Genomic DNA, 55,969 nt, shown 5'->3' on the forward strand with positions numbered 1-55,969 from the left:
TTGCCGGCTTCCTGCTCATCCTGCTCTGCCGGTCTCGAAGCCATGGCAACGCCGCGGCCCTTGAGACGACACCCCGCGTGACGATCCCGATCGGCCGGCGCGACATGGCGATCTATCTCGGAACGACGATAGAAACGATCAGCCGCACGGTGCAGCACATGGCAAGGCAGGGAGTGATCCGCATCGAGAATTCACGGCATTTCGACATCGTCGACCGTGCAGGCCTGATCGCGATGTCCGGCCGCAAGGACTACATGAACGCCGAATTGATGGAGGCGGACATGGCCCGCGCCAGCCCGGCCAGAACCGTCCGCCTGCGCCGGCAGGCAGTGGCGATGCCCCTCGGCCCGCAAGCACAGCGACTCCCCTGAAGCATTCCCGCTCTTCTCCGTCGAGAAGAGCTGCAATCACATTCCTCGAACGCACCAAAATTCACACTCGCGCCCTACGTCAAATTGGCTGGGATCGTTGGTATCCTCTGGGCGTTCCCCGCGGCCCACGCCACCGTCTGTTGGCCGCAACGACTCTCCCCGCCGTCCTTGCGACAGCTCTTCATTCTGATCCGCGCAACGCCCATGTGGTCGGGCAGGCTCCGATCTCGTCGAAAGCTTACGGATGCGGTGTGGCGACGGCCTGCATCAGTTCCCCGGTCATCTCCCTGCCGCTGCCGTGCGAGATATCTCCGACCGAGAGCATCCCCACCATCCTCTTGTCGTCATTGATGACGGGAAGCCTGCGAATCCGTTTCACCTCCATCAGCCGGATCGCGTCCTCTATCGTCTCGTCTGTGCGGCAGTAGATGATGCCTTTGGTCATGACGTCGCGGGCGGTCATCGTGGCGGGATTGTTGCCGTTCTCGAACGCACGAAGGGCGATGTCCCTGTCGGTCACCATGCCGACCAGGCGATCGTTCTCACCCACCGGCACCGCGCCGATGTCGCTGTCGCGCATTATGGTCGCAATTTTCGCAAGCGATGTCTCGGGGCTCACCCAGTTCACGCCGGTGTGCATTATCTCAGCGACTTTCATGGCGTCCTCCACTCTTCAAACCAGGGAAGTTTAGTCCAAAGCCTCCAAAGATCATTGATATCCGTCAAAGGTTGCGCCGGGCCTCACGATCTCCCCGCGGTTTTTCCCGGACTGTCACTTGCTTGTTAAAAACAGTCGCTAACAAGGCGTCATCGGGCATTGCACAGCTGTGCAAAGAGGGATTTTGATGTCGCGGGAAGTATTTCTGGAGTTGTCAGCCATCGGCGGCGCCTACGGCGCAACGCGGGTTCTTGACGACATCAACCTTGAGATCGCCAAGGGCGAATTTGTGGCGCTGCTGGGCTCCTCAGGCTGCGGCAAGACCACCCTCCTTCGCACCATTGCAGGCTTCATCAGTCCGACCACGGGCCGCGTCTCTGTCGGTGGACGGGACGTAACCCGGCTGCCGCCGGACAAGCGCGGCATGGCGCTGGTCTTCCAGTCCTACGCGCTTTGGCCGCACATGACGGTGGCCCAGAACATCGGCTACGGACTGAAGCTCCGCGGCCTGCCCCGCGCCGAGATCGGCGTGCGCGTCAGCGCGATGGAGACGCTGCTCGGCCTTGACGGGCTCGGTGCGCGCAAGCCCGCCGCGCTCTCCGGCGGCCAGCGCCAGCGCGTCGCGCTCGGCCGGGCGCTCGCCATCGACCCCGAGATCCTTCTACTCGACGAGCCGCTTTCGAATCTCGACGCCCGCATCCGCCTCACCGTTCGCCACGAGCTGCGGGCGCTGCAGAAGCGTCTCGGCATCACTGCCATCCACGTCACGCACGATCGCGAGGAAGCGATGGTGATGGCCGACCGCATCGTCATCCTGAACGCCGGGCGCATTGCCCAGCAGGGAGCGCCCGAGGAGGTCTACAACAGGCCCGCCTCCGCCTTCGTCGCCGCTTTCATGGGTGCGGAGAATGTGCTGTCGCTCAACGGTGCGCCGCAGGGCGAGGATTTCGTGATCGCCGCCGGCGCCGCCAATGCCGCCGGTGCTGTACCCCTGGCTGGACGCCCGCTTGCAGCCGGCGCAGTCGAGGCGCGTTTCCGGCCCGAAGCCGCGCAGCTCTTTTCGGCAACCACGCCGATCGTCGGCCCGGGCATCACTCTTCGCGGCACTGTGACCGCAGTCAGCTATCCGGGCGGACACTGGCGCCACTCGATCCGTCTCGGCGACCGCGAGATCATGGCCGATGCTGGCCGCGCCTTCGAGCCGGGCGAGACGGTCCAAGTCCACGTCGCGCCGGAAGCGCTCTTCCTCTTCAATTCGCCGGACAAGGTGCCGGCCACCGCCATTTCCCGGTCCGCGGCCGGGAAAGTTCACGCCTGACATATCCTGACTTAACCCATGGAGAAGCAACCAATGAAGAGACTGTCCTACGCAGCATTCGCCGTCGCTCTCGCTGCCCTTCCCGTAAAGGCCGACGAGCTGACAGTTGCGACCGCCGGCGACCAGAACATGGTCGACTACATCAACCAGTATCTCGGCCCGCTCTTCGAGAAGGCCTATCCGGGCAACACGGTTCGCGCCGTCGGCACCGGCCCCGGCGATGCCGGCTCGCAGAAGATCCTCGAGCGCTTCGACGCGCAGTCGGCCGCCAGCACGCCCGCCTGGGACGTCGACGTCGCCGTCGTGCATGAGAAGTTCGCCGGCCCGATGGTCCAGAAGGGCTATCTCGAGAAGTATCGCGGCGAAATCGACACCGGCAAGCTCGTTTCCCGCGCCAACGCCAAGAACGCGCTCGGCTCGGACGTCGACGGCTATGTCATGCCGATGTTCAACAGCCAGACGGCAATCGCCTACAACCCGGCTCTCGTTCCGAATCCGCCGAAGAGCTACACGGAACTGGCTGCCTGGGCCAAGGAACATCCGAAGCAGTTCGGCTATAACGGCATCAAGGGCGGCGCCTCGGGCGTCAGCTTCGTCATGGGCTGGATCTACGCCTTCGGCGGCGGCGACGCCAACAACCTGATGACGGGCCCCTTCAAGGAAGAAGAAACCAAGAAGTGGGGCGACGCCTTCACAAGCCTCGCAGACTTCACCAAGAACGCGACGCTGACGCCCGGCAACGCCGGCACGCTCGACCTGCTTTCCCGCGGCGAAATCGCCATGGGCCCCGTCTGGGTCGACATGTTCTACTCTTGGCAGGCCAACGGCCAGCTGCCGCCGGACCTGAAGCTCGTCCTGCCGGCTCCCGGCATGCCCGGCCAGCCGATGCACTATGTCGTTCCGGCCAAGGCAGGTCACAAAGATCTCGCCGAGAAGTTCATCGCACTTGCCACCAGCCCGGAAGTACAGGCTGACGGCATCGTCAAGAAGTTCAACTGGTATCCGGGCATCGACGCCCAGTACGTCAAGCCGAAGCTGGACGATGCCACTTGGAACAAGCTCTTCGTTGACATCAACCCTGATGATCTTGCCACCAAGGGCAAGCCCTTCCCGATCGCGCCTTATAACAACGCGATCCTCGAAGCCTACGAACAGTCCGTGAAGTAAGCCGCCAAGCTCCCCGCTTTGCGGCGGGGAGCCCACCTCTTCCGTCATGCCGGCCTTGAGCCTGCATCCAGTTGCGCCGCGTATGCGGCGCAGGAAGGCTCTTCGGCGCGCAAAGACTTGCGCGCGCTGGACCCCGGCTCGGGGCCGGGGTGACGAGAGGGTGGCGCAACGCGATTACTACCTGGCAAGCTTGCCGCCAGTCTTAGCCTCCTCGCCATCTGGCGAGAACCGATCCCTCTCAAGGTCGACCGATGTCCAAACGCCTCCTCGGTATCCTGCTGGTCCTGCCCGCACTGGCGGTGATCGCCTTCCTCTTCATCCTGCCGCTGGTCATGTCGGCGGTCGGCGCCTTCCGAGTGGAAGGAGGGAGCTTCGGCTGGGACAATTTCGCCAAGACGTTCGACCTCTATACCAACGACATCATCTTCACCGTCGTCATCATCGCCATCTCGACCGTGCTGATCGGCCTCGCCTCGGTTGCGATCGGCGGCTATCTGACGCTCGGCGAGCATCCGGTCGCGGTCGCGATCCTGCGCTGGCTCTATCGCTGGCCGATGTTCATTCCCTTCATCGTCGTCGGCCAGGTGCTTCGCACATTCCTCGCCAAGAACGGCATGATGAACAATGTGGCGATCAGCCTCGGCCTGATGACGCCGCTCGAGGCCCAAAGCTTGCTCGACTGGCGCGGGATCGTCATTGCCTTCGTCTGGAAGCAGACGCCTTTCGTCGCGCTCCTTGTTTCGGGCGCCATGGCTTCCGTCGATCGCGGCACCATCGAGGCGGCTCGCAATCTCGGCGCCTCGCGGCTTCGGGTGCTGATCGAGATTCTCGTGCCGCAGGTCGCCGTGACGCTGACCGTCGGCCTCATTCTTTCCTTCGTGACGATGATGTCGGTTCTCTCGGTACCGCTGATGATCAATGCCCAGTCGCCGACGATGCTCACGGCCGACATCGCCTTCCGCGTCAACGCCTATGGCGACTACGGTGTGGCCAACGCGCTCGGCCTCGTCTCGCTTGTCCTCGCCTCCTCGGTCGCGTGGATCTATCTCCGGCAGAGCCTGAAGGAACGCGCATGACGACCGCAGCCACCACCACATTTTCCCCCGGACGCCCGTTCGCCGCCCTCTGGTGGGTGCCGCGCGGCATCGTCTTCGGGCTCATGGCTTTTTTCGTTTTCGGGCCGCTTGCCAACCTGCTGCTGTGGACGGTCGCGGAGAAATGGTATTTTCCGCACAGCCTGCCACTCGAATACGGCTTCAGCTCCTGGGCCAGGGTTTTTGCGCCGCGCGGAGGTGCGGTCGAGTCACTCACGAACTCGATCATCGTCGCGGTGCTGACGGTTGTCGTCTCGCTGCTGCTGGCGATCCCGGCAGGATATGCGCTGGCGCGGCTGAAGCTGCCGCTGCGCGGGCTGATCCTGCTTGCCTTCCTGATCCCGCAGGCCTTTCCGAACCTGACGGTCTACGTCAACATCGCCCGCATCTTCTACGAGATACGCCTGAACGGCACGATTCCCGGCGTCGTGCTCGTGCATGTCTCGCACGGCCTCGTCTACGCCGTCTGGATCGCGACGGCCGCGTTCTCGGCGATCGACGCTGAACTCGAGCAAGCGGCACGATCCATGGGTGCCGGCGCTCTGAGGGCATTCCTCGACGTCACGCTGCCGCTTGCCATGCCGGGCCTGATGGCGAGCGCGATCTTTGTCTTCCTCGAGAGCCTCGACGAATTCACCGGCAGCTATTTCGTTGGCGCGCCTGATGTCAACATGCTCCCTCTCCTGCTCTATACGGCCGGGGCCGGCGGCAACTACCAGATCGCCTCGATCACTGCCCTGCTGCTGCTAATTCCCTCCATCGGCTTTATGCTGGTCGTCGAGCGATTCCTGAAGGCCGACGTGCTCTCGCGCGTCGGTCAGTGAGGGCCAAGGATGACCGGTGGCAGGAACCAGCAGAAGGAGAAGTCGCGCTTCGTCAGCGCCGAGCAGGTGGCGCAGCTCGCCGGCGTCTCGCGGTCGGCCGTCTCGCGCACCTTCACGCCGGGCGCAAGCGTCTCTCCGGCGACGCGCGAGAGGGTTATGCAGGCGGCCGAGGAACTCGGCTACCAGGTAAACGACCTTGCCCGCGGCCTGCTCATCAACCAGAGCCGGCTGGTCGGCCTCGTCGTTACAAAGCCGGAAGCGGGCTTCCGGGCGAATCTGGTCGCCGCCCTTGCCAAGGCGCTGATCCAGCGCGGCAGCGTGCCCATGCTCATCAATACCGGCCAGACCGAGGAAGAGCTCGTCGCCGCGCAGAAGACGCTCTTCGGCCATCGCGCGGAGGCGACGATCATCCTCACCGGCTCGCCGCCATCCGCCTTCGTGGAACTCGCGCGGCGCAACGGCCAGCCGCTCGTCGTCATCGGTCGCTCCGAGCCCGACGCCGACCATGTGCGCATGGGGAACGCGGAAGCGTCCCGCAGGGCGGCAAGCCTCTTCGTCGCCAATGGACATCGGCGGCTTGCGATTGCCGGCTCGGCTTCCGGCACGCCGAGCGTGGTCGAGCGCGAAGGCGCCTTCTCCGCCCAGGCCGAAGCGCTCGGCGCGACTGTGCAAACCGCGCGTGGCGAGGATTCCGACTATGCCGGCGGGCTTGCTGCCGGCCGCCAACTTCTCGCCGGACCAGACCGGCCCGAGGCGATCTTCTGTATCAACGACCTCATCGCCTTCGGCGTCATGGACCATGCGCGCCAGCTCGGCCTTGCCATTCCGGATGATCTTGCCATCATCGGCTTCGACGACGTGCCGCAGGCCGATTGGTTGAGCTACCGCCTGACGAGTTTCCGGCAGGATCCCGAGCTGATGGCAGCAAGGGTCGTCGAACTCATCGACCGGCGCCAGGAAGAACCCGATGCGCCGCCCGCCTACGAACGGCTGATGCCCGAACTGATCATCCGCCGCAGTTTCGTTCCGAAAGACCCGGCCTGAACGGCCCATTCATCCGAAAGTCAGTCATGGATTGCGAATTTCCCGACGACCCCCGCTTCGTGCTTGCCCGCGGCATCATCTTCGAGGCCGGCCGGCTGGCGCTTGAAAGCTTCGCCGATCTCGGAGCCCTCGAGACGACCAATAAGCTCAACGGCCAGGATGTCGTCAGCCAAGCCGACAAGGCGGTCGAGGCGCTGGTTCGCGAGCGCGTACTGGCCGCATTTCCCGAGGATGGCATCCTCGGCGAGGAACAGGGGCTCGCTGAAGGTAGGTCGGACTTCGTCTGGGTGGTCGATCCCATCGACGGCACGAGTTGCTTCGTGCATGGCCTGAAGGACTGGTGCATCTCGATTGCCCTGCTCAAGGACAGCGAGACCGTCCTTGGCCTCATCTACCAGCCCACGACGGACGAGCTGTTTGCGGCGAAGGCCGGCGGCGGCGCCTTCCTGAACGGAAAGCCGACCAGCGTGGACAGGCAGGCAACGATCGGCACTGGCCTCCTCGGCGTCGGCGCCAATTTCCGCATTCCGCCGCAGCAGGTTTCCGACTTCATCCACCTGTTGCTCGAAGCCGGCGGCATGTTCATCCGCTCCGGGTCCGGCGCGCTGATGCTCGCCCATGTCGCCTGCGGCCGCCTCGTCGGCTATTACGAGCCGCACATCAATTCCTGGGACTGCCTTGCCGGACTCTGCCTGATCCGCGAGGCGGGCGGCTGGACTGCGGAGTTCCCGATCCCCGAGGCCCTGCTTGCCGGCAGCCCGGTCATCGCCGCGGCACCCGGCGCCCGCGACGACCTCTGGGGCCTGGTCGCCCAGTCTCTCGCCTCCGGAAAGCTGCCATGAAATTCGTGCATCTCTCAGACGCCCATCTCGTGACGCCGGGCGAATGGCTTCTCGGCCTCGATCCGCTTGCCCGGCTCGAAGCCTGCCTCGCCGACATCGAGCGGCACCATGCGGACGCGGCCGTCGTCGTCATCACGGGCGACCTTTCCGAAACCGGAACGCCGGATACCTATCGCAGCCTCAGGGCGGCACTTTCCCGGACGCAGCTGCCGATCCGCCTCCTCATGGGCAACCACGATAATCGCGAGGCCTTCGCGCAGCAATTTCCAGAAAGCGTCGCCACGGACGGTTTCATACACAGTATCTTCGACGGGCCGGATGGAAGGCTGATCTTCCTCGACACGCTCGACCAGGGACAGGTGACGGGCAAGCTCTGTCCGCTCCGGCTGGCATGGCTTTCGGAACGGCTGGACGAGGCGAAGGACCGGCCTGTCTATCTCTTCATGCATCATCCGGCCGGTCGGGTGCACCTGCCGGCGCTCGACAGCATCGGGCTTTCCTCCCCGGAAGTCTTCTTCGAAGCGGTTCGCCGGCACGGCAATGTGCGCCATATCTTCGCCGGCCATCTGCACCGGCTGGTCACCGGCCGCTGGCAGGGCGTTCCATTCACCATCCTGCGCAGCACCAACCACCAGACGGCGCTCGATTTCGTTTCCGAACGGACGAGCAGTTCCTTCGAACCGCCGCTCTACTCGATCGTGCTCATCGAGGGCGAGGACATGGTGATGCATTTCCACGAATTCCCGACGGGTGCGGCCGCTTGATGCAAGCCGCCCATGTCCACGAAGCAGATGCCGCCGGGCCGACTTTGACAATTCACTTGGGACCCTTGCGCCGGAACCGGACAGCCACGGCTATCGAGAAGTGACGGGCGGCTGATCCTGGTTGGCAACCGCGATCGCGGCTATATCCGCCAACGTCGTCGAGGCGTACATTTCAAGGAGCTGGCGCTCGGCCGCAGCATGGGCAGTCTCAAGCACCGAATTTGAGGCCCGCTCCACGGGGCAGGCCGGATGATCGCGGGAGATTGGGGCCGTCAGGATCGCGCCCTCCTGGAGAGCTCGTTGGACGTCCAGCACCGAGACCTTGTCAAGCGATCTGGTCAGTTTCCATCCTCCCCCGCGACCGCCTTCAGATTCAACGATACCATATTCGCGCAGCGCTCCCAGCGTGCGGCGTACGACCACGGGATTCGTGTTGAGCATCTGCGCAATTCTCTCCGACGTTTCCTTGCCGCCGAGCAGGCCCATGTGCACCAAAACATGCAGCATTCTGGCAAGTCGACCATCGGTTCTCATTAAACGCCTTTCCGCAACAATAATTGTTACGATAACTTGACAATCGACACTTTTCGTAACACAAGCTGTTACGAAATAAAAGCCGCACCGCCTTGCCGTCGCCAGTCGATTTCACAGCTTGATCGCTCCACTTCACGCGCTCTGGCATCCAACCGAGAGACCCAGATGAAAGAGATTCTTATCCGAACTCGCACCATAGGCATGAGCGTGCTCGATGCCGGCAAGGGCCCGCTTGTCTTGCTGTGCCACGGTTTCCCCGAAACCAAATATGCCTGGCGACATCAGATCGACGCACTCGCGCAGGTAGGCCATCGCGCTGTCGCGCCAGACATGAGGGGCTACGGCAAGACGGACGCCCCCGAGAGGGAGGATCAATACACGGTCCTTCATGCCGTCGGCGATCTGGTGGCGCTGCTTGACGCTTTGGATGAGCAGCAAGCGGTTGTCGTTGGCCATGACTGGGGTGCCACGATCGCTTGGCAAGCCGCGCTGCTGCGCCCCGACCGGTTCCGCGCCGTCGTCGCGTTGAGCGTCCCCATGATGGGGCTGCCTCCCGTTCCGCCCTCAAAGATCTTTCCGCAGAATGACGAGGCGCTCTTTTACACTCTTTATTTCCAGCAGCAGCAAGGCGCGCAAGCCGAGTTCGATCGGGACGTCAGCTTGACGCTCCGCAAGCTCATCCATGCGGCGAGCGGGGCGGCTGGGCCGCGCAAGCCTGGCGACGAAACGCCAAACCCGTTTGGCATGGTTCGGCGCAGTACCGGCTTGCTGGCGAGCCTGCCGGACCCGGTCAAATTGCCGGACTGGCTGCCTCCGCAGGATTTCGAGAAACTGGTCAGCGCGTTCAGGGCTTCAGGCTTCACTGGCGGGCTGAACTACTATCGCAATCTGGATCGCAATTGGGAGCTACAACAGGCAAGCGTCGGCCAGACGGTCGACGTGCCTGCGCTCTTTATGATCGGCGAACGCGATACCGGCCTCAGCATTCCCGGAATGGATCAGATCATTGCAGGCATGTCGGATCTGGTCCCGCGCCTGCACGGCTCCCACGTCCTCCCGGAGGCCGGTCACTGGCTGCAGCAAGAGCGGCCGCGCGAGGTATCGGAGCTGATTTTGCAATTCCTGAAGCAGCTTCAGGATCTGTAGAAATTCGTCCGTTTCGGGCCGAAAGAAGAACTGGGTCTCCTCTCGCTCGACCAAAAATGCAGAGCCGGCATTTGCCACAGCGCTGCCCGACATCCACCCTCCTCATAGAGTCTGCAACTCCACAAGCTGTGCAGTGATCGTGCGGGCGCGGAGTGGGCGAAGACAAGCCCGGCGCCTGGCGGCCGCCTTCTCAAATCGCGTCCCAGAACTCGGCGGGAATGTGCCAGTTCGCCCATTCCATGTTCTGTGCGATGCGCTCCGTGCGGCTCATGCCAAGCACGGCGGCGGAAACCAGTGGATGGCGCAACGGAAACTGGATCGCCGCCGCCTGCAGCGGTACGCCATAGGCGGCGCAGAGCTCATCGAGCTTCTTCGCCCGGTCGACGATTTCCGTCGGAGGCGCGCCGTAGTCATAGGTTGCCTGGTCGCTGCTAGGTCCCTTGGCGAGAATGCCGGAATTGAAGATGCCGGCTGCGACGATCTCCACGCCGCGCCTTTCAGCTTCCGGGAAGAGGTCGAAGGAGGCGCTCGGATCGAGCAGCGTATAGCGCCCGGCGATCATCACCGCGTCGAGATCGATCGCCTTGACGAAGCGCGTCGCGACATCGCTCTCGTTGACGCCGACGCCGATCGCCCGGATATGGCCGGCCCTGCGCAGCTCGTCGAGTGCTCTGTAGCAGCCCTCGACTGCCTCGCCGAAACGGCGCTCGTAATCCTCGCCATGCGTGAAGCGGTCGACGTCGTGGATGTAGACGAGGTCGAAATCCGCAAGCCCAAGACGGTTGGCGGACTGCTCCAGCGAGCGCATCGTGCCGTCATAGCTGTAATCGAAGACCGGTTTCAGCCGCAGCGGCGAGGCCCAGCGGCCGTAATCGACCTCCTCGCCCCAGGGCGGCACCATGTAACGGCCCGCCTTGGTGGAAAGCGTCACCGACTTCCGGGGGACAGTACGCAGGAAGCGACCAAGTCGCAGTTCGCTGAGGCCGTGGCCGTAGAGCGGCGCGGTGTCGAAATAGCGCAGTCCCGCCGCGTAGGCCGCCGCGAGCACGCTTGCAGACTCCTCTTCCGAGACGTCGCGGTAGAGCGTACCGAGGCCACTCGCCCCGAAACCAAGACGCGAGGCAAAGCCGATGCGGCTCTGCCGTGGATTTTCCCTGTTCATGGCTTTCTCACCTATTTCACGCTGGCCGTCTGGAATTGCGGCAGGCGGTATGCCTCGATCGCCGAGCCGCCGAAGATCTGGTCGAGTTCGGCCTCGCTGAGATCCTTCAGGCAGTTGCGCAGAGCGTCCACGACCTGGGTGTAGCTGCCCGCAACCAGGCAAACCGGCCAGTCAGTGCCGAACATGCAGCGATCGACCCCGAAGATGTCGAGCGCCTCCAGCACATAGGGCCTGAGATCGGCCGGCTTCCAGGTCTGCCAGTCGGCCTCCGTGACCATGCCCGACAGCTTGCACCAGACATGGCCGCGCTCCGGGCGGAAGCCCCTCATCAGCTCGGCCCACTCCTTGAAGCCATGGTTGCGGATCTCCGGCTTGGAGATGTGGTCGAGCACGAAACGCATCTCCGGGAAGCTTTTCGCAGTCGCGACACAGGAGGGCAGTTGCGGCAGGTTGGGCACGAGGTCATAAACCAGCCCGGCCTTCTGTACAGCTGCCAAGCCGCGCTTCACGTCCTCGCGCAGGAGCCAGTTCGGATCGGCTTCCGTTTGGATAAGATGGCGCACCCCGACCAGCCACTTTCCTTCCGGGCTGGCCTTGAGCGCTGCGATCGTCTCGCCCACCTTCGGATCGGTGAGATCGACCCAGCCGACAACGCCGGCGACGAAATCCGTCTCCTCCGCCGTGCGAATGAAATCCCAGGTCTCGGAAAGGCCATTCCAGGTCTGCACGAGAACCGTGCCGGCGACGTGGTTCGCCGCCAGCGAGGGCCTCAGATCCTTCGGCTCGAAGACGCGGTTGATGGGTGCGAAGGGTCCGCTCAGCCAGGCATAGTCGCCGCCGCTTGCCGGGTCCCAGAAATGATGGTGACTGTCGATGATCGGTTTTGCCATGGTCTTTTCCGCTCCGCCCGTTGCCCGTTCACCATCTCTGGTGGACATATTGGCGGATATCCTCCTCGTAAATTTCCTTGATCTTCTCCATCACCGCGCCGGAGAGCGGTGGCAGGCTCGCCGTCTCTGCGTTCGAGCGGGCCTGCGCCGGATTGCGCGCGCCGGGAATGGCGACGGTGACAGCATCGAACATGAGTATCCAGCGCAGCGCGAATTTCGCCATCGTGGTGTCGCCGCCGACGAGTGGGCGCACGCGTTCCACCGCTTCGAGCCCCTTCTCATAGGGCACACCCGAGAAGGTTTCGCCGACGTCGAAGGCCTCGCCATTGCGGTTGAAGAGGCGGTGATCATTGGCCTCGAACTTGCTGTCGATCTTGAACTTGCCGGAGAGCAGGCCGCTTGCCAGCGGCACGCGGGCGATGATCGCCACCTTCTTTTCCTGGGCCTGCCGGAAGAAATGCTCGGCCGGTCGCTGGCGGAACGCGTTGAAGATGATCTGCACGCTGACGACGCCGGGATACTCGATCGCCTTCAGCGCTTCCTCGACGCGCTCGACGCTGACGCCGTAATTGCGGATCTTGCCCTTCTCCACCAGCCGGTCGAGACGCTCGAAGACCTCGGGATGATAGTAGAGGTCCGTCGGCGGGCAATGAAGCTGCACGAGATCGAGCGCGTCGACTTGCAGGTTCTTCAGGCTGCGGTCGATCCAGGTGTTGAGGTTGTCGGCGCTGAAGCCGGCCACCGACTGCTCGGGTAGTCTGCGGCCTGCCTTGGTGGCGATGAAGGGCCGCTCCCCGCCCCTCTCCTTCACGACGCGGGCGATCAGTTGCTCGGAATGCCCGTCGCCATAGACATCGGCCGTGTCGATGAAATTGACGCCGCTGTTGAGCGCCGTGTGCAGCGCGGCGAGCGCCTCCTCGTCGTTCACCTCGCCCCAGGCGGCGCCGATCGCCCATGCCCCGAAGCCGATCTCGCTGACGCTGCGGCCCGTGCGGCCAAACTCTCTCATTCGCATCTTTCCACTCCCTGGAAGTCGTGCCCTGCGGTCCTCGACGGCCGCTGCCGGCTTGCATTCACATCCGCTTGACAAGCGATAGACATGCTATTATCAGAGAATAGGGTTGTACGACAACCCGGTAAGAATGCAAAATTTTTGCATGGGAGGACCATCACCGTGAAATCCGTATTTGTGACGAGCGCATCACTTGCGCTTTGCCTCGGTGCGCTCACCGCACCGGCACTTGCCCAGGATGCCGACACCATCAAGATCGGCGTCGTTGCAGCCGAATCCGGCTCTTTCGTTTCCGCCGGCCACACCCTGCCGGCCGGCGTCAGCCTCGCCGTCAAGGAGATCAACGACGCGGGAGGCGTCAAGGTCGGCGACAAGACCTACAAGATCGAGCTTCTGAAGCGCGACGACCGCACCGATATTGCGACCGCCATCGCCGCCACGCAGGAGTTGGTGCGCGACGAGAAGGTCGCGGCGATCTTCGGCTCCGAGAGCCACGACTTCACGCTCGCCATGGCCAAGATCACCCAGCCCGCTAAGGTCATCCATTTCGCCGGCAACAGCACGCTCGCCAAGGTGCTGAACCCGCAATCCGTCGCCGCCGGCGGCGAGAACCACTACCTCTTCCAGTCCGAGCCGCAGGAATTCCAGCGTTCCGGCTCGACGGCCCGTGGCGTGCTCAGCCTGCTCACGCCTCTCGTCGGCCATCCGCTGAAGAAGTCCGTCGTCATCGTCGGAAACGACGCGACCGGTCAGTTCCTGACCTCCTATTACGTGAAGGCGCTGAAGGCCGAGGGCCAGGAAGTTCCGGAAGTCATCTCCTATCCGCCTGATACGACCGACTTCTCGCCCTTCCTGACACGCGCCAAGAGCCTCAACCCGGATGTGGTGCACTTCTGGTACAACGGCGACTCGACGCTGACGGCCCTGCCGCAGGCGCTTGAGCTTGGCGTGGCACCCAGCTACTTCCTCTTCGGCGTCGACCCCGGCATCTGGAAGGAGCGCGGGCTTTCGGCCGATGTTCCGGTCGCCATGAGCTGCGTCCCGATCTGCTGGGGTGAATCCTCGAACGCCAACGCGAAGACCTATTTCACCAACTACTTCGCGGCCGGCGCACCGAAGGGCGTCACTTCGTCGGTCTCGCTCCTCTACTACGACTATGTCCACTTCCTGGCGGACGCCTGGGAGAAAGCCGGCACGCTCGATCCCGACAAGACGGTCGAGGCGCTGCAAGCCCTCCACCACAAGGGCGTCGTTTCGGATGATCTGGCCTTCAATGCCAGCCATCAGGTGACACACGCCACCGAAGTTTGTGCAGCAGCCCCCGGCGGCGACATCTCCTGCGCCATGCAGCAGCCGCCGGCAGAAGCGCCCGCGGAGTAAAACCCGCCCCCTCCTCGAAACGCGGGCGTCTCCTCCCGCCGACCGGATCCCTCGCCCGGACGGCGGGAGACCCATGCGGGGGAGAGCCGTCAACCGAAACCGGGCCGCGTCGCCGCGCGGCCCGCTCAGCAACGGAAGACAGTCGTGGACATTCTCATTCAGCAAATCTTGAACGGCCTTTCGATTGCCAGCGTCATTACGCTGATCGCGGTCGGCGTTACCCTCATCTTCGGCCTGACCGGCATTATCAACTTCGCCCATGGCGAGTTTCTGATGGTCGGCAGCATCGTCACCTGGCTTGCCGTCACCGCAGGCGTCAGTTTCTGGCTGGCGCTGGTGCTCGCCGTCCTTGCCGTCGCCTTGATGGGCTTCGCGCTGGAGCGCGGCCTTTTCCGCTTTACGCTCACGCGGCCCACCAACGGCTTTATCGTTTCACTGGGGCTGATCGTGGTCCTCCAGCACATCGTCATCTTCTTCTGGGATCCCAACCAGAAGAGCATTCCGCGGCCGCTGACCAGTGTCTGGGAGGTCGCCGGTGTGCGCATCGCCTCGGTGCGCGTCATGGTCATTCTCGTCACCATCGCCGTCGTCGCCATGACCTTCATGATGATCACCCGCAGCCGCTACGGCCGCGCGCTGCGCGCCAGCGTCGAGGATCGCGACACGGCCGCCCTCATGGGCATTCCCGTCCGCCGCTACATCACCGGCGTCTTCGTACTCGGCAGCGCCCTCGCCGGCCTCGGCGGCGCACTTCTCATCGCCCTCTTCCCGATCACCCCGTTCACCGGCGGCACAATGGTCATGAAAGGCTTTGCGGTGGCGCTGATCGGCGGGCTCGGCAACCTGACGGGTGCCGTCGTCGCCGGCCTCATCCTCGGTATCGTCGAGGGCTTCAGTGCCGGCTACGGCTTCTCAGCCTGGACCGACGCCTATTCCTTCGGACTGATGATCCTCGTGCTGCTCTTTCGCCCGCACGGCCTGTTCGGCGGCACCAGCGGCCCGAAGATGGCTTGAGGCAGGAACAGAAATGAAGGCATCGCATCCATGAACAAGCCCATCTCTCCTTTTCAATCGCTGCTGCCGGCGCTCGTCGTGCTGGTCATCTTCGCCCTCGTGCCGCTCGCCTCGCCGAGCAACCGCATGCTGTCACTGGCAATCTCGGCCGGCATCAACATCGTCGCGCTCTATGGCCTGTCGGTCCTCTTCGGCCAGACCGGCATCCTCTCGATGGGCCATGCCGCACTCGTCGGCGTCGGCGCCTACGTGGCCGCGATCTTCGCCCGTGACTACGGCATCGGCTTCTGGGTGGCGCTGCCCCTCGGCGGCGTCCTTGCTGCGATCGCTGCCGCCATCATCGGTGTCCCGTCGCTGCGCGTCTCCGGCCACCACTTCGTCATCATGACCTTCGCCTTCGGGCAGTTGCTCGCCATCGTGCTGACCAATGGCGGCGACTATACCGGGGCGGCGACCGGCCTCGACCTGCAGATGCCGGTCGCATTCTTCGGCAGATCCCTCGATAGCGAACTCACCGGCTATTACCTGCTGGTCGTCGCCTTCGTCACGATCAGCGCGGTCGCCAGCTGGGCGATCATAAACTCGCCCTACGGCAGGACGTTGCGCGCCATCCGCGAGAACGAGAAGCTCGCCATGTCGCTCGGCATCAATGTCGGTCGCCACAAGATCGGCGCCTTCGTCGTCAGCGGCATCTTCGCCGGCGTTTCCGGCGTGCTGCTCGCCTATTTCCTGCGCCATATCTCGCCAAGCCAGTTCGCCTCCTTCCCCTCCATCTACCTGGCTCTGATGGTGATGATCGGCGGCGCCCGCCTGCTGCTCGGGCCGATCGCCGGTGGGGTACTCGTCGCCTTCCTGCCGGAGGTGCTGAACCTCGATCCGGTGGAATCGCGCATCCTCTACGGCGTCTGCCTGATCGCCGTCATCCTGCTCCTGCCAAACGGCCTTATAGCCGGCCTGATCGACGGTTGGCGCGCCCTGTTCAAGGCGTCCCACCGCTCGAACGGCGACAAGGATGCTCGTTCTGCCGCCGCGACGGAGGCAGGCCGATGAACGCGATCCTCGACATCAAGGGCCTGCGCAAGCAGTTCGGCGGCGTCACGGCGCTTTCCGGCATAGATCTCGCCATCTATGAAGGCGAGATCCTCGGCGTCGTCGGCCCGAACGGCTCCGGCAAGACGACCCTCTTCAACGTCGTCACCGGCGTCCACAAGCCGACGGCCGGCTCGGTCACCTGGCGCGGCCGTGACATCACCGGCATTCCCGCCCATGAGATTTCGCGCACCGGCATCGGCTACACCTTCCAGCAGGCCATGGCCTTTGCCGGTCTGCCGGTGATCGAAAACGTCCGTATCGCCATGGAGCATGCGCGCCGGCCGAAGCATGCGGTCAATGGCGCTTTTTCCTGGCCGACGCCGGAATCGCTGCTCGATTTCGTCGGCATCCGGCCGCTTGCCAACGAGATGGCCGGCGTGTTGCCCTTCGGCAATCTTCGGCTGCTCGGGCTCGCGCTGGCCCTCGCCTCACGGCCAACGCTGCTGCTGCTGGACGAGCCGGCCGCGGGGCTGAACGACCGGGAGACAGCCGCTCTCGTCCGCCTCGTCGAGCAATTCCCCTCGCACGGCATCAGCGTCTGCGTCATCGACCACGACATGAAGCTGATGCAGATGCTCTGCAAGCGGCTCGCCGTCCTCGACTTCGGCTCGAAGATCGCCGACGGGCCGACGAACGACGTGCTCCACGATCCCAAGGTGCTGGAAGTCTATCTCGGAGGCGAAGTGTGACGGCGCTGCTCACCATATCCAACGTCACGACCGGCTACGGCCCGACCATCGTCAACCGCGACGTTTCCTTGACCCTCGACCGGCACGAGATCATCACGATCCTCGGGCCGAATGGCGCCGGCAAGTCGACGCTGCTCAGGACCATCGCCGGCCTTGTGAAACCGCGCGCCGGCACCGTCACCTTCGACGGCGAGACCGTCACCGGCCAGCCGCCGGACGTGATGGCCAAGCGCGGCGTCGTGCTCGTTCCGGAGGGTCGCAAGATCTTCGCGGACATGACGGTGGAGGAGAACCTCCGCCTCGGCGCCTATGCCCGTACCGACGCGGCGGCCGTCGAGGACGACGTGAAGCGGATGGAAGCCTTCTTCCCGATCCTCGCCACCAAGCGGCGCGACAAGGGTGGCTCGCTTTCAGGTGGCCAGCAACAGATGCTGGCGATCGCCCGCGGTCTCATGGCGCGGCCGCGCGTGTTGCTGCTGGACGAGCCCTCACTCGGTCTCTCGCCGCTTCTCGTCAAGGAAATCAAGGCGATCATCCTCGACATCGGCAAGACGTTCGGCGCTTCCGTGCTGCTCGTCGAGCAGAATGCCGGCCTTGCGCTCTCCGTTGCCTCCCGCGGTTACCTGATGCAGAATGGCCGCATAGCCATATCGGGGCCGATCGCGGAACTCCGGGACATGTCCCTGATGCGCGAGCTTTATCTCGGCGGAATCACGGGACAGGCATCATGACGGACGACATCGCGATTTCCTATGGCCGCGGCCATCTCCCCTTGCGCCTCCCGGCCTCGGCAGTGCCGACCATCGTGCGCAAGCGCCAGCTGTCGAAGCTGCGCGATCCGAAGGCCGCACTTCTTGCCGCCTTCGCCGATCCTGTCGCCTCGCAACCGCTGGCCAAACTGGCCACGGGTCCGAAGAGCGCCTGTATCCTGATCTGTGACATCACGCGACCGGTGCCGAACGGGCTCTTCCTGCGACCGATGATCGAGACGATGATCGCCTCCGGCATTCCCAGGGAGAACATCTCGGTGCTCGTCGCCACCGGCCTCCATCGCCCCAACCTCGGCGACGAACTCGCCGAACTCGTCGGCGATCCCTGGATACTTGCGAATGTCCGCGTCGAGAACCACTATGCCCGCGACGAGGAAGCCCATGTCGACCTCGGCCGCACGCCGACGCGCGGCACGCCGGTCAAGCTTGATCGCCTCTTCGTCGAGGCCGATCTCAGGATCGCGACCGGCCTTGTCGAACCGCACTTCATGGCCGGCTGGTCGGGCGGGCGCAAGGTGATAGCACCCGGCGTTGCCCATCACGAGACGATCCGCACCTTCCATTCCGCCCGCTTCATGGAGGATCCGCTTGCCGTCCAGTGCAACCTTGTCGGCAACCCGCTGCATGAGGAGCAATTGCAGATCGTCAAGATGCTCGGCGAAGTCTATGCGCTGAACACGGTTTTGGACGAGGACCGCGACCTCGTCTGCATCACCTTCGGCGAGATCATAGCCAGCCATCAGGCCGCCGTCGATTTCGTCAGCGGCGCAACGCAGGTCGGCCTGCCCCGACGCTTCTCGACCGTGGTCACCTCGTCAGCCGGCTATCCGCTCGACAAGACCTACTACCAGACGATCAAGGGCATGGTGACGCCGCTCGATATCCTGGCACCCGGCGGCACGCTGATCATCGCCTCGGAATGCTCGGAAGGCTTCGGATCGGCCGAGTTCCGCGAGGCGCAGGCAAAACTTGTGGAGCTCGGGCCGGAGCGCTTCCTCGCAACGCTGACGGCGAAGTCGCTCGCCGAGATCGACGAATGGCAAACGGAAATGCAGCTGAAGCCGATGCGCGCCGGAAGGGTGGAACTCTACACGACGGGACTTGCCGGCGATGACCGGCGACTGACGGGTGTCAACCTCGTCGATGACCTTTCGGCGGCCATCGAAAACAGCATACGGCGGAGCGGGGATCCCGCCGTCGCTGTCATTCCGGAGGGGCCTTATGTCATTCCGCGCCTCGCCGCGTAGTCGGTCAGCCGCCCGTGTGACCGGTCCGTTCCCTGAGTTCGGCAAAGCGCGCCGCGCTCTTCATCAGGTGTTCGCGCAGCTTGCGACGCGCGGCATTCGGATCCTGTTCGCGGATTGCGGTGAAGATGGCACGATGCTCACGCCGCATGCGCCCCATGTGCTGCGCCCGCTCGCCCGGCCCCATCGTTTCGAAATGCGCCCATTGGCGCGGAATCATGGCGGCTCCGAAGGCATCGATCAGCCGCGCATAATAGGAATTGTGCGTGGCGACAAGGATCGTCCGATGGAAGGCGAAATCCTCCTCGCTTCCCGTGCCGCCCGCAAGGATCGAGGCGTCGAGCGCATCGAGCTTGGCTTCCATCCGCGCCAGGTCTTCGTCGGTGCGCCGCAGCGCGGCAAGCCCAGCGGCCTCGACCTCGATGCCCATGCGCAGTTCAAGCACGCTCAGCACCTCCTCGATCGATTCGAGATCGGTCGGCACGATGGCGAAGGAGCGTGGCGCCGGGTCGCTGGACACGAATGCGCCGAGACCCTGGCGTGTCGTGATCAGGCCCTTGGCGCGCAACGCCGCCAGCGCCTCGCGCACCACCGTGCGGCTGACGCCGGTCGCCGCCATGATCGCCTGCTCGGTCGGCAGCCGCTGGCCGGGCGCAAGATCGCCCGATTCAATCTGCGCGATCAATGTGTCGACGAGACCGCTTCGCAGGTTCGGCGTCTGCTGGATCGCGTTGAAAAGCGAGTTTTCCTTTTCCGTCATCGACTTTTACAACCTTGCATGCATGGGCCGTGGGCATTCCCACCATGCTTTTGCTATCGCAATACGGGCAGAAAAGCAAAGCAGGCACCGGACGGTGCGAAGCCAATCCAGGGAGGAAGCATAGCATGAAGGAACGCATCGGGTTCATCGGGATCGGCAGCATGGGTTCCGGCATGGCCGCCAATCTGCTCGCAAAAGGCTGGCCGCTGACGGTACTTGCCCATCGTAGGCGCGAAGCCGTCGATCAGCTGGTCCGTGCCGGCGCGGCGGAGGCGAAGAGCGCCCGCGAGTTGGCGCTCGCCAGCGACATCGTCGTGCTTTGCGTTACCGGCTCTCCGCAGGTGGAACAGGCGATCAAAGGGCCGGAGGGACTGGCCTCTGCCGGCAAGCCGCTCTTCATCATCGATTGCTCCACGTCGAACCCGCCGGTCACCATTCAGCTCGCCGGCGAGTTGCAGCCGGCCGGCATCACCCTGATCGACGCGCCGCTCGCGCGCACTCCCAAGGAAGCGGCCGAAGGCAAGCTCGACGTCATGGCGGGCGGCTCGGCCGAAGATTTCGCGCGGGCGAAGCCGGTGCTCGAGGCCTTCGCCGCGCGTATCATCCACACCGGCCCCGTCGGCAGCGGGCACACGATGAAGCTCCTCAACAACTTCGTCTCCATGGGCTATTCGGCGATCTATTCCGAAGCGCTGATGCTCGGCGCCAAGGCGGGGCTTACCCCACAGGTCTTCGACAGCGTCATCCGCGGCAGCCGCATGGATTGCGGCTTCTACCAGGCCTTCTTCGAGTTCGTCCTGAACCGCAACGAGAACGCCCAGCGCTTCGCCATGGTCAATGCGCTGAAGGACATGTCCTATCTCGCCTCCTTCGCACAGGCCGCAAGCGTCGCCAACCCGGTCGGCGCGGCGGTGCGCAACAGCTTTGCGAGCGCCGTGGCAAACGGCAAGGGCGAGGCTTTCGTGCCGGCACTTTCCGATGTCATCGCCGAGCTGAATGGCGTATCACTGGCCGTCCCGGCGCAGCAGCCGACTGCCGCTGCGACCGCCTGACAGAAGGCAAGCATGACCGAAATCCATCTAGACCCCCTGGGCGGCATCGCCGGTGACATGTTCGCCGCCGCCATCCTCGACCTCAGGCCGGATCTCGAAGCCGGCCTGATCCGCGTGATTGCGCTCTGCCCGCTACCGGACGGTGTTTCCTGCCGCCTCGTCTCCCACGACGACGGCGTGCTGACCGGTCGGCGCTTCATCGTCGAGCGTGCGGGCCATGAAGACGACAGAGCCGAAGGGAACACCGCTCGCGCTCATCATCACCATGGTCATGACCACGACCACCATCATCACGACGACAGTCACGATCACGGTCATGACCACGGGCACGACCATGCGGCCTGGCGCGAAATCCGCGCCTCGCTTGAAAACGCGTCGTTGCCTTCCGCCGTCATCGCCCATGCCGTCGGCATCTTCGCACTTCTTGCCGAGGCCGAGGCAAAGGTGCACGGCACGTCGCCGGAGGAGGTCAGCTTCCACGAGGTCGGCGCCTGGGATTCGATTGCCGATATCGTAGCGGCCGCCTTTCTGATCGATCGCATTGGCGCGACGCACTGGAGCGTCGGGCCGATCCCGCTCGGCTCGGGCCGCGTGCGCACCGCTCACGGCCTGCTGCCTGTCCCTGCCCCTGCAACCGCGCTCCTTCTCGAAGGTTTTGGGACCATCGACGACGGCATCGCCGGCGAGCGCGTGACCCCGACCGGCGCTGCGATCCTGCGCTATCTCTGCCGCGACCGACCGGGCACAGCCCCCAAGCCCCGTCGTCTTGTGGCCTCCGGGCACGGCTTCGGCACGCGCAAGATGCCGAGCATCAGCAATTGCCTGCGTGTCCTTTTGTTCGAGGAAGCCGTGGATGTCTCGCCAACACAGGGCGAAGTCGCAGTGATCGAATTCGAGATCGATGACCAGACCGGCGAGGATCTTGCCCAGGCGATCGATCATCTGCGCGCTGCACGCGACGTCCTGGACGTGCTGCAGGCGCCGGTCTTCGGCAAGAAGGGGCGTATGATGGCGCATGTGCGCATTCTCGCCCGGCCGCAAGCCCTGGAGGCAGTGACGGCCCTCGTCTTCGAGGAGACAACCACGATAGGACTGCGTTACAGCTTCGCGCAGCGGCGGATGCTGGCGCGCGAGGCCGGCGAGGCAGAGATGGGCGAGCGTCGGGTGCGGCTGAAGTCAGTGGAGCGCCCCGGCGGCCGGACGACGAAGGCCGAGGCCGACGATCTTTCCGGCGTCGCCGGTCATGCGGCACGCGAAAGGCTGCGCCGGCAGGCTGAGAAGGCAGGCAATGAAAGCGGAGGAGAGACGTGACGGAAGTGCGGCTCGCGCAGATTCTCGGCGACATGGGACCGGCAGTGGTGGCTGTCAGCGGCGGCGTCGATTCCATGACGCTTTCGGTGCTCGCCCACCGCATCAAGGGCCGCGACGGTGTGACTATGATGCACGCCGTCTCGCCCGCGGTGCCGCCCGAAGCGACCGAAAGAGTAAGAAGCCGCGCACAGATGGAGGGCTGGCGCCTCGACATCATCGACGCCGGCGAGATGGCCGACGAGCGCTATCGGCAGAACCCGGTCAATCGGTGCTTCTTTTGCAAGACCAATCTTTACGGCACGATCGCGCGCCACACCGCCGACCAGATCCTCTCCGGCGCCAATACCGACGATCTCGGCGAGTACCGCCCCGGCCTCGATGCCGCGCGCCAGCACGGCGTGCGCCATCCCTATCTCGAAGCCGGGATATCCAAGCAGGCTGTGCGTGCGCTTGCTCGCTCACTCGGCCTGGGAGACGTTTCGGAACTCCCCGCCTCGCCCTGCCTTTCGAGCCGGGTCGAAACGCTGATCCCCATCGATCCGGAAACGCTCGGCGCCATCCATCGCGTCGAGACGCTTGTTGCGGGAACGCTGGCGCCAAAGACTGTGCGATGCCGGGTGCGCCACAGCGGCGTGGTGGTCGAACTCGATGCCGCGAGCCTCGAGGCCACGGACGAAGCTGGGCGCGCCGCGCTTTCCGCCTCGATCACCCTGCTGCTGCCGCAAAGCCTGGCAGGCATTGACGTGACGTTCGCGCCATACCGTAACGGCAGTGCCTTCGTGGGAGCGCGCCCATGACACGGGAAAGGATCGCGGGGGAAGTGGTCTTCGATGTCGAGCGCGGTGCGCGCATCGGCATCGACGAAGCCGTCTTCTGTGCTGGCAAATCGGCAGCCCAGATCGCCCACATCCTCGATGGTGCGCAGGAACGTGATGAGGGGCTGCTGCTGACGCGGCTCGATGCGAAGACATACGAAGCGCTCCCCGAGCGGCACCGCGAGGCAATCGACTATTGCGAGGTTTCGCGCACCGGCTTCTACGGCCCCGTCCGAGCCGTTTCCGTCAGGGGAGCGGTCGCGATCGTCGCGGCGGGCACGTCTGATGCTCCGGTCGCGCGCGAGGCGGAACGCACGCTTCGCCATGCCGGCGTCGAGGCAAACTTCATCTGCGATGTCGGCGTGGCCGGTATCTGGCGGCTCACGGACAGGCTGGAGGAGATCCGTCGTCACCCGGTCGTGATCGCGGTTGCCGGAATGGACGCGGCACTGGCGAGCGTGCTGGGCGGGCTAGTACAGAGCAGCATGATCTGCGTGCCGACCTCGGTCGGCTATGGCGCCGCCGAGGGCGGGCGCACGGCTCTCAACGCCATGCTCGCAAGCTGCGCCCCTGGCCTTGTCGTCTGCAATATCGACAACGGCTACGGGGCGGCTTCGGCGGCGCTGCGCATGATCGGCAGCTTCGCCGCCATGGCGGCGGATGCAAAACGACGACCCTGAGGGCCGCGTCAGACTGCTGACAAGACCGTCAACTCGATTGATTGTTCAGATAACGGCAAAATACCCACCACCGTCATGCCGGTCTCGAGCCAATATCCAGCGCGATCAAGTCCTTGATCGCGAGAAACTCTTTCGCCGCGCGGACGCGCGGCTGGCTGGATTCCGGCTCAAGGCCGGAAGGACGGAGAATCCAGTGTGTCGAACCACAAGAGGCTTGTCAGCAGTCTGACGGCGGCCCTGAGGGCCGCCGTTCCTTGTCAGGTCAATCGATCAGCTTTTCCAGCGTGATCGGCAAGTCGCGGATGCGCTTGCCGGTTGCGTGGAAGACGGCGTTCGCGATCGCAGGGGCCACGCCGACGATGCCGAGTTCGCCGACCGCCTTGCCGCCGAGCACGGAGGCATGGAAATCGGGCACACCGACCGATATCACCTTGAGGTCCGGGATATCGGCGTTGGTCGGCACAAGGTAGTCTCCGAGGTTATTGTTGATGACGCGCGCGTGGCGCTTGTCGATCACGCCTTCCTCGAGCAAGGCTTGGCCGATGCCCATGATGATGCCGCCCTTCCACTGGCTTTCGGCGAGCTTCGGATTGTAGAGCCGCCCCGAATCCAGCGCCGAGACCATGCGCGAGACGCGGACGGTGCCGAAATCCTCATCGACCTTCACCTCGACGAAATGGACGCACCAGCTGTGCAGCGAGTAGTCGCCATCCGTCGGCGATTTCATCGTCGCGACGGTGGTGAAGTTCTTGTAGTGGTCGTCCTTGCTGTGGCCTTCCGGCAGGTTGTCGCGCAGGGCCTCGATCTTGTCGCGGCCAAGACCCTTCATGAGTTCCGGAATGGTGATGCCATCACCTTCGTCGCGTGGTGGCCTGACCCTTCCGCCCGACACCACGAGCGTATTGGCCTGGAGATCGCGCAAGGGTGAGTTCGGATCGTTGATGGCCAGGCCGACGAGCTCGTCCCGCACGGCATGGGCCGCCTTGTGGACCGCAGCCGTCATGAGGTTGGCGAGCTGCGATCCGCCGGCGACGGGCGCACGCGGCAGGGAGGAATCGCCGAGCTTGACGACCACGCTTTCGACAGGCACGCCGATCGCCTCGGCGGCGGTCTGGGCGAGGATCGTGTAGGTCCCCTGCCCCATGTCGATGCCGCTGCTTGCCACCTCGACCGTGCCGTTGGCGAGAATGCGGACCAGCGCCTCGCCAGGCGTGCGCCGCACCGGATAGGTCCCGGCCGCCACACCCCAGCCGATCAGATGGCTGCCGTCACGCATGGAACGTGGCGCGTGCTTGCGCTTCGACCAACCGAAGGCCTCGGCACCGGCGGCATAGGCTTCGCGCAACATGCGGCTGGACCAGGGCTTGTTCGCCTCGGGATCCTCCTCGGCATAGTTCAGGAGGCGGATTTCCAGAGGATCGATCCCCACCTCGTATGCAAGCTCGTCGATCGCGCTTTCCAGTGCCCAGGCACTCGGGTTCTCGCCCGGTGCGCGCAACGCGCCCGGCGTCACGGTATTGACGGGAATGATGGACTGCCGAGAACTGAGATTCGGGGTCGCATACATGATCTTGGTGACCGAGCCGACGGGCTCGACTGCAGCGCCGCCGATCGACGTCTCGTTCGAACCGCGATGGATGATGGAGACCAGCTTGCCCTCCTTCGTGGCTCCCAGAGAGATCGTCTGACGCGTTTCCGGACGCCCGCCAAAGGCGGTGAAGGTCTGCGGCCTGGTGATCGAAAGCTTCACGGGACGATCGAGCATCTTCGACGCCACCGACGCCACCGCGCCGTAGGAGAGCGCCAGCGCTTTCGAGCCGAAGCCGCCGCCGATATAGGGCGAGACGATGCGGACCTTCTCGAAAGGAATGCCCATCCATTCCGCATAGGTGCGTGCCATGCCGTCGACCCACTGGCTGGGCTCGTAGATCGTCAGTCCACCGTCATGCCAATGGGCGATCAGCCCGTGAGGCTCGATCGGCACGTTGTATTCGCGCGGCGTGGCATAGGAGCGTTCGATGCGCACAGGGGCGCTGGCATAGGCGGCCTCCGCATCGCCCCACTCCGACGTCAACGGCTCGAGGTGCAGGCCATCGCCCGCGTTCGGATCGTCGATATGCGTAACTGCGGGCTTTTCCTCGTAGGTCGCCTTGACCAGACGCGCGGCCGCGGTCGCCTGCTCGAAAGTGCTGGCGATAACGGCGGCGATATGCTGACCGACATGGGTGACATCCGTCGCCAGCGGATGATAGGTCGGATGGGGGGATGCCAGGCCAAGCCAGTTGGATGCGGCGTGGATCGTCGGCAGGTTCGCAGGGGTCAGGACCTTGAGGACGCCCGGCGCAGCCTCGGCCGCCGACGTGTCGATCGAATGAACACGTGCTGAAGCGACGGTGCTGTCTACCATTACAGCATAGACGAGGCCCGGGAGGCTGTGTTCCAGCGCATAGTCCGCCTTGCCGGTGATCTTGGCGACGCCGTCGATGCGTGACAGGCGCGCCCCGAGGACGGAATCGGCACCGTCCGAGGCATCACCACGCTTCAGTTTGGTATCGACGATGGTCATGCCGTTTCTCCCATCTTCAGAATGGCGCGAGCGACGACGCGCGGCGCGAGATCGATCTTGTAGTGGTTGTCGCCGTGGGAAACGGCGCCTTCCATGGCAAGCAGGCTCGCCTTTCTGACGGTTTCCGGCTCCAGTACCTTGCCCTTGAGGGCGTCCTCGACGGCGCGGGCGCGCCATGGCTTGGTCGCCACCCCGCCAAGCGCGACGCGCAGGTCGCGCACCGTCCTGCCGTCATCCTCGAACTCGACACCGACCGCAGCGCTTGCTGCAGCAAACTCGTAGGACTGGCGATCCCTCACCTTCAGGTAGGTCGAGCGCTTGGCGATCGGCGAGGCTGGAACGCTGACGCAAGTGATCATCTCGCCCGCCTCGATCGCCGTCTCGCGGTCCGGCGTGGACCCCGGCAGCAGGAAGAAGTCGTCGACCCCAACACGCCTTCCGCCGAGATGGATTTCGGCGTCCAGGGCGACGAGCGCAACGGCAAGGTCGCCCGGATTGGTCGCGATGCAGGCATCGCTGGTGCCGAGTACGGCGTGATTTCGCGTAACGCCGCCGATCGCCGAACAGCCACTGCCGGGAGCCCGCTTGTTGCAGGCCGGGAAGGAGGCCGGGTCACGGAAATACGGACAGCGCGTGCGCTGCATCAGGTTTCCGCCGATCGTTGCCATGTTGCGAAGCTGGGCTGATGCGGCTTGCCAGAGCGCCTGCGAAATCGCCGGGAACTTGATCTTCACCGCTGGTTCGTCGGCAACGCGGCTCATCTTGACGAGCGCGCCCATGGTTAGGCTGTCGGCGCCCACGAGAAGGGTATCGAGGCCGCTGACATGGGTGATGTCGACTACCTTGGACGGCTGGAGGACGCCGCATTTGGCAAGGTCGAAGAGGGTCGTGCCGCCGGCGAGCAGGGCAGCGGCCGGCGCGGAAGCCTCGCGCAGGGCTTCATCGACGGACGTGGCCCGAATATAGGAGAAACCGCTCATTACATCGCCTCCGCAGCCTGCCGCACGGCGGCGACAATGTGAGGATAGGCCCCGCAACGACAGAGATTGCCAGCCATGTATTCGCGGATCTCATCGTCCGAGCCGGCGTGGCCTTCGCGAATGCAGCCGACCGCCGACATGATCTGGCCCGGCGTGCAATAGCCGCACTGGAAGGCATCCTGCTCGAGGAAGGCTGCCTGTACCGGATGGAGGTCTCCGTTCGGCGCCGAGAGGCCCTCGATCGTGGTGATCTTGCGACCCTCGACCTGCGCTGCAAGCGTCAGGCAGGCGAGCACGCGCTTTCCATCGACGTGGACCGTACATGCCCCGCACTGCCCCTGGTCACAGCCCTTCTTGGTGCCGGTGAGGCCCAGATGCTCGCGCAGCGCATCGAGCAGCATGACGCGCGGCTCGATCTCGAGCGAGTGGCTGCTGTCGTTGATGTCAAGAGTTACAGTGATGGTCTGACTCATCGTTGAGAATCCCATGTTGCTGATGTGAAGTGCAATCCGCCATCCTTAACGCCGAAAGACAGTATCCGGTGCAACGGATCTGTCATCGAGATCGACAGGTGCGAGTGTCGGATGCCGCCGGCGGCGGTCAGCACATTAAAACTAGCGTATGAAATCTCCTTGGGGAGACGTCGATACAAAAGACATGACACCTGCCTTCCCCGGAGCTAACATCGGGGCGCAACCTGTAAACGGAGGCGCCTCCGTTTTTCCCATCCTAGTGACTTGCCGTTCTCGGTCAAGACCGTTCTTGCATGGAGTGCACATTTTGACTGAACTGCCCGCGCCATCCCTGGAGGCAAAGCCGGCTTCCGATGGAAAGCGCCTGCGGGCAGACGCGCAGCGAAACCGTGAAAAACTCATAGAGGTCGCCGGCGCAGCCTTCGCGAGCAATGGCGTCGATACCTCGCTGGAGGCGATCGCCCGCCAGGCAGATGTCGGCATCGCCACCCTCTACCGGCATTTTCCCACCCGCGAACATCTCGTCGAAGTCGTGTACCGCCGCGAGGTGGAGGGCCTTTCGGCCGCCGCCTGCGACCTGGCGCGCGATTTGCCCCCGGACGCGGCACTCGAGCAATGGATGCTGCGCTGCGTCGACTACATCGCGGCCAAGCGCGGCATGGGCAACAGCCTCCGCATCCTTGTGACGACCAACTCGAAGGTATTTTCCGATACCGCCGATCTCGTTTCCAATGCGCTGACGAAGCTGGTCGCGGCCGCGGTCGCTGATGGCTCGATCCGCGCCGATGTCGAGGTTTCAGACATACTCCACGGCCTTTTCAGCACCTACGGCACGCCAAACTCACCCGATTGGCGCGATCGCTCCCGCCGTCTCGTCTCGCTGCTGATGGATGGCCTGCGCTGGGGAGCGCCGAAGGCTGGAAAATCCTAGAGCACTTTCGTTTCTCTTCAAATTAGGAAAATGCTCTATCTATTTGTTTTTACGCAACGGCTTTCTCTCAGAGGTCCGGTCTTCGGTAGGCCTCAAGGGCGTCTTCGACGCCAAGCGCGATCTGCAGCAGCCGCTGGTCGCCACCCAAGGCGCCGGTGAGTTGCAGGCCGACGGGCAGGTGGCCGTCCATGCCGCAGGGCAAGCTGATGGATGGCTGGCCCGTCATATTGGCAAAGCCGCTCGAAAGCATTTCACCTTCCAATTCACCCTCGACGAATTCCGGATCTTCGATTGGCGCAGCGAACGGAACGCTGGGACTCAGGAGCACGTCGACATCGAGGAAACTGTCCTCGACTGCCCGCCGAAGCTTCTGCCGGAAATCCTGCGCGCGCAGATAATCCACCGCCGTCAGCGTGAAGCCCGCCTCGATCTGCGAGCGTGTCCTCGGAGCGTAGCCTCCGGGATTTTCGGCGAGCAACTGAGCATGGATGAGCGATGCCTCCGGAAGCAGGACCTGACGCAGCGCGACATTGGCCGAGGCGAGTTCCGGAATGTCGATGCTATGGATGATGGCGCCCCGCGCTTCCAGTCTTGAAAGCGCCTCGCGGAAGCTGCGCGCCACAGCAGGAGTGAGTTCCGGGCTCTCGGCATGGTAGCGCACGACACCGATGCGCAGCCCCTCGACGGAGGGCCGCGTGAGCGGAAAAGGCTCGCCTGCGAGGCAGGACAGCATCAGCGCCGCATCCTCCACCGAGCGCGCGATCGGCCCGGCATGGTCGAGGCTCCACGAGAGAGGAAAGACGCCGTCGAGCGGCACCAGGCCGAAGGATGGCTTGAGGCCGACGATGCCGCAATATGCGGCCGGAATACGAATCGATCCGCCGGTGTCGGTGCCGACAGCGAGCGGCACGATGCCGGCCGACACGACCGCCGCCGAGCCGCCGCTCGATCCGCCTGACGTCCTGCCGGTGTCATGGGGATTGTTGGTCTGCCCGATATCGGGATGCGCGATGCCATAGGCATATTCGAGGAGATTGGTTTTGCCGAGGATAATCGCACCGGCTTCGCGCAGGCGCTTCACGAGCTCCGCGTCCCTGCCGGCGATCACCGGCCGGCGCACACGGCTGCCGAAGCCGGTCGGGATATTGCGGATGTCGATAATGTCCTTGATGGCGACCGGAATGCCGTGAAGAGGTCCGAGATCATTGCCGGTTTCGAGCTCAACGGTCAGTCTCTCGGCTTCCTCGGCTGCCGAGGCACCCATCGCATAGGCGACCGCGTTCAGATCCGGCTCCAGATTCTCGAGCCGTTCCAGAGACTCGGCGACGACGTCGACAGGGGTCAGCGAACCGTCACGATAAGCCTCGCGAATCTGACGAATACTCATAAATCCGGTCGCAGCCATGGTTACCTGCCGGGCTTCGGACACTTTCACGATTGCTTCCCTCCTGGGCATTAACGGACTAAAACGTGTAACGCGACTGGCTGTTCCGACCCGTGGTTGATATTTCTGCCCTGCCCGGTGTCCGACATGTCGTTGCCGGCCATCACGATAATCGGTACGCGTTCCAGCGCAAGCGCCAACCGACGCCGGGCAGCAAGCTCTGATGCCACAATCCCAATCCTAGCACGCTCGGCTCCCGCAAACCTCCCTAGAAAGGAACGGGATTGCCGAGGGTTTTTCCCCGCAATCCCGCTTTTCGACATGAAATTCAATAAAAGATGGGGTTAGTCGATGCGCGCCCGGCCCAGATTTTCGACCGCGCGCCGCGTCATGACGGCCACCAGATGCGCGCGGTAGTCGGCCGGCGCGTGCATGTCGCCCATCAGCGTATCGGGATCGACGGACAGGCCTTTCAGCGCTCGGGGATCGAGACTGCCCTGCAAGGCTTCCTCGGCCTCGGTCCAGCGGAAGACGCCGGCATTGCCTGCCCCGGTGATCGCGACCCGAACGCTGCCGTCTCGATGCTTGCTGACGAAAGCGGCGGCCATGGCATAGCGCGAGGCGGGGTTGCGGAACTTCGCATAGCCGGCAATCTCCGGCACCTTGTATTCGATGCGCACAAGGAGTTCACCCTGTTCGAGCGCCGTCGAATAGAGGCCGGTGAAGTAATCGTCTGCCGGAATGGCACGCCGGTCGGTGTGCACGATCGCGTCGAGGGACAGCACCGCCGAAGGATAATCCGCCGCCGGGTCGTTGTTGGCGACCGAGCCGCCCATCGTTCCGACATGACGCACCTGCACGTCGCCGATGGAGCCGGCAAGGCCGGCGAGCGCCGGGATGGCGGCCACGATCTCCGACGAGGCGGCGACCGTGGCATGGGTGGTGGCGGAGCCGATCACGACGCGGTCGACCGTCACCGTAATGCCGGAGAGCTCGGGAATACGTCGCACATCGATCAAGTTTGCCGGCGCGGCAAGTCTGCCCTTCATGGTCGGGATAAGCGTGTGTCCTCCCGAGAGATAGGCGGGCTCGTCGACCTCTGAATGGAGCGTTACCGCATCCGTGAGCGTCGTTGGCCGGTGATAGGTGGTCTCGTACATGTACATGGCTTCACACCTTGCCTCTCGCGCTGATCATTCGGCAGCAACCGCGTGGGCTGCGCGGTGCTTATCGGCGGCGGCAAGCACCGCCTTCACGATGTTGTGATAGCCGGTGCAACGACACAGGTTACCTTCGAGTTCGTGGCGAACGGTATGTTCGTCGAGCATGCCGTCGTGGCGCCGGATCATGTCCACCGCCGCCATGATCATGCCCGGCGTACAGAAACCGCACTGCAGGCCGTGATACTCGTGAAAGGCCTGCTGCACGTCGTGAAGGCGACCGTTCTGGGCAAGCCCTTCGACGGTGGCGACCGCCGAGCCGTCCGCCGAGACGGCAAGCACGGTACATGATTTGACGGCGCGGCCGTCGAGGATGACCGTGCAGGCGCCACATTGGGTGGTGTCGCAGCCGATATGAGTACCGGTAAGGCCGAGATGATCGCGCAGGAAGTGGACGAGCAGCGTCCGATCCTCGATTTCCCGGGTCTCGGGTGTGCCGTTGACGATGATGGTGATGCGGGACATGAGTTCAAAACCTCTGCGGAAGTCACTGCGAAGCGATCGCGATGACGATGATCGCGACCACCGCCAGGGCGACGATGACATAAGGCCAACGGCCGACGGACGGACTTGCCTGGACGGCCGCAGCGGCAGCAGAATGTGCGCCCGCCTGCGAGGGAGGCGCCAAGGGCTCCGCGAAGCTGGTCGCGGACTCCGGTGCGCCGACCGTGGCAGCCACAATCTCGAGCTGAGCCTCGGTCAGGCGGCCGCCGCTCGGGGCGGCGCGGGCAGCTAGGCCGGCGAAGAATTCGTCAGCAAGCTTCTTGGCGGTCGAGTCAATCAGCCGGGCGCCGAGCTGGGCGAGCTTGCCGCCCACCTGCGCCTTGGCCAGATAGGTCAATATGGTCTCGCCGTTCTCCTCGGCAAGATGCACGTCGGCACCGCCCTTGGCGAAGCCGGCGACGCCGCCCTTGCCCTCGCCCGAGATCGTATAGCTTTCCGGCGCCTTGATGTTGGAGAGCGAGACTGCTCCGGCAAAGGTTGCCTTCACCGGCCCGACCCTCGTCGTCACGCGGGCGCTGAAGCCCTCCTCCAGGCTGCCGTCAAGGCTTTCGCAGCCCGGAATGCAGTCGCGCAGCACCTGCGGATCGTTGATCAGCGCCCAGACATGCTCGCGCGGCGCGGCGATGCGATATTCGCCCTTGAGATCCATCGAAAAACCTCCCTCCCTATTTCCTCTTCGTCACTTCGCGGCGACGACCGTCTCGTAGTGCGAGAGGTCGAGATATTTCGTCGTATCCGTCAGCGGCGCTTGGCCCGTTCCATAACGCGAGCGCAGTTCGAGGACCTGCCTCATGCCCTCGGGCAGGATCTTCGCACCGGGCGTCAGGCCGGAACGCGGCGAAAGAAGACTGTTCATCACCGATGCCACGGCCGCCGGCTGGATCTCCGTCATCCTCGACTGCAGCAGTTGCTCCGCCGCCTCGCGGTTGGCGGGATCGAGTGTCCATGCCAATCCCTTGAGATAACCGCGGATGAAGGCGCGCACCGTCTCCGGATTTTCCCTTGCAAAGGCGCGGCGCGCAGCGACGACCCCGCCCTGATAGCTCGCGAAATGGTTCGACGAGACGTCGAGAACGTTGAAGCCGGAGCGCTTGGCGATGCTGGTGAAGGGCTCGATGGTGAGCGTCGCGGCATGTTCGCCGGCCTTGACTGCCTGCCAGCGCTGGGGGGTTGCGCCGACGGCGGCGAACGTCACGTCGTCCCGCTTCAGGCCGCTGCGCGCCATCATCTCGAAGAGCACGAAGGCAAAGCCGGTCGAAAGCGCGTCGAGAGCGACGGAACGGCCCTTGAGCGCTGAATAGTCGGTGACATCAGGCGCGGTGACGATTGCGAGCTCCAGCTGCGTCGCTCCCATCAGCACCACATAGTCCGGGTTGACCCCCACCGCCGTCGCACCCTGACCTTCATTATAGGCAACGACATTGTCGAAGGCGGTAAAGACAATGTCGAACTCGCCGGCCGCAGTCTTTTCGGCCTGCGCCACCGAACTCGGCGTCAGCGCCAGCTCGACCGTCAGGTCCTCCTCGGAAAAAAAGCCCTTCTCGACGGCCGCGAAGGTCGGCAGGTTCGGGGCGCCCGGAAAGGCGATGACGCGGACATTCGTTTTCACATCAACACTCATTGCTATCAAAGCCTCCTCAGGACGCGTGCAACTCGCGCGCACCATTGCCATTGTTCATCGCCCGCCAGACGGCATGGGGTGTGACCGGCATCTGCATGTCGGTGACGCCGTAGTCCTTCAGCGCGTCGACCACCGCATTGACCACGGTCGCGAGCGCCGGCGTCGTGCCGCCCTCGCCGCCGGCCTTGATGCCGAGCGGGTTGGTCGGCGAGATCACCTCCGCGATCTCACACTTGAAGGAAGGCATGTTGTCGGACCGCGGCATGCCGTAGTCCATGAGAGAGCCGGCGATGGGCTGGCCCGTCGAGGCATCGAGCGCGCAGAGCTCCCACATCGCCTGCCCCACCCCCTGGGCGATGCCGCCATGGCTCTGGCCGTGGACGATCAGTGGATTGATGCAGCGTCCGACGTCGTCGATCGTCGTGTACCTCGTGATCTGCACATGGCCGGTATCGCGGTCGACCTCGACCTCGCAGACCGCAGCTCCGTTCGGGAAGACCGGCGTATGCATCTCGTTGTCGCGCACGACGCGCAGCACGCCATGGCTCTCGCGGGTGCGTCGCGCGAGATCGAAGATGTCGATCGCCTGGTTTGTGCCGCCGAGCTTGAAATAGCCGGCTTCGAACTCGATCGCATCGGGATCGGCCTCGAAATGTTCGGCCGCACGGCGACGGCCCTCGGCAAGCAGGTCGGCGGACGCCATCGCCATTACGGTGCCGGCATGGCGCATCGAACGGCCGGAATGCGACCCGCCACCGACGCTGACGATGTCGGTGTCGCCGAGGACGATCCAGACCTTTTCCACCGGCACCTGGATCATGTCGGCGACGACCTGGGCGAAACTCGTCTCGTGCCCCTGCCCGCTCGGCTGGGTACCGATCACCACCTCGACCGTGCCGTCGTCCTTTATCTCGATCTCGGCGCGCTCCTTCGGCGTACCGATCGAGGATTCGACATAGTTGGCAAAGCCGCGCCCGAGCAGCTTTCCGCGCTCTGCGGCCTCGGCCTTGCGCGCCTCGAAGGCGTTCCATTCGGAAAGCTCAAGCGCACGGTCCATGTTCTTCTCGTATTCGCCGCTGTCGTAGACCGAGCCGACGGCATTGGTGTAGGGCATTGCTTCGACCGGCACGAGGTTCTTGCGGCGCAATTCCAGCGGGTCGAAACCCAGTTCACGGGCTGCAAGCTCGACGATCCGCTCGATCGCGAAGGTCACTTCCGGCCGACCAGAACTGCGATATGCCTGCGTGCACATGGTATTGGTAAAGACAGCGCGGGCGCGGAGCGTGGCGGCCGGGATGTGGTAGGAGCCGGTTATCAGACCCGAACCCTTGCTCAGCGGCGAAAGCGACACACAGCGGCCGCCGACGTTGGAAAGATTGTCGGCCTTCAGCGCCAGGAACTTGCCGTCCCGGTCGAGCGCAAGCTCGACCTTCGTCACGAGATCGCGGCCCTGGTAGTCGGTAAGAAAGGCCTCGGAACGGGTTGCGGTGTATTTGACCGGTCGTCCTACCTTCCTGGACGCCCAGAGCACGAGGCCGAACTCGACATAGACGCGATTGCGTGCGCCGAAGTTGCCGCCGACATCGAAGGAAAGTACGCGCAGATCGTTGGGCTCGATGCCGAGGACCCTGGATAGCTCGTTTTTCTGGCGCACTGCCCCGCCGCTGCCGGCATAAAGGGTGTAGCGGCCGGTCCCGGCGTCGAAGTGGCCGAGCGAAGAGCGCGGCTCCATCGTCACCGCGGTGACCCGATGGATATGGAACTCCGCCTTTACCACATGATCGGCGGTCGCGAAGGCGGCATCTGTCGCCTCATGGTCACCGAACTGGGAATCGACAAAGACATTGTCGGGCACTTCGTCCCAGACGGCCGGCGCACCGGGGCGAGCGGCCTCCCAGGATTCCGTCACATGCGGAAGTTCCTCGTAGTCCACCATCACCCTTTCGGCCGCATCCGCCGCCTGCGCGGCGGTTTCGGCGACAACGATGGCAACCGCCTCGCCGACATGGCGCGCCTTGTCGGCCGGCAGGAGATAATGCGGACCGGTGAAGGGGAAGCTGCCGTCGCGGGCGCGCAGCTTCACATCGAAATTCGTGGAGGGCACGGGATTGTGCGGGATCGGCTGAAGCCCCTCGGCGAGCACATCGGCGCCGGTCAGGACTGCGAGCACGCCGGGGATTTCAAGCGCCTCGGAAGCATCGATTCCGAGAATGCGGGCATGCGGATAGGGGGAGCGCACCATGGCGGCGAAGGTCTGGCCGGGCAGCGAGAAATCATCCGAGAAGCGGCCCTTGCCCGAGATCAACCGGCCATCCTCCTTGCGCGGGATCGGCTTTCCCACATGGCGGAAGAGAGCTTCCTGGACGAGCTTCATTTCCGGCGAAACGGCCTGCGATTCGGGCTTCGGCTTCTTCAGTGGATGCTCGATCACCGGCGGCGTGCTGATCTGGAGCGGGCTCTTCATAAGACCTCTTCTGCTTGGAAAGACGGCGGTTTTCTCCCTCCCGCCGGCAACTCTCCGGACCTCGGTCCGGCGGGAGAGATACTGTTGCTCTTCGTATTAATGTATGACAGTATGGCGGAGTAATGCAATCGAAAAGATCGCCATCGGTCGCCTGGCCGTTTGATGGAGACCGGCAATCTTTGTAGCCTTGAGTAGAAAATGACCGCGCGTCACCGGCCTTTTGCCCGCCCCGCAACGCGCATTTCGGGAGTGAGATTTCCATGACGACCTATCAGCGCAGGGCGCCGCTCGACCTGCAGGAACATCTCCTGCGCCTGGAGGCTCTCGGCCTCCTGACGAAGATTCAGGTTCCCATCGACAAGGACAGCGAGCTGCATCCGCTTGCCCGCTGGCAGTTCCAGGGTGGCCTGCCCGACGAGCAGCGCCGCGGCTTCCTGTTCACCGATGTCAGGGGGGGCAAGGGCGAGAGCTACGACATCCCGGTCGCCGTCGGCGTGCTTGCCGCCTCGCCCGCGATCTATGCCGCTGGCCTGGGTGTCCCCGAGGACGAGATCGGTGACGTCTGGGTTGACGCCATGGAGAACCCGATCGACCCGGTCATGGTCGAAGATGCCCCCTGCCAGGAGGTCGTCATCACCGGCGACGAACTGAAGAAGGAGGGAAAGGGCCTCGGCAGCCTGCCGGTCCCGGTGTCCACGCCCGGCTTCGATAGCGCCCCCTATTTCACCGCGACGCTCTGCGTCACCCGCGACCCGGAAAACGGCATCCGCAACATGGGCACCTATCGTGCAGCGCTGAAGGCCGAGGACCGGCTCGGTGTGCGCATGGCAAGCCGGCTTTCCGGCGCCGGCGGCTACCAGCACTGGCTGAAGTACCAGAAGATGGGCAAGCCCATGCCCTGCGCCATCGTCATCGGCTGCGCGCCGGCGGTCCTCTTCACCGGGCCGCAGAAGCTGCCGATAGACCAGGACGAACTGGGTGTTGCCGGCGGGCTGATGGGGGCGCCCGTCCGTATCGTGAAGTGCAAGACGATCGATCTCGAAGTGCCGGCCGACGCAGAACTCGTCATCGAGGGCCTGATCGACCCCGTTCTCCTGGAGCCGGAGGGCCCGTTCGGCGAGAGCCACGGCCATGTGGCGCTCGAGGACTTCAATATGTCGATGCAGGTGACGGCGATCACCCGCAAGAGAAAGCCGGTGCTGGTCTCGATCGTCAGTCAGGTCACGCCGAGCGAATCGAGCGTCTTGAAGCGCGTTGCCTACGAGCCGCTCTTCCTCAATCACCTGAAGAAGGTGCTAAACGTCAAGGGCATCAAGCGCGTCGTCATGCACGAGCCGCTTACCAACATCCGCAAGGTGATCTTCCTCGAATTCGATCGCAGTGCCCCGCAATCGGAGATCTGGCGCGGCTTGCAGGGCGCGGCGACGCTGCAGGCGCAATGCGGCAAGATCGTCATCGCCGTTTCCGACGACATCGACAGCCGCAATGCCGACGCCGTCTTCTGGTCGCTCGCCTATCGCGCCAACATGATCGACGACGTGCACATCACGCCCTATCGCTCCGGCGGCCACGGGCCGAAATCCGGTTCGAAGAGCGCCGAGGGTACCATGCTGATCGATGCGACGCTGAAGGCGCCGATGCCGCCGCTTGCCCTGCCGGCCGAACCCTTCATGGTCAAGGCGCGGCAGATCTGGGAGGACCTGCAGTTGCCGCGGCTTACCCCTCAGCCGCCATGGCATGGATATTCGCTCGGCGACTGGAGCGATCTCTGGACGCGGTTCGCCGACCGGGCCGTCACCGGTGACTGGCGCGAGAACGGCGCCAACACGCTCAGCCGCCGCAAGGGCGGCATGAAACCGGAGACGCCTGCCCGAGACATCGAGAAATAGCCCTGTCGCGACCTTTGCGCGCGGGTGGTGGATGGAGGCCGCCCGCACGGCAATATTTCATGACGTAAGCATTTTATCTCGATCGCGCAGATCCCGGAGGACCCATGTTGAAGATCGGCCAGTCGCAGTTGCGTTTCGAAGACGACGCCCTGATCACCGGGCGTGGCCGCTATACCGCCGATCTTCCCGTAAAGGGCGAGGTGGCAATGGTCGTCGTCCGATCGCAGGTCGCCTCAGGGAAGCTCGTTTCCGTCGACACGGAAGCGGCGGCGGCAATGCCCTCCGTCATCGCCGTCTTCACCGGCGCCGACATGGTGGCAGACGGCAATTCTCCGATCCTCCCGCGCCTGCGTCATCCCGGGCCGGATGGCGGCGACATGCGCGTTCCACCCTTCTATCCGCTTGCGGTCGGGGCCGTGCGCTACGTCGGCGACCCGATCGCGCTCATCGTCGCCGAAACAAAGGCAGCCGCAATGGACGCGGCCGAGGCCGTCGTGGCGGAAATCGGGGAACGGCCAGTGGTGGTCGACGCGCTCGAGGCGGTGTCACCCGATGCACCGCTCGTCTGGGACGAGTTTCCCGATAACCGTTGCTTCTCCGTATCCAGAGGCGATCGCAAGGCTGCCGCTGCCGCGATCGATGGCGCCGCACATATAATCCGTCAGCGCCTGAGAATATCCCGCGTCACCGCCGCATCGATCGAGATGCGCGGCGCGCTCGCGATCTTCGATCCCGCAACCGGCGGCTACCGGCTGGAAATCGGAACGCAAGCGCCCCACCGTATCGCCATGGACCTCGCACCGATCCTCGGCGTCACCGCCGAAGCGATGCGTGTGGTCGCCAACGATTGCGGCGGCTCGTTCGGCATGAAGAATGCCGGCTATCCGGAATATGCCGCAGCGCTCTGGGCCGCAAAGAAGGTCGGTCGGCCGGTGCGCTGGAGCGCCGATCGGCTCGAGTCCTTCCAGTCCGACGCACATGCCCGCGACCAATGGGTCGACGTGACGCTGGCACTCGATGCGGACGCGCGCTTCCTTGCGCTCGACGTCCATGTGACGGCCAATCTCGGCGCCTATCTCGGCCCGGCGACGCCGCATTCGCCGGTCGGCAATATCGGTGGAATTGCAGGGGTCTACCGCATCCCGCAGATCCACGTCCTGATAGACGGCGTCTTCACCAACACGCAGAACACGGCGCCCTATCGCGGCGCTGGCCGGCCCGAGGCCACCTATGTCATCGAGCGGATCATCGACATCGCCGCCAACGACCTCGGCATGGACCGGGCGGAGCTGCGGCGGCGCAACCTCATCGGGCCGCAGGAGATGCCCTTTTCCACCGGCTTCGTCTTCACCTATGATTCCGGCGACTTCCCTGCAGTGCTGGAGCGGGCACTGCAGATATCTGACTGGGCAGGCTTCGAGGCGCGCCGCGCCGCATCGCGGCTGAAGGGGCTGCTGCGGGGCATCGGCATCGCCAATCCGATAGAGATCGCCGGCGGACCGGCCGGCAAGCCCAATCCCGAGTTCGCGCGGCTCGAGCTTTCTCCCGAGGGCAAGATTCGCCTGTTTTCCGGCTCGCGCGATACGGGTCAGGGCCACGGCACGGCCTTCCGCCAGATCCTTGCGGACCGACTGGGGCTCGAGACCGGCCAAATGGAGTTCATCACCGGCGACACTGAACGGGTCGCCCAAGGCATCGGCACCTTCGGCTCGCGCACGCTCGGTGCCGCCGGCACGGCAATCTGGCGCGCGGCCGACGCGATCATCGAGCAGCTCAAGGGGAAAGCTGCCGATAGGCTCGAGGCAGCAACCACCGACATCGTCTTCGAGGCCGGCCGGTACCGGATCGCCGGCACCGACCGAAGCGTCGCCTTTTCCGAATTGCTTGCCGCCGAGCCGGGCATGGTTTCGGCCGAGGACTTCTCGGCCGCCGACGGCGCCACCTTCCCGAACGGCTGCCACATCTGCGAGGTCGAGATCGATCCGGACACGGGCCATGTCGATCTCGTTGCCTACAGTGTCGTCGACGATGTCGGCACCGTCATCAACCCGCTGCTGATGAAGGGCCAGATCATCGGCGGCGTGGCCCAGGGGCTCGGCCAGGCACTGATGGAGAATGCCGTCTACGACCCGCAGTCCGGCCAGCTGCTGTCCGCCACGTTCATGGACTATGCCATGCCGCGTGCCTTCGACATTCCGGCGCTCGCCATCGAAAGCTTCCCGGTTCCGACCAGCCAAAATCCGCTGGGCGTCAAGGGAGCGGGCGAAGCCGGCACGGTCGGGTCGCTGGCCGCAATCATCAGCGCGGTCTGCGATGCACTAGGCCCGGAGGGCGTGCGCCACTTCGACATGCCGGCAACGCCGGAACGTGTATGGCGATGTCTTCGGACGAAAGCGGTGGAAAGCGATGGCGCGGATCGCTAAGTTCCTTGCAACGCTGCGAATTGGCGAAGACCGTCATTCGCGCAACAGGGGAATAGCGCCGGCCGGCTCAAGTGGATTTGGCGTGGCCGGAATGCTATTTGCGGGCAAGCAAGCATTGCGAGGAGAGATATGAATAATCCGGTGATTGAGCCTTTCGGACCATTAAAGCAGGAATCCGCGCCGCTCAGGAACAAGATCATGCAGTCGCTCCGGCGGGCGATCGAGACCGGCTATCTCGAACCCGGCACCCGGCTCGTCGAGAAGGACCTGTGCCAGCAGCTCAATGTCAGCCGGACCTCGCTGCGCGAGGCTCTGCGCCAGCTCCAGGCCGAAGGCATTCTCACCGACCTCAACAATCGCGGCCTCGCCGTCGTGACGGTCACGCGCGAGGACGCCGAGAACATCTACCGCATCCGCGGCGTGCTCGAACCGCTGATCATCGAGCAGTTCATAGAGAACGCGCCCGATGCCGAGATCGAGACGCTGAAGGCCCAAAGCGAGAGGCTGAAGCAGGCCTATCGCCAGGGCAATGCCGAGGAGATCGTCTCCACCAAGCGCGATTTCTACGACCTGATCTGCACCGGCGCCCGCAATCCGATCGCCTTCGATCTCCTGAAGAAGCTGACCTTGCTCACCTCGCCGCTTCGCCGCCGTTCCGTCGTCAGGCCCGAACGCCAGAGCCAGAGTATCAGCGAGATCGATGCCATCGTCGCCGCCATCGCCAAACGCGACAAGGTCGCCGCCCACAAGGCCGCTGAGAAGCATGTCGCGAATTCTTCCCTCTCCGCGCTCCACACGGGAGATGGCGTAATCGATCTCTGAAGTCCATGAAGGAAGGCTGCCGGAAATAGCATGCGTCGTATCATCATAGCCATCACCGGGGCCTCCGGCGTCATCTACGGCGTGCGCGCTCTGCAGCTTCTGCGCGATGTCGACGGCATCGAGACGCACGCCATCGTCTCGCCCTCGGCACTGCGTACGGCGGCCGACGAGCTCGACATGAGCGCCGAGGAGATCCGCAGCCTCGGTGACAAGGTCTATAACTATCGGGATATCGGCGCCGCACTTTCCTCCGGCTCGTTCCGCACGGCAGGCATGCTCGTTGCCCCCTGCTCGGTCAAGACGCTGAGCGGCATTGCCAACTGCTACAATGACGAGCTCATCGTGCGCGCGGCCGACGTCTGCCTGAAGGAGCGCCGGCGCGTCGTGCTGCTTTTTCGCGAGACGCCGCTGCACGCCGGCCATATCGCGCTCATGGACCAGGCAACCCGCAACGGCGCCGTCGTCATGCCGCCGGTACCGGCCTTCTACAGCAAGCCGAAGACCGTCGACGACATCGTCGACCAGACCGTCGGCCGCGCGCTCGACCTCTTCGACATAGACCTTCCGATCGTCAAGCGCTGGAAGGAAGGCCCGGACGCGCCGGGCCAACACTGAGGCTCAAGGCTGGAAGCGGACGCCGGTCAGCGTCTCGCTGAGATCCCACAGTTTCTCCGCCGCCACCGGGTCGGTCGCCCAGGGCATCACGCCGAGGCGTTCGGTCGCGTCTGGCTCGAGCGCCGGGGATATGTCGCAGTCCTCGCAATAGGCGCCACCCCTGCCTTCCAGCCGCGGACTGGTGGCGCACCATATGCTGGTCGCCGCGCCCTGCTCGACGGTCTTCCTGTTGTTGGCGGGATCGATCACCGGGCGATCCTCGTCGTCGATCGCGCCGACGGCCCGTATCTCCTCGCGCGACATGAACTTGGCAAGCCCGGTCACGATGCCGCCCGGATGCACCGAGAAGGCCCTGATCCTGAACGGCTCACCGCGCTTGTCGAGGCCGACGGCAAAAAGCGCATTGGCGCTCTTCGACCGGCCGTAGGCCGCCCAGCGGTCGTAGTCCGTGCGCTCGAAGTTGGGATCGTCGAAATCCACGGCTGCAATCTTGTGCCCGCGCGAGGTGAGGCAAACGACACGTGCGCCCCCGGCCTTCTTCAGCGCCGGCCAGAGCCGGACGGTGAGCTGGAAATGGCCAAGATGGTTGGTGGCGAACTGGGATTCGAAGCCGCGCGCGTCGCGAGTGAGCGGGTTTGCCATGATGCCGGCATTGTTGATGAGAAAGTGCAGCGGCTGTCCCGTCGCGAGGAACTTCTGTGCGAAGGCGTCGATCGAGGCCGGATCGAGGAGATCCATCGTCTCGACCGTCACGCCGCGAATACCGGCCAGCGCTTCCTCCGCCCTTGCCCGGTCGCGGGTCGGCACGGTGATCCTTGCCCCAGCAGATGAAAGAGTACGAACCGTTTCAAGGCCGAGACCGGCATAGCCGCCGGTAACAATGGCATTCTTGCCGGTCAGATCGATGCCCTTGATGACGTCCTCGGTGGTGCTGGAAGCCCCGAAACCGGAGCCGATGGGAGCCTGGATTGAGGTCATGTCTGTCTCCTTACAGTCAGGAGACGACTTCTACGGCCAGTCCTTCGGACGCTGAATGCTTGCAAATCCGGTTTACTTGCGCCATCGTCCGGAAATGCTCTCCGATCCGCTTTCCGACGCTCTCGATCTCGTCAACGCGCGCTGCGCCATGTCCGGCAGCCTCCTTGCCGGCGGCCGGTGGGCCGTGCAGTTTCCCGCCCCCGGCAGGATCAAGTTCAACGCGGTGGTGAAGGGCGAATGCTTCCTGGCGCTCGACGGTCTTGAGAGGCCGATCCGGCTTGAGGCGGGCGATGCGGTTCTCCTGAACGGCCGCCATTCCTTCGTTCTGGCAAGCGACCTTTCAGCGGATCGCCTGCAGGCAATCGACCTTTTCACGAACGCGCCGGACCTGGTGGCCCGTGTCGGCAGTTGCGAGGAATACCACGCTATCGGCGGCCACGTATCCTTCGACGCGACCGGCATCGACCTGCTGTTCGACGTCTTGCCGCCCGTCGTCCATGTGAGAGCGTCTGCGCCGGAGGCGGCTGCCATCGGCTGGCTGCTTTCACAGCTCGTCAGCGAGATGGCTGCAAGCCGCCCGGGCACGGTGACCGCCACCTCCCAACTCGCCCAGCTCGTCTTCCTGCAGGTCCTTCGCGCCCATATCGCCGCGTCGGAACCCCTGCCGGCCGGATGGCTCAGGGCGATCGGAGACGAGAAGATCGCTCCAGCGATCCGCCTGATGCATGCCGAGCCGGCGCGCTCCTGGCAGCTCGGCGAGCTCGCCAAGGCGGTCGGCATGTCACGCACGACCTTTGCCGAGCGGTTCAAGACCGTGTCGGGCATGGCGCCGCTTGCCTATCTCGCCGACTGGCGCATGCGGCTCGCGAGACGCGCGCTTCAGGACGGCGCCACGCCCGTTTCGGCATTGGCGGCCTCGCTCGGCTACGGCTCAGAGAGTGCTTTCAGCAATGCTTTCAAACGCCTCGTCGGCGTTGCCCCACGGCGCTACCGCGCCTCCGCACAGCCCGTAGCCGACAATCCCGGCGAGCACCGCGAATTCGACGAAGCAGCCTAGAGCGAAGCGAGCGCCAGCCTTACGACATCAAGCGATGCGCGCGCGGCCGTATCCGGTGGACGCTTGCTGAAATGCTGCACGACAAGGGTCAGGTTGTCGCCTTCCAACGTTACGTCCCTTGACGTTACGGAAAGAACCCGGCCTTCGGCCTCCAGTAAGGTAAGCTCGATCCGCTCCGAGGAAAGCTCAGCCGCCTTGATGGCATTGCGAAGGCTCTCCGTCTGCGCGCTCGGAGCCGGATGCGGCCCACTCTTCAGCCGGTGCCTGACATTTCGCAGCGGGCGAATGACCTCGCTGCGCCAGCTGGCCACGAGCCCGTCGATCCTCTCGATATCCGCCGTCGAAAGTGAAACCGCACGCGTCTCCAGCCATGCGGCGAAAAGGAGCAGCGGGACATCGACGCCGCTTTCCTCCTGCAATTGGAGGCAGGCTTCGGACACTCCGGGCGCCCGATAGAGGCGCAAGGCGAAGGTCCAGAGATCGTTCGCGTCGTCGATATCTGCCATCGGCTTTGCTGCCGCTCAGGCCACGAAGACCGGCGCCTTCCTCTCTGCCCTGTCTCGCTTGAAGAGGTCGGCAAGCGTGAAGGCGAGTTCCAAAGCCTGGCTTGCGTTGAGGCGCGGGTCGCAATGGGTGAGATAGCGGCTCGGCAGATCGGCTTCCGTCACCGGTCGCGCTCCGCCAGTGCACTCCGTCACGTTGACGCCGGTCATCTCGATATGGACCCCGCCGGCGATCGTGCCTTCGGCGCGATGGATGGCGAAGAAATCCTCCACCTCGCTGACGATATGGTCAAACGGGCGCGTCTTGTAGCCGTTGCCGGCCTTCACCGTGTTGCCATGCATGGGATCGCAGGACCAGACCACGACATGCCCTTCGCGCTCGATGGCGCGGATCAGTCCCGGCAGGTGGTCTGCGACCTTGTCGAAACCGAAGCGCGCGATCAGCGTCAGCCGACCCGGCTCGTTCTGCGGGTTGAGAATGTCGACGAGCCTCAGCAGCGTGTCGGGCTCCAGCGACGGTCCGCATTTGAGGCCGATCGGGTTCTTCACGCCGCGGCAGTATTCGACATGGGCGTGATTGGGCTGGCGGGTGCGGTCGCCGATCCAGATCATGTGCCCCGAGGTGGCATACCAGTCGCCGCTGGTCGAATCCACGCGCGTCAACGCCTGCTCGTAGCCGAGCAGCAGCGCCTCATGGCTGGTGTAGAAGTCCGTCGTTGCCAGCTCGGGATGGTTTTCCGGATCGAGACCGATTGCCCGCATGAAGGCGAGCGTCTCGGTGATGCGGTCGGCGAGAGCCTGGTATTGCTGGTATTGCGGACTGCCAGCAACGAAATCGAGCATCCAGCGCTGGACGTTTTCCAGATTGGCATAGCCGCCCTGGGCGAAGGCACGCAGCAGGTTCAGCGTCGCGGCCGACTGCCTGTAGACCATTTCCTGGCGAGCAGGATCGGGACGACGCGACTCCGGGGAGAATTCGTAGCCGTTGATGACGTCGCCATGATAACTCAGGAGTTCCATATCGCCCTGCCGCTCGGTCGGCGTCGAACGGGGCTTGGCGAACTGGCCGGCAATGCGCCCGACCTTGACGATCGGGGAGGCGGCCGCAAAGGTCAGGACCACGGCCATCTGCAGGAAGAGGCGGAACATGTCGCGGATATTGTCGGCGCCATGTTCCGCGAAACTTTCGGCACAGTCCCCTCCTTGCAGCAGCAGCGCCCTGCCGGCCGCCACGTCCGCGAGCCTCGCTTTCAGGGCGCGGGCCTCGCCCGCGAAGACCAGCGGCGGGTAGGTGGCGATGCGGCCCTCGACCGCCGCAAGCTCGGCAAGATCCGGAAATGCCGGGACCTGGCCCATCGGAAGATTGCGCCAGCTCGACGGCGACCACTGCTCTTTCATCGTCTCTCTCCCTGTCGAATCTGTCGCATTGCAGGATAGGCGACGGAATTCAAATCTCCCACCAATTTCCTGTTGCGCGACCTATATGTTTGTCATACAGTCGTACCATCATAGTATGTTACCAACAAGGGGTGGAACGCCGAGGAGGGCGCCATCCGGGGGAGGAGAATATGATGCTCAAATCAATCCGTTTGATGGCATTCATGGCCGCGACGGCTTGCGCAACCGTGGCCGGCGCGATTTCGGCACAGGCCGATGCCATTTCCGATTTCTATTCGGGAAAGGTCGTGACGATCCTGATCGGCCATCCGCCCGGCGGCTCCTACGATCTCTATGCCCAGCTGATCTCCCAGCACTTCGGCAAGCATATCCCCGGCAATCCGAGCGTGATCGTGCAAGGCATGCCGGGCGGCGGCGGCTCGCTGGCGGCGGCCTATTTCAACACCAAGGCGCCGAAGGACGGCACGATGGTCGCGCTCCTGCCGGAATCGCTTGCCCACACCCAGATCCTCGAGCCAGACCGCAGCCGCTGGGATGTTTCCAAGATGCGCTATATCGGCCGTGCGGCCGACGTCACCTCCGTCATGATGGCCCGCAAGGACTCTCCGGTAAAGACGATCGAGGACTCGCTGAAGACGGAAAGCAATGTCAGCTGCTCCGGCCGCACGACCTCCAGCGCCCAGACCGGCGCGGTCTTGAAGTCGCTGATCGGCTCGAAGTTCAACATGGTCTGCGGCTATGACAGCGCGACCGCGAGCGCGCTCGCGATCTTCCGCGGAGAGGCGGATCTGACGACCACAGTCTGGGCCAACTGGTCCGTCAACTATGCCCAGCAGCTTGCCGCCGGCGACATCGTTCCTGTCGTTCAGTTTGCCGCCAAGCGCCTTCCCGATCTTCCCGATACGCCGACCGCCATCGAACTCACCGAGGACCCGGCCAAGAAGCAGGCGCTCGAATTCTTCGGCGCCGGCGGCGACATCGGTCGCTCGCTGATGCTGCCGCCGGAAACGCCGGACGACAAGTTCGAGGCGCTTTCCAAGGCCTTCGACGATCTCATGAAGGATCAGGATTTCCTGGCCGATGCCAAGAACCGGGCGATCCCGATCGCGCCTGCGACGGCAGCCGAAGTCAACGAGACGGTGAAGAAGATCTTCGCTACTCCGCCTGAAGTCGTCGCCGTGCTGCAGAGTGCCATCGAAGACGGCTTCAACCACTGAAGCCCTGGCGCCGCGCGGCATCCACCGCGCGGTTTTCCTCTTTCAGATTTTCACCCAGCCAATTTTCGAGGATCCGACCATGGACCATCAGGGCACGAAGCGCTTCGTCCCGGTTGAAACCGGCGCGCCCCGTTACGGCAGCGATCTGATCGCCGCCGCGATACGCGAGCAGGGTTTCCCCTATATCTGCCTCAACCCGGGCGCCAGCTATCGCCACCTGCATGACAGCCTGGTCAACTATCTCGGCAACGAGAAGCCGAAGATCATCCTGTGCATGCATGAGGAGCACGCGATCGGCATCGCCCAAGGCTGGGCGAAGATCACCGACCGACCGCTTGCGGCGGCCGTCCATTCGAATGTCGGACTGATGCATGCGACCATGGGCATCTTCGACGCCTGGTGCGACCGCGTTCCCGTCGTTGTCATCGGCGCCACCGGTCCGCTCGACGCCACCAAGCGCCGTCCCTGGATCGAATGGATCCACTGCACCATCGACCAGGGCGGGCTTGTCCGAAACTTCACCAAGTGGGACGATGAGCCCGGCTCGCCGGAAGCCGCCGTCGAATCCATCCGCCGGGCCACCATGCTGGCTTCGGCACGTCCGGGCGGTCCGGTCTATGTCAATCTCGACGTCACCGTGCAGGAGATGGAGCTGGAAAAGGTTCCGGCGCTGCACGACATTTCCCGCTTCCGCGCGCCGGCCGATCCCGAACCGCCGCGTGGCGAGCTGGAAGCGGCAATCGAGATCCTTGCGAAGGCCAGGCGCCCGGTCATCCTTTCCGGCCGGACCTCGCGCAGCGAACCGGGCTGGGCCGACCGCATCCGCCTCGCGGAGCTGATCGGCGCCAAGGTCATCACCCATGTGAAGCTGCCGACCAGCTTTCCGACGACCCATCCCCTCTTCATCGGCGAGACCGGCTGGAAGCTTTCAAAGAGCCTCCTCGGCCATCTCACGGAAGCCGATGCGGTATTGAGCCTTGACTGGCTCGACCTCGCCGGCACGATCAATCAGGTCTTCCCGCCGGGTACGCCCAGCGCGCCGGTCATCAGCGTCTCGAACGATTTCCATATCCATCGCGGCTGGAACATGGACTATCAGGGCCTGCCGGCCGTCGACGTCAACATTCCGACCGTGCCGGAGACGGCGACCGCGCGGCTCCTCGAGGCGCTCGAACCGCGCCTGCCGGCCCCGAAGACGTACGAGCGGCGGCGCCTCAACGCCGAGCCATCGACGACCGCCGGTCCGATCAGCCTGATGGATCTCGCTAGGGTCTTCAACAGGGTGACGCGCGACATCGACGTCTGCCTCACCTCCCGCCCTCTTGGCTGGCCCACCAACGCCAACGAACTGGAGCATCCGCACGACTATCTCGGCCACAACGGCGGCGGCGGCGTCGGTTCCGGCCCGAGCATCGGCGTCGGGGCTGCGCTGGCGCTGCGCGACATGAAATCGAGGCGCGTGCCGATCGCGATCGTCGGCGACGGCGATTTCACCATGGGTGCGACGGCCCTCTGGACGGCGGCAAGCGAGCATATCCCGCTGCTCTACGTCATCTCGAACAACAACTCATACTTCAACGACGAGCACCATCAGGGCCAGGTGGCGGTCGCCCGCGGCCGTCCGCCGGAAAATGCATGGGTCGGACAGCGCTTGCAGGATCCGGTACCGGACCTGTTGATGCTCGCCAAGGCGCAGGGCATCGACGGCGAAGGACCGATCATCGACATCGCAAATCTCGCAGCAGCACTCGAACGCGGCATCGAGAAGGTCCGCGCCGGTCAACCCTGGGTCATCGATGTTCGGGTGCCGCCGGAATATTGCCGTGACCCGATGGTCGAGCTTGCCTGATCTCCCCCCAAGAAAATGATCCTCCCCGACTGGCGCCCCGCTTCGATGAAGCGGGGCCTTTTCGTCCCGGCATCACGCTTTGGGTAGTCGTGACCAGGCACCAACCTCCGATCGTCCGACGATGACCGCGCCATCCTCGATCTCGCGCGCGATATGCTCCTCCATCGATCCGATGACGACGTCGCCGGCCGTCTGTCCGCCATTGCTCCGTACCTCGGGCAGCATCGTCACGATGAGTTCTACCATCAGGTGACCCCACTCCGGGCCGCCCTTGGCGCCGCCGACCACCGATTCCAGATGCATCGAGGGGGCGGCAAGCCCCGCGCGGCGGAAGGCAGAATCCAGCTTGTTGCCCATGTTTGCCTCGATGCCGCTGCGATGAAACGCGTCGACGATCCAGCGGCAACACCGGTCATAGGTCGGGGCCGGCGGGTTGGAGCGGCAACCGTCCCAATCCGGTTCGTGGAAGGCCATGATGCCGCCCGGCCGCAGATGTTGTGCGACGCTGCGCAGCATTGCGGCCGGATCGGCCTGGAACATCAGCACATAGCGACCGACCACCGCGTCGAAGGGTTCGTCAAAGGAAAGCGCGATCGCATCACCCTTCCGGAAGCTCACATTCTTGATGCCGTGATCGCCCAGGCGCCGCTCGGCCGCAGCGATCGCCGCCGGAGCCCGGTCGACGCCGACGACGTGGCCCGCACGTCCGACCATCTCCGACACGAGAAACGTCACATCGCCCCCGCCGCAGCCGACATCGAGCACCCGCATTCCCGGCTTGATACCGGCCGCAGACAGGATGCGCCGGGTAATCGGATTGATAATCTCGGCCTGATCCTGCAGGCGCCTGAGCTCCCGATCCGAGTGCACAAGTATGTAGGCACTATCCTCCTCGGCAGCGCTTTTATGCTTGATTTCCATGCTCGCCTCCCCGCCTGCGGGACCCTCCCCTGCCGCGTCCCTTCGGCATCGATGTGGATGCGGAAGGGACGCGGCAACGGTTTGGAGTGGCGATCCTCTCAATCCCTCCCGGATCGTCGCCCGAGGCCTGCCCTCGTCGGAAACATGGTACCGGAAGACTATTCCGGGTGTCATGTTGCGTCAACGACGGCCGCTGCGCGTGGTCTCATCTGGTAGGCGCCTTTCGCCTTCACGATTGCGATTGCGTCCGATCGAGCGCACACTTCCTCCTTGCAAATCGGGGAGATCCAGTGATGACCAGCCGAGGCGAAATCGAAACCATCATTCATGCTCTTTACAATGCCCGCAACGATCGCGACATCGAGACGATCCGGGGCTACCTGCATCCGGATTGCAGCTTCCGCATCGTCGGAAACGAGGCGCTAGGGGCGATCACGCAGAAGATGGAGGGACGCGACGCGGTGTGCGCGGCCGTCGACGCGCTGATCGAGCACTGGGACCTGTCGGACGTCCGCATTTTCAGCATGCATATCGATGGCGATACGGCTTTCGTCCATCGCGGCGGTCCGGTCGGCTTCCTGCCGCGCCAGGTCTGGAACCCGGCGGAAATGCTGGACAAGTTCACCTTCCTCGACGGCAAGATGCTCGAATTCGTGGAATTTGCCGACACGTTGCTGATCTCGGAGATGCTGGGGCTCAAGAGCCCCGCGCCGTGAGGCGGTTGCCGCCCGGGCCCGGCGAAAGACCGGGTGCGGACGGCAATGGTCTTACTGCATGAACCAGCCGTGGCTGACGACCATGGACTGGCCGGTGAGTGCATTTGTCTTGGCCGCCGCAAAATAGAGCACGGCATCGGCGACATCGTCGGTGGTGGTGAATTCGCCGTCGACCGTGTCCTTCAGCATGATCGTCTTGACGACCTGCTCCTCGGTAATGCCGAATTCCTTCGCCTGTTCGGGGATCTGCTTGTCGACCAGCGGCGTGCGCACGAAGCCGGGGCAGACGACATTGGCCGTGACATTGTGCTCCGCGCCTTCCTTGGCAAGCACCTTGGCGAGCCCGATCAGCCCGTGCTTCGCCGTGACATAGGGCGCCTTGAGCTTCGAGGCCTCCTTGGAATGCACCGAGCCCATGTAGACGACGCGGCCGTAGTTGGCGGCATACATGTGCTTCAGGCAGGCCTTGGTCGTCAGGAACGCCCCGTCGAGATGGATCGAGAGCAGCTTCTTCCAGTCCTCGAAGGGGAAATCCACCAGCGGCTTGACGATCTGGATGCCGGCGTTACTGACGAGAATGTCGACCTTGCCGTACTTTGCTATCACGTCGGCCACGCCCTTTTCCACGGCAGCCTCGTCGGTCACGTTCATAGCGACGGCGAAGGCATCGCTACCCTTGCCCTTGATTTCCTCGGCGGTCGCCTTCGCCGCATCAATGTTGAGGTCGGCGACGACAGGGATACCGCCCTCGGCGGCGAGGCGAAGGGCGATTTCCTTGCCTATGCCGCTCGCGGCACCGGTGACGATTGCTACTCTTCCGTCGAAACGAGACATGGGATCTACCTCCTGAACTACTTTTCCAGATAATCGAAAACCACTTCGCCGAGCCCTAGTGTCAGGTCGGCGACGTAGTGTGTCGCGGAAACGATCTCGCGCACCGGCAGGCGCGCGACGTCGCACATGGCATGCTCGAAGAGCTGTAGCGCGGCCGGTCCCGACCAGGCGCCCTTCAGCGTCACGTCTTCCATATAGTAGCGCACCAGCTCGCAGATGCGCGGCGTGCAGTCCACATGCGGGATGATCTTGATCATGAAGGCGGGCTTGGCCATCGCCTTTTCCAGCGGCCCGAAATCGAGCTCGCGGTGCTTGTAGCCCATCGTCGCCGTCACGCAGAGCACCGAGCCGTAATGCAGGGTGCCGACGATCGTCTCCTGCTCGTGGACGAGCTTCGGGGAGGCGAGCTTCTTCGGAAAGCCCCAGATCTCGCGCCCGCCGGCGATCGGCGAGTTGTCGTCGAGATACATGGCGTGCACGTAGCCGCCCTCCTGCACTTCGCCCGACGGCGTCCTGAAGCGGACCGAGATTACCTGCCCGGTCTCGGTGTAGTCCCCGAAACCGGTCGAATCCGGCATGCGGATGAACTCGTAGGCAACGGTGTCGCCCACGACTTCCAGCGGCTCCGGCACGACGGCGCGCAGCACATCGGGATCGGTGCGATATGTGATGACGACGAATTCGCGGTTGTAGAACTTGTAGGGAGGCTTCGGATAGGCGGGATCGTTCAGCGGCATCGCGAAGGCTTTTTCGCGGACATCGGCAATCTTCATCTGCGTGCTCTCCACTCTGTTGAAATCGGGTGGCAGTCTGCTTTTTCAAGCGCGGGGCATGCTATCGCCCTTCGGCGAAGCCGGCGTGACGGCAGGGGCTCCTAATCGGGAGCATTGTCCGCGAGGTCGAAGGTGGCGACGCCATCCAGCGTCTGCGGCCGCTCCAGTACCTCCGGGTGGCTGAGCGTTTCCACCGCATCCCTGTATCCTGCAGCCCAATGTTCCTCCATCGTCAGACGGGAGAACTCATAGTCCTTCGAACTGCCTTCGTAGTTCTTGGCGCGGTAGATGAGATGGACGATGTTGTAGACCTTCTCGTCCGCCTCCTCGATCAGGAGCTTCGTCTCGGGCCCCGCCCGTTCAAGCTCCTCGGGCTGGACCATCGCCAGGAGATGCAGGAGTGCGCGGCGAAGCCGCTGCGCGCGCTTGAACTGGTCCGTCGCCGCGCGCGTACGGCTCGAAAAGCGTATGTCCTTCTGCCGCAGCTCCAACCCGGTCAGGTCGCTCGGCATCTCTCCCTCCGCGCTCCAGAGATCCACCTGGAAGGCCAGCGTATCGGCGCGCGGTATCGACTCGAGCACCCACTGCAGGGGCGTGTTGGAGACAAGCCCGCCATCCCAATACTCCTCTCCGTCGATTGTGGTCGCAGGGAAGCCGGGCGGCAGCGAACCGCTCGCCATGACATGCTCGGCACGGATGACATCGGTCGTGTTGTCGAAATAGGCGAAGTTTCCGCTTCGCACGTTCACTGCGCCGACGCTGAAGCGCATCTCACCGAAGTTGATGCGGTCGAAATCGACAAGGCTTTCCAGCGTCGCCTTGAGCGGGCTGACATCATAGAAGCTCGAGGCCTCGACCGTTCCGGGAGCTGAGAAGAAGGGCGGTATGGAGCGCGGCGTAAAGAAGCCGGGCGCACCGCCCATGAGGCTTGCAAAGGCGCGCGCGTGGTTGACCAGACCGTGACCGTAGTCATCATGCGGTGCCATGGCGCCGAGCCACGCCGACATCAACGAGGGCAGCCCCACCGGTGGCGCCGTGATCGCCTCCCAGAAGGCCCTCAGCGCGGCAACCCGTCCCTCCGGAGGATTGCCGGCAATCAATGCGGAATTGACGGCGCCGATCGAAATGCCGGCCACCCAGTCCGGGTGGAGATCGGCCTCCGCGAGTGCCTCGTAGACGCCCGCCTGATATGCCCCCAGCGCACCGCCTCCCTGCAGCAGCAGAGCTATGCGCTCGAAAGCCGGGCGTGCTGACGTTCCAACCCCGCTCTTTGCCGAAAGACGCTTGCCTGCCACGCAGCCCCCTTACGTTAGAGAGACCTAACTCGCAGCGCAGCATAACCAAAAATCGTGCGGCGGATAGAGGAAATGTCGTCGCGATCGCCCGCGTCCGGCTGCACTGCAAACAAGGCTGGCGGCCTGCCGAAATCGTAACGACGGAGACCGACGGTCCGCCGCCCCGAGGGTCAGTATTTCGAGGGCACGTAGAGTTCCGGCGGCAGGACCTTGCGCTCGTAGTCCGGGTTGAAGACGCGGTCCGGCAGCGTGATCTCCTCGTGCGGCACATCCTCGTAGGGGATCTGCGTCAGCAGATGATCGATGCAATTCAGCCGGGCGCGCTTCTTGTCGTTGCCCTCGACGATGTACCAGGGTGCCTCGGGGATATTGGTGCGTGCGAAAGTTTCTTCCTTGGCCTTGGTATAGCCCTCCCAGCGCACCCGCGACTGCAGGTCCATCGGCGAAAGCTTCCATTGCTTCAGGGGGTCATGGATGCGCACAAGGAAGCGCATCTGCTGTTCCTCGTCGGTGATCGAGAACCAGTATTTCACCAGCCGGATGCCGGAACGCACCAGCATGCGCTCGAATTCGGGAACGTCGTGAAAGAACTGCTCCACCTGGTCCTCGCTGGCAAAGCCCATGACGCGTTCGACGCCGGAGCGGTTGTACCAGGAGCGGTCGAAGAGCACGATCTCACCGCCGGCCGGCAGGTGCGGCACGTAGCGCTGGAAATACCATTGGGTCTTTTCGCGGTCGGATGGTGCCGGAAGCGCCACGACGCGCGCGACACGCGGGTTGAGCCTCTGGGTGATGCGCTTGATGACGCCGCCCTTGCCGGCGGAATCGCGGCCTTCGAAGATCACGACGACCTTCTCCTTGTGATAGGAGACCCAGTCCTGGAGCTTGATGAGTTCGGACTGGAGCGCAATCAGCGCCCGGAAATAGTCGATCCGCGCCATTCCGGGCGGATGCGCCTTTCGGTAGATCTTTCGGATCTCCTCGGAGAGCGCCGGCTCGGAAAGTTCGAGCTCGTAGTCCTCGTCCAGCGTGTCGGCCAGTTCCGCCTCCAGCCAGTCCATCTTGGCGTCTTCGTTTTCCGGTTTCGTCATCTCACCCCTCCGATAGCGCCGGGCCTGCCACGCCGTCCGGCGCGATGAGGCTATCCTGCCGCTTATCACACGGCCATGTGAAGGATTTTTGAAACCGCGATTTACGCTGCTTCGGCCGGGCAGCGTCTGCGACGTCGACGGCGGCGCGTTGACTTCGCATGGGCCTTGAAAGATGCTCGAAGCGCTGTCTGGGCGCCGTTCCGCGCTACGGGCCAGCGGGATCGTTTCCTGCCGGCTCGCGGACAAGGCCCAGCAGGCAATCGCGAAGGAGTTTGCCGTTAATGTTCGATCACGTGTCAATTGGCGTAAAGAGCCTCGACAACGCCCGCCGCTTCTATGATGCCATTCTGGCGCCCCTCGGCTATGAGCGGCTTGCCAATGCCGACGGCGCCAGCGGATACGGCGCCGAGAAAGCCGGATTCTGGGTTATTGAGGCGGAGAGGCCCGTTCCTGCCGACAGAAAGTCGGGCCTGCACTTCTGCTTCGTCGCCCCGAACGAGGCTGCCGTCGACGCCTTCCACGCGTCCGGCCTTGCGAATGGCGCGGAGGACAATGGTCCGCCCGGCATCCGCCCGGAATACGGCCAGTTCTACTACGCCGCCTTCATCATCGATCCCGACGGCTACCGGCTCGAAGCCTTCTTCCGTCGCCCGGAATAAGGCGCGCCGCGGAGGCGCGGTTCAACTGCCGACCGTGGGCGCGGCCGAGGGCATGGCGGAGGGTGCCGGCTCGGCGCTGCGCCTCAGCGCCAGGCTGGCGATCGCGAAGGAGACGAGCGCCGAAAGCGCGTTCAAGAGCACAACGGCCACCACGAAATCCCGAGATGTGACCCCCAGGTGATATTGCAGCCGGGCCTCGGCGTAGAAATAAGACAGTATCCCCAGGCTGACGACCAGCCCCATGCCCCATGCACAGATCTTGGCAGGCGTGTCGCGCAAATCGCCGCGCACCGTGTATACAAGGAGGACGGCAGCGGCCAGCGCGGCGATCAGCGAGTGGAAGGCGAAGAACGGTATCCTGGTCGCGAAGAAAATGCCGGCAGTATCCTGGTAGCGAACCGTGGACGCGCTTCTCTCGACGAGGGCTTCGAGGTAGTCATAACAGATGACGAGAAGTGCGATGCCAAGGATCGTCGTCGCATAGCGATCGAGTATCTCCGGCACCAGCAGCTTCCTAGGCTTCTTTCTTTGGGTGATTGCCAGCAAGAGGATCAGCGTGCCGAGGATGGTGGGGACAAAGTTCGTGAGGACGTAGGTTCCCGAGAAGTAGAGCGTCGTCGGCCAGAGGACCGGGTTGCTCGGGCCGACCGCCGCCTCCACGAACTCGCGGATGCCGGTCAGCGGCAGGAAGAACCACAGGAAGACGGAACAGAACATCGCAAGCAGGATCCCGCTGCTGACGCGCGACATTCTCGTCGGGATGCGCGGCGGCATTTTCACATCCAGTGCCTCGGCAAGCTTTTCCAGCGCGCGTCCACCCTCGCGTTTGACCGCTGCCACGCAAGCCGCGAAGATCAGGTCCTGAATGACAAATTTCTTTTCGCGCACCGAACCCTTTTTCACTTCGACGAGCGCGTTTTCCGAATCCAGTTCAACCCGCTTGATGTGGTCGACGTAGAAGGTTACATCAGCAAAAGCCCCGATCTCCTCGGTCCAGCGATCACTGACGAGCCGGTTGATCTCAGCCGTCAACCCCTGATCGCTCCGACGCGCCAAAATTTGCACCGCGAAATAGGCGGCCGTACCGACCACGCGCTCCGGCACGCCGATCCACTGATGGAAAACCTCCTTCTGCAGATTGGCGATCTTGTCA

General features: G+C 64.1%; 53 protein-coding genes (2 of these 53 cut by a window edge). 29 read left to right on the forward strand and 24 right to left on the reverse strand.

Annotated elements, in window-relative coordinates; translation table 11 throughout:
* Positions 1-371 carry the end of a helix-turn-helix domain-containing protein gene (locus tag EV286_RS16375; RefSeq protein WP_132958216.1) on the forward strand. Its footprint begins 478 nt before the window's first position, so 371 of the gene's 849 nt are visible here — the last part of the coding sequence; the start codon falls outside the window, past its left edge; its stop codon occupies positions 369-371.
* Positions 372-609: 238 nt separating this feature from the next.
* Here the strand turns inward: EV286_RS16375 and EV286_RS16380 are convergent, their stop codons facing one another.
* A complete protein-coding gene (locus tag EV286_RS16380; RefSeq protein WP_132958217.1) occupies positions 610-1,029 on the reverse strand; it encodes a CBS domain-containing protein in 420 nt (139 codons plus the stop codon).
* 187 nt (positions 1,030-1,216) lie between these two features.
* Here EV286_RS16380 and EV286_RS16385 point away from each other — a divergent pair, with 187 nt between their 5' ends.
* The 7 genes from EV286_RS16385 to EV286_RS16415 all read left to right on the forward strand — a co-directional run bounded on the left by EV286_RS16385 (position 1,217) and on the right by EV286_RS16415 (position 8,082).
* Positions 1,217-2,347 carry an ABC transporter ATP-binding protein gene (locus EV286_RS16385; RefSeq protein WP_132958218.1) on the forward strand — a complete coding sequence of 377 codons (1,131 nt, stop codon included), beginning with the start codon at positions 1,217-1,219 and terminating at the stop codon, positions 2,345-2,347.
* 33 nt (positions 2,348-2,380) lie between these two features.
* Positions 2,381-3,514, forward strand: a complete 1,134-nt coding sequence (locus EV286_RS16390; RefSeq protein ID WP_132958219.1) for an extracellular solute-binding protein — start codon at positions 2,381-2,383, stop codon at positions 3,512-3,514.
* A 251-nt stretch (positions 3,515-3,765) separates the two neighbouring features.
* Complete coding sequence (locus tag EV286_RS16395; protein ID WP_132958220.1) at positions 3,766-4,590, forward strand: ABC transporter permease subunit; 825 nt, start codon at positions 3,766-3,768, stop codon at positions 4,588-4,590.
* Positions 4,587-5,432 carry an ABC transporter permease subunit gene (locus EV286_RS16400; protein WP_207909855.1) on the forward strand — a complete coding sequence of 282 codons (846 nt, stop codon included), beginning with the start codon at positions 4,587-4,589 and terminating at the stop codon, positions 5,430-5,432. Before EV286_RS16395 ends, EV286_RS16400 begins: the two co-directional genes overlap by 4 nt.
* Before the next feature lie 9 nt (positions 5,433-5,441).
* The gene (locus EV286_RS16405) at positions 5,442-6,476 is read left to right on the forward strand and encodes a LacI family DNA-binding transcriptional regulator (RefSeq protein ID WP_132958221.1); all 1,035 of its coding nucleotides are present in this window, start codon (positions 5,442-5,444) and stop codon (positions 6,474-6,476) included.
* Between the two features lie 26 nt (positions 6,477-6,502).
* Complete coding sequence (locus EV286_RS16410) at positions 6,503-7,318, forward strand: inositol monophosphatase (RefSeq protein ID WP_132958222.1); 816 nt, start codon at positions 6,503-6,505, stop codon at positions 7,316-7,318.
* Positions 7,315-8,082 (forward strand): phosphodiesterase, encoded by a 768-nt coding sequence (locus EV286_RS16415; RefSeq protein ID WP_132958223.1) that lies wholly within the window; start codon positions 7,315-7,317, stop codon positions 8,080-8,082. The genes EV286_RS16410 and EV286_RS16415 overlap by 4 nt, the downstream gene beginning before the upstream one ends.
* A gap of 90 nt (positions 8,083-8,172) precedes the next feature.
* On the opposite strand, the gene EV286_RS16420 is transcribed toward EV286_RS16415, so the two are convergent.
* Positions 8,173-8,616 carry an Rrf2 family transcriptional regulator gene (locus EV286_RS16420; protein WP_132958224.1) on the reverse strand — a complete coding sequence of 148 codons (444 nt, stop codon included), beginning with the start codon at positions 8,614-8,616 and terminating at the stop codon, positions 8,173-8,175.
* A 165-nt stretch (positions 8,617-8,781) separates the two neighbouring features.
* Here EV286_RS16420 and EV286_RS16425 point away from each other — a divergent pair, with 165 nt between their 5' ends.
* Positions 8,782-9,762 carry an alpha/beta hydrolase gene (locus EV286_RS16425; RefSeq protein ID WP_132958225.1) on the forward strand — a complete coding sequence of 327 codons (981 nt, stop codon included), beginning with the start codon at positions 8,782-8,784 and terminating at the stop codon, positions 9,760-9,762.
* Between the two features lie 190 nt (positions 9,763-9,952).
* On the opposite strand, the gene EV286_RS16430 is transcribed toward EV286_RS16425, so the two are convergent.
* From EV286_RS16430 to EV286_RS16440, 3 genes are read right to left on the reverse strand one after another with little or no spacing between them, the layout of a single operon-like run.
* Entirely contained in the window at positions 9,953-10,924 is a 972-nt protein-coding gene (locus EV286_RS16430) for an aldo/keto reductase (protein ID WP_132958226.1), read from the reverse strand.
* An 11-nt stretch (positions 10,925-10,935) separates the two neighbouring features.
* A complete protein-coding gene (locus tag EV286_RS16435; protein ID WP_245500726.1) occupies positions 10,936-11,862 on the reverse strand; it encodes an amidohydrolase family protein in 927 nt (308 codons plus the stop codon).
* Entirely contained in the window at positions 11,843-12,829 is a 987-nt protein-coding gene (locus tag EV286_RS16440; RefSeq protein WP_132958227.1) for an aldo/keto reductase, read from the reverse strand. The genes EV286_RS16435 and EV286_RS16440 overlap by 20 nt, the downstream gene beginning before the upstream one ends.
* Before the next feature lie 159 nt (positions 12,830-12,988).
* Here EV286_RS16440 and EV286_RS16445 point away from each other — a divergent pair, with 159 nt between their 5' ends.
* The 6 genes from EV286_RS16445 (at position 12,989) to larA (ending at position 19,018) form a co-directional block, all read left to right on the forward strand.
* A complete protein-coding gene (locus tag EV286_RS16445) occupies positions 12,989-14,206 on the forward strand; it encodes an ABC transporter substrate-binding protein (protein WP_132958228.1) in 1,218 nt (405 codons plus the stop codon).
* Positions 14,207-14,350: 144 nt separating this feature from the next.
* Positions 14,351-15,220, forward strand: a complete 870-nt coding sequence (locus EV286_RS16450; RefSeq protein WP_132958229.1) for a branched-chain amino acid ABC transporter permease — start codon at positions 14,351-14,353, stop codon at positions 15,218-15,220.
* A gap of 30 nt (positions 15,221-15,250) precedes the next feature.
* Complete coding sequence (locus tag EV286_RS16455) at positions 15,251-16,270, forward strand: branched-chain amino acid ABC transporter permease (RefSeq protein WP_132958230.1); 1,020 nt, start codon at positions 15,251-15,253, stop codon at positions 16,268-16,270.
* Positions 16,267-17,001, forward strand: coding sequence for an ABC transporter ATP-binding protein (locus EV286_RS16460; RefSeq protein ID WP_132958231.1), 735 nt, complete (start codon positions 16,267-16,269; stop codon positions 16,999-17,001). Before EV286_RS16455 ends, EV286_RS16460 begins: the two co-directional genes overlap by 4 nt.
* Positions 16,998-17,732 carry an ABC transporter ATP-binding protein gene (locus tag EV286_RS16465; protein ID WP_132958232.1) on the forward strand — a complete coding sequence of 245 codons (735 nt, stop codon included), beginning with the start codon at positions 16,998-17,000 and terminating at the stop codon, positions 17,730-17,732. The genes EV286_RS16460 and EV286_RS16465 overlap by 4 nt, the downstream gene beginning before the upstream one ends.
* Positions 17,729-19,018 (forward strand): nickel-dependent lactate racemase, encoded by a 1,290-nt coding sequence (gene larA / locus EV286_RS16470; RefSeq protein WP_132958233.1) that lies wholly within the window; start codon positions 17,729-17,731, stop codon positions 19,016-19,018. The genes EV286_RS16465 and larA overlap by 4 nt, the downstream gene beginning before the upstream one ends.
* A gap of 4 nt (positions 19,019-19,022) precedes the next feature.
* Here the strand turns inward: larA and EV286_RS16475 are convergent, their stop codons facing one another.
* The gene (locus EV286_RS16475; protein ID WP_132958234.1) at positions 19,023-19,775 is read right to left on the reverse strand and encodes a FadR/GntR family transcriptional regulator; all 753 of its coding nucleotides are present in this window, start codon (positions 19,773-19,775) and stop codon (positions 19,023-19,025) included.
* A 44-nt stretch (positions 19,776-19,819) separates the two neighbouring features.
* Between EV286_RS16475 and EV286_RS16480 the strand changes: the two genes are divergently transcribed.
* The 4 genes from EV286_RS16480 to larB are packed head-to-tail and all read left to right on the forward strand — an operon-like array spanning position 19,820 to position 23,633.
* A complete protein-coding gene (locus EV286_RS16480) occupies positions 19,820-20,827 on the forward strand; it encodes an NAD(P)-dependent oxidoreductase (protein ID WP_132958235.1) in 1,008 nt (335 codons plus the stop codon).
* 12 nt (positions 20,828-20,839) lie between these two features.
* The gene (locus tag EV286_RS16485; RefSeq protein WP_132958236.1) at positions 20,840-22,138 is read left to right on the forward strand and encodes a LarC family nickel insertion protein; all 1,299 of its coding nucleotides are present in this window, start codon (positions 20,840-20,842) and stop codon (positions 22,136-22,138) included.
* A gap of 32 nt (positions 22,139-22,170) precedes the next feature.
* Positions 22,171-22,935 carry an adenine nucleotide alpha hydrolase gene (locus EV286_RS16490; RefSeq protein ID WP_132958513.1) on the forward strand — a complete coding sequence of 255 codons (765 nt, stop codon included), beginning with the start codon at positions 22,171-22,173 and terminating at the stop codon, positions 22,933-22,935.
* The gene (larB, locus tag EV286_RS16495; RefSeq protein WP_132958237.1) at positions 22,932-23,633 is read left to right on the forward strand and encodes a nickel pincer cofactor biosynthesis protein LarB; all 702 of its coding nucleotides are present in this window, start codon (positions 22,932-22,934) and stop codon (positions 23,631-23,633) included. Before EV286_RS16490 ends, larB begins: the two co-directional genes overlap by 4 nt.
* A 262-nt stretch (positions 23,634-23,895) precedes the next feature.
* Here the strand turns inward: larB and EV286_RS16500 are convergent, their stop codons facing one another.
* The 3 genes from EV286_RS16500 to EV286_RS16510 are packed head-to-tail and all read right to left on the reverse strand — an operon-like array spanning position 23,896 to position 27,652.
* Complete coding sequence (locus EV286_RS16500; protein ID WP_132958238.1) at positions 23,896-26,199, reverse strand: xanthine dehydrogenase family protein molybdopterin-binding subunit; 2,304 nt, start codon at positions 26,197-26,199, stop codon at positions 23,896-23,898.
* Positions 26,196-27,179: a xanthine dehydrogenase family protein subunit M gene (locus EV286_RS16505; protein ID WP_132958239.1), complete on the reverse strand. Its 984-nt coding sequence runs from the start codon at positions 27,177-27,179 to the stop codon at positions 26,196-26,198. The genes EV286_RS16500 and EV286_RS16505 overlap by 4 nt, the downstream gene beginning before the upstream one ends.
* A complete protein-coding gene (locus EV286_RS16510; RefSeq protein WP_132958240.1) occupies positions 27,179-27,652 on the reverse strand; it encodes a (2Fe-2S)-binding protein in 474 nt (157 codons plus the stop codon). Before EV286_RS16510 ends, EV286_RS16505 begins: the two co-directional genes overlap by 1 nt.
* A gap of 307 nt (positions 27,653-27,959) precedes the next feature.
* Here EV286_RS16510 and EV286_RS16515 point away from each other — a divergent pair, with 307 nt between their 5' ends.
* Positions 27,960-28,583, forward strand: coding sequence for a TetR/AcrR family transcriptional regulator (locus EV286_RS16515; protein ID WP_245500727.1), 624 nt, complete (start codon positions 27,960-27,962; stop codon positions 28,581-28,583).
* 67 nt (positions 28,584-28,650) lie between these two features.
* On the opposite strand, the gene EV286_RS16520 is transcribed toward EV286_RS16515, so the two are convergent.
* From EV286_RS16520 to EV286_RS16545, 6 genes are all read right to left on the reverse strand, one after another.
* The gene (locus tag EV286_RS16520) at positions 28,651-30,018 is read right to left on the reverse strand and encodes an amidase (RefSeq protein WP_165932864.1); all 1,368 of its coding nucleotides are present in this window, start codon (positions 30,016-30,018) and stop codon (positions 28,651-28,653) included.
* Positions 30,019-30,311: 293 nt separating this feature from the next.
* Complete coding sequence (locus tag EV286_RS16525; protein ID WP_132958514.1) at positions 30,312-31,127, reverse strand: xanthine dehydrogenase family protein subunit M; 816 nt, start codon at positions 31,125-31,127, stop codon at positions 30,312-30,314.
* 33 nt (positions 31,128-31,160) lie between these two features.
* Positions 31,161-31,652 carry a (2Fe-2S)-binding protein gene (locus tag EV286_RS16530; RefSeq protein ID WP_132958243.1) on the reverse strand — a complete coding sequence of 164 codons (492 nt, stop codon included), beginning with the start codon at positions 31,650-31,652 and terminating at the stop codon, positions 31,161-31,163.
* A 22-nt stretch (positions 31,653-31,674) separates the two neighbouring features.
* Positions 31,675-32,340, reverse strand: coding sequence for a carbon monoxide dehydrogenase subunit G (locus EV286_RS16535; protein WP_132958244.1), 666 nt, complete (start codon positions 32,338-32,340; stop codon positions 31,675-31,677).
* A 30-nt stretch (positions 32,341-32,370) separates the two neighbouring features.
* Positions 32,371-33,312, reverse strand: coding sequence for an ABC transporter substrate-binding protein (locus EV286_RS16540; RefSeq protein WP_132958245.1), 942 nt, complete (start codon positions 33,310-33,312; stop codon positions 32,371-32,373).
* Positions 33,313-33,328: 16 nt separating this feature from the next.
* Positions 33,329-35,776, reverse strand: a complete 2,448-nt coding sequence (locus tag EV286_RS16545; RefSeq protein ID WP_132958246.1) for a xanthine dehydrogenase family protein molybdopterin-binding subunit — start codon at positions 35,774-35,776, stop codon at positions 33,329-33,331.
* Between the two features lie 260 nt (positions 35,777-36,036).
* Between EV286_RS16545 and EV286_RS16550 the strand changes: the two genes are divergently transcribed.
* The 4 genes from EV286_RS16550 (at position 36,037) to EV286_RS16565 (ending at position 41,525) form a co-directional block, all read left to right on the forward strand.
* Complete coding sequence (locus EV286_RS16550) at positions 36,037-37,665, forward strand: UbiD family decarboxylase (protein WP_132958247.1); 1,629 nt, start codon at positions 36,037-36,039, stop codon at positions 37,663-37,665.
* A 104-nt stretch (positions 37,666-37,769) separates the two neighbouring features.
* A complete protein-coding gene (locus tag EV286_RS16555; protein WP_245500728.1) occupies positions 37,770-40,088 on the forward strand; it encodes a xanthine dehydrogenase family protein molybdopterin-binding subunit in 2,319 nt (772 codons plus the stop codon).
* Positions 40,089-40,286: 198 nt separating this feature from the next.
* Complete coding sequence (locus EV286_RS16560; RefSeq protein WP_245500729.1) at positions 40,287-40,910, forward strand: GntR family transcriptional regulator; 624 nt, start codon at positions 40,287-40,289, stop codon at positions 40,908-40,910.
* Positions 40,911-40,940: 30 nt separating this feature from the next.
* A complete protein-coding gene (locus EV286_RS16565) occupies positions 40,941-41,525 on the forward strand; it encodes a UbiX family flavin prenyltransferase (RefSeq protein ID WP_132958249.1) in 585 nt (194 codons plus the stop codon).
* A gap of 3 nt (positions 41,526-41,528) precedes the next feature.
* Here EV286_RS16565 and EV286_RS16570 read toward each other — a convergent pair whose 3' ends face one another.
* Positions 41,529-42,503, reverse strand: coding sequence for an oxidoreductase (locus EV286_RS16570; RefSeq protein ID WP_132958250.1), 975 nt, complete (start codon positions 42,501-42,503; stop codon positions 41,529-41,531).
* 55 nt (positions 42,504-42,558) lie between these two features.
* On the opposite strand from EV286_RS16570, the gene EV286_RS16575 reads away from it, so the two are divergent.
* Complete coding sequence (locus tag EV286_RS16575) at positions 42,559-43,560, forward strand: AraC family transcriptional regulator (protein WP_132958251.1); 1,002 nt, start codon at positions 42,559-42,561, stop codon at positions 43,558-43,560.
* Here the strand turns inward: EV286_RS16575 and EV286_RS16580 are convergent.
* Positions 43,557-44,066, reverse strand: coding sequence for a TIGR02444 family protein (locus EV286_RS16580; protein ID WP_132958252.1), 510 nt, complete (start codon positions 44,064-44,066; stop codon positions 43,557-43,559). The genes EV286_RS16575 and EV286_RS16580 overlap by 4 nt on opposite strands.
* A gap of 15 nt (positions 44,067-44,081) precedes the next feature.
* Positions 44,082-45,461 (reverse strand): 3-deoxy-7-phosphoheptulonate synthase class II, encoded by a 1,380-nt coding sequence (locus tag EV286_RS16585; RefSeq protein ID WP_132958253.1) that lies wholly within the window; start codon positions 45,459-45,461, stop codon positions 44,082-44,084.
* A gap of 170 nt (positions 45,462-45,631) precedes the next feature.
* Between EV286_RS16585 and EV286_RS16590 the strand changes: the two genes are divergently transcribed.
* Together EV286_RS16590 and EV286_RS16595 are read left to right on the forward strand one after the other, a co-directional pair.
* Positions 45,632-46,678 (forward strand): tripartite tricarboxylate transporter substrate-binding protein, encoded by a 1,047-nt coding sequence (locus EV286_RS16590; RefSeq protein WP_132958254.1) that lies wholly within the window; start codon positions 45,632-45,634, stop codon positions 46,676-46,678.
* A 79-nt stretch (positions 46,679-46,757) separates the two neighbouring features.
* Positions 46,758-48,527: a thiamine pyrophosphate-binding protein gene (locus tag EV286_RS16595; protein ID WP_132958255.1), complete on the forward strand. Its 1,770-nt coding sequence runs from the start codon at positions 46,758-46,760 to the stop codon at positions 48,525-48,527.
* A gap of 72 nt (positions 48,528-48,599) precedes the next feature.
* On the opposite strand, the gene EV286_RS16600 is transcribed toward EV286_RS16595, so the two are convergent.
* Positions 48,600-49,448 (reverse strand): methyltransferase domain-containing protein, encoded by an 849-nt coding sequence (locus EV286_RS16600; protein WP_165932865.1) that lies wholly within the window; start codon positions 49,446-49,448, stop codon positions 48,600-48,602.
* Between the two features lie 293 nt (positions 49,449-49,741).
* On the opposite strand from EV286_RS16600, the gene EV286_RS16605 reads away from it, so the two are divergent.
* Positions 49,742-50,164, forward strand: coding sequence for a nuclear transport factor 2 family protein (locus EV286_RS16605; protein WP_132958257.1), 423 nt, complete (start codon positions 49,742-49,744; stop codon positions 50,162-50,164).
* Between the two features lie 51 nt (positions 50,165-50,215).
* On the opposite strand, the gene EV286_RS16610 is transcribed toward EV286_RS16605, so the two are convergent.
* The 4 genes from EV286_RS16610 to ppk2 form a co-directional block, all read right to left on the reverse strand.
* Positions 50,216-50,998, reverse strand: a complete 783-nt coding sequence (locus EV286_RS16610) for a 3-hydroxybutyrate dehydrogenase (RefSeq protein ID WP_132958258.1) — start codon at positions 50,996-50,998, stop codon at positions 50,216-50,218.
* Between the two features lie 17 nt (positions 50,999-51,015).
* On the reverse strand, positions 51,016-51,771 hold the full coding sequence (locus EV286_RS16615) for an acetoacetate decarboxylase (RefSeq protein ID WP_132958259.1): 756 nt from the start codon (positions 51,769-51,771) through the stop codon (positions 51,016-51,018).
* A gap of 101 nt (positions 51,772-51,872) precedes the next feature.
* Positions 51,873-53,066: a patatin-like phospholipase family protein gene (locus tag EV286_RS16620; RefSeq protein WP_132958260.1), complete on the reverse strand. Its 1,194-nt coding sequence runs from the start codon at positions 53,064-53,066 to the stop codon at positions 51,873-51,875.
* Between the two features lie 170 nt (positions 53,067-53,236).
* Positions 53,237-54,157, reverse strand: a complete 921-nt coding sequence (gene ppk2, locus EV286_RS16625) for a polyphosphate kinase 2 (protein WP_132958261.1) — start codon at positions 54,155-54,157, stop codon at positions 53,237-53,239.
* Between the two features lie 281 nt (positions 54,158-54,438).
* On the opposite strand from ppk2, the gene EV286_RS16630 reads away from it, so the two are divergent.
* The gene (locus EV286_RS16630) at positions 54,439-54,816 is read left to right on the forward strand and encodes a VOC family protein (RefSeq protein ID WP_132958262.1); all 378 of its coding nucleotides are present in this window, start codon (positions 54,439-54,441) and stop codon (positions 54,814-54,816) included.
* 21 nt (positions 54,817-54,837) lie between these two features.
* On the opposite strand, the gene EV286_RS16635 is transcribed toward EV286_RS16630, so the two are convergent.
* Positions 54,838-55,969, reverse strand: the 3' portion of a protein-coding gene (locus EV286_RS16635) for a hypothetical protein (RefSeq protein WP_132958263.1). It continues 368 nt past the right edge of the window; the window shows 1,132 of its 1,500 coding nt (coding positions 369-1,500); the start codon falls outside the window, past its right edge; the stop codon is at positions 54,838-54,840.

Source organism: Rhizobium sp. BK251 (assembly GCF_004345245.1).
GTDB lineage: Bacteria > Pseudomonadota > Alphaproteobacteria > Rhizobiales > Rhizobiaceae > Rhizobium.

Excerpts from the sequence above, each read along its gene's own strand:
- EV286_RS16380 (WP_132958217.1), bottom strand. The coding sequence starts at position 1,029 with ATGAAAGTCGCTGAGATAATGCACACCGGCGTGAACTGGGTGAGCCCC.
- EV286_RS16385 (WP_132958218.1), top strand. The coding sequence starts at position 1,217 with ATGTCGCGGGAAGTATTTCTGGAGTTGTCAGCCATCGGCGGCGCCTAC.
- EV286_RS16390 (WP_132958219.1), top strand. The coding sequence starts at position 2,381 with ATGAAGAGACTGTCCTACGCAGCATTCGCCGTCGCTCTCGCTGCCCTT.
- EV286_RS16395 (WP_132958220.1), top strand. The coding sequence starts at position 3,766 with ATGTCCAAACGCCTCCTCGGTATCCTGCTGGTCCTGCCCGCACTGGCG.
- EV286_RS16400 (WP_207909855.1), top strand. The coding sequence starts at position 4,587 with ATGACGACCGCAGCCACCACCACATTTTCCCCCGGACGCCCGTTCGCC.
- EV286_RS16405 (WP_132958221.1), top strand. The coding sequence starts at position 5,442 with ATGACCGGTGGCAGGAACCAGCAGAAGGAGAAGTCGCGCTTCGTCAGC.
- EV286_RS16410 (WP_132958222.1), top strand. The coding sequence starts at position 6,503 with ATGGATTGCGAATTTCCCGACGACCCCCGCTTCGTGCTTGCCCGCGGC.
- EV286_RS16415 (WP_132958223.1), top strand. The coding sequence starts at position 7,315 with ATGAAATTCGTGCATCTCTCAGACGCCCATCTCGTGACGCCGGGCGAA.
- EV286_RS16420 (WP_132958224.1), bottom strand. The coding sequence starts at position 8,616 with ATGAGAACCGATGGTCGACTTGCCAGAATGCTGCATGTTTTGGTGCAC.
- EV286_RS16425 (WP_132958225.1), top strand. The coding sequence starts at position 8,782 with ATGAAAGAGATTCTTATCCGAACTCGCACCATAGGCATGAGCGTGCTC.
- EV286_RS16430 (WP_132958226.1), bottom strand. The coding sequence starts at position 10,924 with ATGAACAGGGAAAATCCACGGCAGAGCCGCATCGGCTTTGCCTCGCGT.
- EV286_RS16435 (WP_245500726.1), bottom strand. The coding sequence starts at position 11,862 with ATGTCCACCAGAGATGGTGAACGGGCAACGGGCGGAGCGGAAAAGACC.
- EV286_RS16440 (WP_132958227.1), bottom strand. The coding sequence starts at position 12,829 with ATGCGAATGAGAGAGTTTGGCCGCACGGGCCGCAGCGTCAGCGAGATC.
- EV286_RS16455 (WP_132958230.1), top strand. The coding sequence starts at position 15,251 with ATGAACAAGCCCATCTCTCCTTTTCAATCGCTGCTGCCGGCGCTCGTC.
- EV286_RS16460 (WP_132958231.1), top strand. The coding sequence starts at position 16,267 with ATGAACGCGATCCTCGACATCAAGGGCCTGCGCAAGCAGTTCGGCGGC.
- larA (WP_132958233.1), top strand. The coding sequence starts at position 17,729 with ATGACGGACGACATCGCGATTTCCTATGGCCGCGGCCATCTCCCCTTG.
- EV286_RS16475 (WP_132958234.1), bottom strand. The coding sequence starts at position 19,775 with ATGACGGAAAAGGAAAACTCGCTTTTCAACGCGATCCAGCAGACGCCG.
- EV286_RS16480 (WP_132958235.1), top strand. The coding sequence starts at position 19,820 with ATGCTTTTGCTATCGCAATACGGGCAGAAAAGCAAAGCAGGCACCGGA.
- EV286_RS16485 (WP_132958236.1), top strand. The coding sequence starts at position 20,840 with ATGACCGAAATCCATCTAGACCCCCTGGGCGGCATCGCCGGTGACATG.
- EV286_RS16490 (WP_132958513.1), top strand. The coding sequence starts at position 22,171 with ATGGGACCGGCAGTGGTGGCTGTCAGCGGCGGCGTCGATTCCATGACG.
- larB (WP_132958237.1), top strand. The coding sequence starts at position 22,932 with ATGACACGGGAAAGGATCGCGGGGGAAGTGGTCTTCGATGTCGAGCGC.
- EV286_RS16500 (WP_132958238.1), bottom strand. The coding sequence starts at position 26,199 with ATGACCATCGTCGATACCAAACTGAAGCGTGGTGATGCCTCGGACGGT.
- EV286_RS16505 (WP_132958239.1), bottom strand. The coding sequence starts at position 27,179 with ATGAGCGGTTTCTCCTATATTCGGGCCACGTCCGTCGATGAAGCCCTG.
- EV286_RS16510 (WP_132958240.1), bottom strand. The coding sequence starts at position 27,652 with ATGAGTCAGACCATCACTGTAACTCTTGACATCAACGACAGCAGCCAC.
- EV286_RS16525 (WP_132958514.1), bottom strand. The coding sequence starts at position 31,127 with ATGTACGAGACCACCTATCACCGGCCAACGACGCTCACGGATGCGGTA.
- EV286_RS16530 (WP_132958243.1), bottom strand. The coding sequence starts at position 31,652 with ATGTCCCGCATCACCATCATCGTCAACGGCACACCCGAGACCCGGGAA.
- EV286_RS16535 (WP_132958244.1), bottom strand. The coding sequence starts at position 32,340 with ATGGATCTCAAGGGCGAATATCGCATCGCCGCGCCGCGCGAGCATGTC.
- EV286_RS16540 (WP_132958245.1), bottom strand. The coding sequence starts at position 33,312 with ATGAGTGTTGATGTGAAAACGAATGTCCGCGTCATCGCCTTTCCGGGC.
- EV286_RS16545 (WP_132958246.1), bottom strand. The coding sequence starts at position 35,776 with ATGAAGAGCCCGCTCCAGATCAGCACGCCGCCGGTGATCGAGCATCCA.
- EV286_RS16550 (WP_132958247.1), top strand. The coding sequence starts at position 36,037 with ATGACGACCTATCAGCGCAGGGCGCCGCTCGACCTGCAGGAACATCTC.
- EV286_RS16555 (WP_245500728.1), top strand. The coding sequence starts at position 37,770 with ATGTTGAAGATCGGCCAGTCGCAGTTGCGTTTCGAAGACGACGCCCTG.
- EV286_RS16560 (WP_245500729.1), top strand. The coding sequence starts at position 40,287 with ATGCAGTCGCTCCGGCGGGCGATCGAGACCGGCTATCTCGAACCCGGC.
- EV286_RS16565 (WP_132958249.1), top strand. The coding sequence starts at position 40,941 with ATGCGTCGTATCATCATAGCCATCACCGGGGCCTCCGGCGTCATCTAC.
- EV286_RS16570 (WP_132958250.1), bottom strand. The coding sequence starts at position 42,503 with ATGACCTCAATCCAGGCTCCCATCGGCTCCGGTTTCGGGGCTTCCAGC.
- EV286_RS16575 (WP_132958251.1), top strand. The coding sequence starts at position 42,559 with ATGCTTGCAAATCCGGTTTACTTGCGCCATCGTCCGGAAATGCTCTCC.
- EV286_RS16580 (WP_132958252.1), bottom strand. The coding sequence starts at position 44,066 with ATGGCAGATATCGACGACGCGAACGATCTCTGGACCTTCGCCTTGCGC.
- EV286_RS16585 (WP_132958253.1), bottom strand. The coding sequence starts at position 45,461 with ATGAAAGAGCAGTGGTCGCCGTCGAGCTGGCGCAATCTTCCGATGGGC.
- EV286_RS16590 (WP_132958254.1), top strand. The coding sequence starts at position 45,632 with ATGATGCTCAAATCAATCCGTTTGATGGCATTCATGGCCGCGACGGCT.
- EV286_RS16595 (WP_132958255.1), top strand. The coding sequence starts at position 46,758 with ATGGACCATCAGGGCACGAAGCGCTTCGTCCCGGTTGAAACCGGCGCG.
- EV286_RS16600 (WP_165932865.1), bottom strand. The coding sequence starts at position 49,448 with ATGGAAATCAAGCATAAAAGCGCTGCCGAGGAGGATAGTGCCTACATA.
- EV286_RS16605 (WP_132958257.1), top strand. The coding sequence starts at position 49,742 with ATGACCAGCCGAGGCGAAATCGAAACCATCATTCATGCTCTTTACAAT.
- EV286_RS16610 (WP_132958258.1), bottom strand. The coding sequence starts at position 50,998 with ATGTCTCGTTTCGACGGAAGAGTAGCAATCGTCACCGGTGCCGCGAGC.
- EV286_RS16615 (WP_132958259.1), bottom strand. The coding sequence starts at position 51,771 with ATGAAGATTGCCGATGTCCGCGAAAAAGCCTTCGCGATGCCGCTGAAC.
- ppk2 (WP_132958261.1), bottom strand. The coding sequence starts at position 54,157 with ATGACGAAACCGGAAAACGAAGACGCCAAGATGGACTGGCTGGAGGCG.
- EV286_RS16630 (WP_132958262.1), top strand. The coding sequence starts at position 54,439 with ATGTTCGATCACGTGTCAATTGGCGTAAAGAGCCTCGACAACGCCCGC.